General features: G+C 61.9%; 61 protein-coding genes, 1 tRNA gene and 2 pseudogenes (1 of these 64 cut by a window edge). 5 read left to right on the top strand and 59 right to left on the bottom strand.

The genetic code is table 11. The features are described 5' to 3' along the window. Window positions 1-1225, bottom strand: partial view of an NAD(P)H-hydrate dehydratase gene (locus NKI41_RS09675; RefSeq protein ID WP_352682685.1) — the 5' portion only. Its footprint begins 305 nt before the window's first position; the window shows 1225 of its 1530 coding nt (coding positions 1-1225); the start codon lies at window positions 1223-1225; the stop codon falls past the left edge of the window. Between the two features lie 357 nt (window positions 1226-1582). On the opposite strand from NKI41_RS09675, the gene NKI41_RS09670 reads away from it, so the two are divergent. Both NKI41_RS09670 and glnA read left to right on the top strand, forming a co-directional pair. Further along, on the top strand, window positions 1583-1921 hold the full coding sequence (locus tag NKI41_RS09670; protein ID WP_019857988.1) for a P-II family nitrogen regulator: 339 nt from the start codon (window positions 1583-1585) through the stop codon (window positions 1919-1921). 54 nt (window positions 1922-1975) lie between these two features. After that, window positions 1976-3385 (top strand): type I glutamate--ammonia ligase, encoded by a 1410-nt coding sequence (gene glnA / locus NKI41_RS09665; protein ID WP_023675115.1) that lies wholly within the window; start codon window positions 1976-1978, stop codon window positions 3383-3385. 116 nt (window positions 3386-3501) lie between these two features. On the opposite strand, the gene NKI41_RS09660 is transcribed toward glnA, so the two are convergent. Further along, window positions 3502-4542: a glutamine synthetase beta-grasp domain-containing protein gene (locus NKI41_RS09660; RefSeq protein ID WP_023717535.1), complete on the bottom strand. Its 1041-nt coding sequence runs from the start codon at window positions 4540-4542 to the stop codon at window positions 3502-3504. 319 nt (window positions 4543-4861) lie between these two features. Here NKI41_RS09660 and NKI41_RS09655 point away from each other — a divergent pair, with 319 nt between their 5' ends. Continuing rightward, window positions 4862-5056 carry a DUF2735 domain-containing protein gene (locus NKI41_RS09655; RefSeq protein WP_352682683.1) on the top strand — a complete coding sequence of 65 codons (195 nt, stop codon included), beginning with the start codon at window positions 4862-4864 and terminating at the stop codon, window positions 5054-5056. Between the two features lie 75 nt (window positions 5057-5131). On the opposite strand, the gene NKI41_RS09650 is transcribed toward NKI41_RS09655, so the two are convergent. The 41 genes from NKI41_RS09650 to rpsL all read right to left on the bottom strand — a co-directional run bounded on the left by NKI41_RS09650 (window position 5132) and on the right by rpsL (window position 34149). Then, the gene (locus NKI41_RS09650) at window positions 5132-7021 is read right to left on the bottom strand and encodes an MFS transporter (protein WP_352682681.1); all 1890 of its coding nucleotides are present in this window, start codon (window positions 7019-7021) and stop codon (window positions 5132-5134) included. 187 nt (window positions 7022-7208) lie between these two features. Then, entirely contained in the window at window positions 7209-8000 is a 792-nt protein-coding gene (locus NKI41_RS09645; protein WP_352451034.1) for an ATP12 family chaperone protein, read from the bottom strand. Between the two features lie 2 nt (window positions 8001-8002). Continuing rightward, entirely contained in the window at window positions 8003-8860 is an 858-nt protein-coding gene (locus NKI41_RS09640) for a DMT family transporter (RefSeq protein WP_502901203.1), read from the bottom strand. A 68-nt stretch (window positions 8861-8928) separates the two neighbouring features. Then, a complete protein-coding gene (locus NKI41_RS09635; protein ID WP_352451037.1) occupies window positions 8929-9909 on the bottom strand; it encodes an RluA family pseudouridine synthase in 981 nt (326 codons plus the stop codon). A 62-nt stretch (window positions 9910-9971) separates the two neighbouring features. Continuing rightward, window positions 9972-10310, bottom strand: coding sequence for a DUF190 domain-containing protein (locus NKI41_RS09630; RefSeq protein ID WP_352451038.1), 339 nt, complete (start codon window positions 10308-10310; stop codon window positions 9972-9974). After that, entirely contained in the window at window positions 10307-10678 is a 372-nt protein-coding gene (locus tag NKI41_RS09625; RefSeq protein ID WP_352451039.1) for a CrcB family protein, read from the bottom strand. Before NKI41_RS09625 ends, NKI41_RS09630 begins: the two co-directional genes overlap by 4 nt. A gap of 125 nt (window positions 10679-10803) precedes the next feature. Continuing rightward, complete coding sequence (gene crcB, locus NKI41_RS09620; RefSeq protein ID WP_352682677.1) at window positions 10804-11190, bottom strand: fluoride efflux transporter CrcB; 387 nt, start codon at window positions 11188-11190, stop codon at window positions 10804-10806. A 31-nt stretch (window positions 11191-11221) separates the two neighbouring features. After that, window positions 11222-12052 carry an aspartyl/asparaginyl beta-hydroxylase domain-containing protein gene (locus NKI41_RS09615; protein WP_352682675.1) on the bottom strand — a complete coding sequence of 277 codons (831 nt, stop codon included), beginning with the start codon at window positions 12050-12052 and terminating at the stop codon, window positions 11222-11224. A 136-nt stretch (window positions 12053-12188) separates the two neighbouring features. Next, entirely contained in the window at window positions 12189-13499 is a 1311-nt protein-coding gene (locus NKI41_RS09610; RefSeq protein ID WP_352682673.1) for a replication-associated recombination protein A, read from the bottom strand. A 43-nt stretch (window positions 13500-13542) separates the two neighbouring features. After that, entirely contained in the window at window positions 13543-15030 is a 1488-nt protein-coding gene (locus NKI41_RS09605) for a DegQ family serine endoprotease (RefSeq protein WP_352502954.1), read from the bottom strand. Between the two features lie 193 nt (window positions 15031-15223). After that, window positions 15224-15655 (bottom strand): 50S ribosomal protein L17, encoded by a 432-nt coding sequence (gene rplQ / locus NKI41_RS09600; protein ID WP_023675127.1) that lies wholly within the window; start codon window positions 15653-15655, stop codon window positions 15224-15226. Window positions 15656-15698: 43 nt separating this feature from the next. Then, complete coding sequence (locus NKI41_RS09595) at window positions 15699-16709, bottom strand: DNA-directed RNA polymerase subunit alpha (RefSeq protein WP_023675128.1); 1011 nt, start codon at window positions 16707-16709, stop codon at window positions 15699-15701. A 104-nt stretch (window positions 16710-16813) separates the two neighbouring features. Then, window positions 16814-17203 carry a 30S ribosomal protein S11 gene (gene rpsK, locus NKI41_RS09590; RefSeq protein ID WP_006205444.1) on the bottom strand — a complete coding sequence of 130 codons (390 nt, stop codon included), beginning with the start codon at window positions 17201-17203 and terminating at the stop codon, window positions 16814-16816. Between the two features lie 139 nt (window positions 17204-17342). After that, window positions 17343-17711, bottom strand: a complete 369-nt coding sequence (gene rpsM / locus NKI41_RS09585) for a 30S ribosomal protein S13 (RefSeq protein WP_006205445.1) — start codon at window positions 17709-17711, stop codon at window positions 17343-17345. A 198-nt stretch (window positions 17712-17909) separates the two neighbouring features. Beyond that, a complete protein-coding gene (locus NKI41_RS09580) occupies window positions 17910-18521 on the bottom strand; it encodes an adenylate kinase (RefSeq protein WP_352471809.1) in 612 nt (203 codons plus the stop codon). Continuing rightward, complete coding sequence (gene secY, locus NKI41_RS09575; protein ID WP_352471807.1) at window positions 18518-19858, bottom strand: preprotein translocase subunit SecY; 1341 nt, start codon at window positions 19856-19858, stop codon at window positions 18518-18520. Before secY ends, NKI41_RS09580 begins: the two co-directional genes overlap by 4 nt. Window positions 19859-20049: 191 nt before the next feature. Then, window positions 20050-20523 carry a 50S ribosomal protein L15 gene (gene rplO, locus NKI41_RS09570; RefSeq protein ID WP_292660428.1) on the bottom strand — a complete coding sequence of 158 codons (474 nt, stop codon included), beginning with the start codon at window positions 20521-20523 and terminating at the stop codon, window positions 20050-20052. A gap of 22 nt (window positions 20524-20545) precedes the next feature. Further along, window positions 20546-20743: a 50S ribosomal protein L30 gene (rpmD, locus tag NKI41_RS09565; RefSeq protein ID WP_006205449.1), complete on the bottom strand. Its 198-nt coding sequence runs from the start codon at window positions 20741-20743 to the stop codon at window positions 20546-20548. A 24-nt stretch (window positions 20744-20767) separates the two neighbouring features. Then, window positions 20768-21331, bottom strand: a complete 564-nt coding sequence (rpsE, locus tag NKI41_RS09560) for a 30S ribosomal protein S5 (RefSeq protein WP_006333394.1) — start codon at window positions 21329-21331, stop codon at window positions 20768-20770. 83 nt (window positions 21332-21414) lie between these two features. Beyond that, on the bottom strand, window positions 21415-21774 hold the full coding sequence (rplR, locus tag NKI41_RS09555; protein WP_352682670.1) for a 50S ribosomal protein L18: 360 nt from the start codon (window positions 21772-21774) through the stop codon (window positions 21415-21417). Window positions 21775-21860: 86 nt separating this feature from the next. Next, complete coding sequence (gene rplF / locus NKI41_RS09550) at window positions 21861-22394, bottom strand: 50S ribosomal protein L6 (RefSeq protein ID WP_023675133.1); 534 nt, start codon at window positions 22392-22394, stop codon at window positions 21861-21863. 89 nt (window positions 22395-22483) lie between these two features. Next, on the bottom strand, window positions 22484-22882 hold the full coding sequence (gene rpsH / locus NKI41_RS09545; protein ID WP_006205453.1) for a 30S ribosomal protein S8: 399 nt from the start codon (window positions 22880-22882) through the stop codon (window positions 22484-22486). 12 nt (window positions 22883-22894) lie between these two features. After that, window positions 22895-23200 carry a 30S ribosomal protein S14 gene (rpsN, locus tag NKI41_RS09540; protein WP_352451046.1) on the bottom strand — a complete coding sequence of 102 codons (306 nt, stop codon included), beginning with the start codon at window positions 23198-23200 and terminating at the stop codon, window positions 22895-22897. Window positions 23201-23227: 27 nt separating this feature from the next. Then, the gene (gene rplE / locus NKI41_RS09535) at window positions 23228-23806 is read right to left on the bottom strand and encodes a 50S ribosomal protein L5 (RefSeq protein ID WP_008875670.1); all 579 of its coding nucleotides are present in this window, start codon (window positions 23804-23806) and stop codon (window positions 23228-23230) included. Next, window positions 23799-24113, bottom strand: coding sequence for a 50S ribosomal protein L24 (gene rplX, locus NKI41_RS09530; RefSeq protein ID WP_254817150.1), 315 nt, complete (start codon window positions 24111-24113; stop codon window positions 23799-23801). Before rplX ends, rplE begins: the two co-directional genes overlap by 8 nt. A gap of 12 nt (window positions 24114-24125) precedes the next feature. After that, entirely contained in the window at window positions 24126-24494 is a 369-nt protein-coding gene (rplN, locus tag NKI41_RS09525) for a 50S ribosomal protein L14 (RefSeq protein ID WP_006205457.1), read from the bottom strand. An 82-nt stretch (window positions 24495-24576) separates the two neighbouring features. Then, window positions 24577-24816, bottom strand: coding sequence for a 30S ribosomal protein S17 (gene rpsQ / locus NKI41_RS09520; RefSeq protein WP_023675136.1), 240 nt, complete (start codon window positions 24814-24816; stop codon window positions 24577-24579). 11 nt (window positions 24817-24827) lie between these two features. Further along, window positions 24828-25028 carry a 50S ribosomal protein L29 gene (rpmC, locus tag NKI41_RS09515; protein WP_006205459.1) on the bottom strand — a complete coding sequence of 67 codons (201 nt, stop codon included), beginning with the start codon at window positions 25026-25028 and terminating at the stop codon, window positions 24828-24830. Between the two features lie 13 nt (window positions 25029-25041). Continuing rightward, window positions 25042-25455: a 50S ribosomal protein L16 gene (gene rplP, locus NKI41_RS09510; protein WP_006205460.1), complete on the bottom strand. Its 414-nt coding sequence runs from the start codon at window positions 25453-25455 to the stop codon at window positions 25042-25044. Between the two features lie 27 nt (window positions 25456-25482). Further along, on the bottom strand, window positions 25483-26208 hold the full coding sequence (gene rpsC, locus NKI41_RS09505) for a 30S ribosomal protein S3 (protein ID WP_023675137.1): 726 nt from the start codon (window positions 26206-26208) through the stop codon (window positions 25483-25485). After that, window positions 26208-26597 (bottom strand): 50S ribosomal protein L22, encoded by a 390-nt coding sequence (gene rplV / locus NKI41_RS09500; protein WP_006205462.1) that lies wholly within the window; start codon window positions 26595-26597, stop codon window positions 26208-26210. Before rplV ends, rpsC begins: the two co-directional genes overlap by 1 nt. Before the next feature lie 2 nt (window positions 26598-26599). Next, window positions 26600-26878, bottom strand: a complete 279-nt coding sequence (gene rpsS, locus NKI41_RS09495) for a 30S ribosomal protein S19 (RefSeq protein WP_006205463.1) — start codon at window positions 26876-26878, stop codon at window positions 26600-26602. A gap of 16 nt (window positions 26879-26894) precedes the next feature. Further along, entirely contained in the window at window positions 26895-27728 is an 834-nt protein-coding gene (gene rplB, locus NKI41_RS09490; RefSeq protein WP_023675138.1) for a 50S ribosomal protein L2, read from the bottom strand. 22 nt (window positions 27729-27750) lie between these two features. After that, window positions 27751-28044, bottom strand: coding sequence for a 50S ribosomal protein L23 (locus tag NKI41_RS09485; protein ID WP_023675139.1), 294 nt, complete (start codon window positions 28042-28044; stop codon window positions 27751-27753). After that, window positions 28041-28661 (bottom strand): 50S ribosomal protein L4, encoded by a 621-nt coding sequence (gene rplD / locus NKI41_RS09480; protein WP_023675140.1) that lies wholly within the window; start codon window positions 28659-28661, stop codon window positions 28041-28043. The genes NKI41_RS09485 and rplD overlap by 4 nt, the downstream gene beginning before the upstream one ends. After that, window positions 28661-29389: a 50S ribosomal protein L3 gene (rplC, locus tag NKI41_RS09475; RefSeq protein WP_352451050.1), complete on the bottom strand. Its 729-nt coding sequence runs from the start codon at window positions 29387-29389 to the stop codon at window positions 28661-28663. Before rplC ends, rplD begins: the two co-directional genes overlap by 1 nt. A gap of 96 nt (window positions 29390-29485) precedes the next feature. Further along, complete coding sequence (gene rpsJ, locus NKI41_RS09470; protein ID WP_006205468.1) at window positions 29486-29794, bottom strand: 30S ribosomal protein S10; 309 nt, start codon at window positions 29792-29794, stop codon at window positions 29486-29488. Window positions 29795-29857: 63 nt separating this feature from the next. Next, window positions 29858-31033, bottom strand: coding sequence for an elongation factor Tu (gene tuf / locus NKI41_RS09465; protein ID WP_352614181.1), 1176 nt, complete (start codon window positions 31031-31033; stop codon window positions 29858-29860). Between the two features lie 67 nt (window positions 31034-31100). Beyond that, entirely contained in the window at window positions 31101-33191 is a 2091-nt protein-coding gene (fusA, locus tag NKI41_RS09460; protein WP_023680448.1) for an elongation factor G, read from the bottom strand. 30 nt (window positions 33192-33221) lie between these two features. After that, complete coding sequence (gene rpsG, locus NKI41_RS09455; RefSeq protein WP_008875664.1) at window positions 33222-33692, bottom strand: 30S ribosomal protein S7; 471 nt, start codon at window positions 33690-33692, stop codon at window positions 33222-33224. 85 nt (window positions 33693-33777) lie between these two features. Continuing rightward, window positions 33778-34149 carry a 30S ribosomal protein S12 gene (rpsL, locus tag NKI41_RS09450; protein ID WP_006333356.1) on the bottom strand — a complete coding sequence of 124 codons (372 nt, stop codon included), beginning with the start codon at window positions 34147-34149 and terminating at the stop codon, window positions 33778-33780. A 462-nt stretch (window positions 34150-34611) separates the two neighbouring features. Between rpsL and NKI41_RS09445 the strand changes: the two genes are divergently transcribed. After that, window positions 34612-34893, top strand: coding sequence for a transcriptional regulator (locus tag NKI41_RS09445; RefSeq protein ID WP_023680447.1), 282 nt, complete (start codon window positions 34612-34614; stop codon window positions 34891-34893). Window positions 34894-35016: 123 nt separating this feature from the next. Continuing rightward, window positions 35017-35946, top strand: coding sequence for a Gfo/Idh/MocA family protein (locus NKI41_RS09440; protein ID WP_352682668.1), 930 nt, complete (start codon window positions 35017-35019; stop codon window positions 35944-35946). A 48-nt stretch (window positions 35947-35994) separates the two neighbouring features. Here NKI41_RS09440 and NKI41_RS09435 read toward each other — a convergent pair whose 3' ends face one another. From NKI41_RS09435 to NKI41_RS09360, 16 genes and pseudogenes are all read right to left on the bottom strand, one after another. Beyond that, on the bottom strand, window positions 35995-36660 hold the full coding sequence (locus tag NKI41_RS09435; RefSeq protein ID WP_352474774.1) for an O-methyltransferase: 666 nt from the start codon (window positions 36658-36660) through the stop codon (window positions 35995-35997). A gap of 84 nt (window positions 36661-36744) precedes the next feature. Further along, window positions 36745-40941, bottom strand: coding sequence for a DNA-directed RNA polymerase subunit beta' (gene rpoC, locus NKI41_RS09430; RefSeq protein ID WP_352643136.1), 4197 nt, complete (start codon window positions 40939-40941; stop codon window positions 36745-36747). A 131-nt stretch (window positions 40942-41072) separates the two neighbouring features. After that, window positions 41073-45209 (bottom strand): DNA-directed RNA polymerase subunit beta, encoded by a 4137-nt coding sequence (rpoB, locus tag NKI41_RS09425; protein WP_352682666.1) that lies wholly within the window; start codon window positions 45207-45209, stop codon window positions 41073-41075. 289 nt (window positions 45210-45498) lie between these two features. Next, window positions 45499-45870 (bottom strand): annotated as a pseudogene (rplL, locus tag NKI41_RS09420) (50S ribosomal protein L7/L12); the annotation flags it as partial. A 54-nt stretch (window positions 45871-45924) separates the two neighbouring features. Then, window positions 45925-46443 carry a 50S ribosomal protein L10 gene (rplJ, locus tag NKI41_RS09415; protein WP_008875657.1) on the bottom strand — a complete coding sequence of 173 codons (519 nt, stop codon included), beginning with the start codon at window positions 46441-46443 and terminating at the stop codon, window positions 45925-45927. A gap of 392 nt (window positions 46444-46835) precedes the next feature. Then, on the bottom strand, window positions 46836-47534 hold the full coding sequence (rplA, locus tag NKI41_RS09410) for a 50S ribosomal protein L1 (RefSeq protein WP_023680441.1): 699 nt from the start codon (window positions 47532-47534) through the stop codon (window positions 46836-46838). Window positions 47535-47538: 4 nt separating this feature from the next. Continuing rightward, window positions 47539-47967: a 50S ribosomal protein L11 gene (rplK, locus tag NKI41_RS09405; RefSeq protein WP_023680440.1), complete on the bottom strand. Its 429-nt coding sequence runs from the start codon at window positions 47965-47967 to the stop codon at window positions 47539-47541. Window positions 47968-48127: 160 nt separating this feature from the next. Then, entirely contained in the window at window positions 48128-48655 is a 528-nt protein-coding gene (nusG, locus tag NKI41_RS09400) for a transcription termination/antitermination protein NusG (protein WP_006333333.1), read from the bottom strand. 27 nt (window positions 48656-48682) lie between these two features. Then, on the bottom strand, window positions 48683-48886 hold the full coding sequence (gene secE, locus NKI41_RS09395; RefSeq protein WP_023680439.1) for a preprotein translocase subunit SecE: 204 nt from the start codon (window positions 48884-48886) through the stop codon (window positions 48683-48685). A 362-nt stretch (window positions 48887-49248) separates the two neighbouring features. Next, window positions 49249-49324: transfer RNA gene (locus NKI41_RS09390), tRNA-Trp, on the bottom strand. Between the two features lie 77 nt (window positions 49325-49401). After that, entirely contained in the window at window positions 49402-49905 is a 504-nt protein-coding gene (locus NKI41_RS09385) for a hypothetical protein (RefSeq protein WP_352682664.1), read from the bottom strand. 145 nt (window positions 49906-50050) lie between these two features. Beyond that, window positions 50051-50533, bottom strand: a complete 483-nt coding sequence (locus tag NKI41_RS09380; RefSeq protein WP_352682662.1) for a group II truncated hemoglobin — start codon at window positions 50531-50533, stop codon at window positions 50051-50053. Between the two features lie 103 nt (window positions 50534-50636). Beyond that, window positions 50637-52313 carry a COG3904 family protein gene (locus NKI41_RS09375; RefSeq protein ID WP_502901200.1) on the bottom strand — a complete coding sequence of 559 codons (1677 nt, stop codon included), beginning with the start codon at window positions 52311-52313 and terminating at the stop codon, window positions 50637-50639. Window positions 52314-52548: 235 nt separating this feature from the next. Continuing rightward, window positions 52549-52647 (bottom strand): annotated as a pseudogene (locus tag NKI41_RS09370) (EF-Tu C-terminal domain-related protein); the annotation flags it as partial. Window positions 52648-52668: 21 nt separating this feature from the next. Continuing rightward, entirely contained in the window at window positions 52669-54354 is a 1686-nt protein-coding gene (locus tag NKI41_RS09365) for a COG3904 family protein (protein WP_352682660.1), read from the bottom strand. A 158-nt stretch (window positions 54355-54512) separates the two neighbouring features. Beyond that, window positions 54513-54865, bottom strand: a 353-nt coding sequence (locus NKI41_RS09360; RefSeq protein WP_502901199.1) for an EF-Tu C-terminal domain-related protein, incomplete at its 5' end; no start/stop codon positions are given.

The following is a 54865-nucleotide window of genomic DNA, read 5'->3' as shown; positions in this document are numbered from 1 at the left end:
CCCGTTCGGCTGCGGCGCGTGCCTTGGCCAGTTTGGACAGGTCCTTGTCCTCGGCGATATCTGAAAAAAGCCTGACGAATTCGCCGTCATGCGGCGTCATCACCAGAGCCGGCGCGCTCGGCCGGCTGGCGGCTTCGAACAGGGCATCCGTCGCGTCGCGAAACGAGGTGACGCCGTCGGCGTCGAGCACCAGTCCGTCGATCCCACCGTCTTGCCCACGAGCGCCATTCAGCACGGCCAGGGCGAATTCGCGCGTCTTCTCACCAATGCCAAATCCTGGGCCGAGCACGAAGGCCGATGGCCGGCGGCTGCCGACGAATTCGTCCACATCCGCGACAGTGTCTAGCTTGCGCAGCATGATCGAGGTCAGATGCGCCGCGTTCACATGGATGGCGTTCGCCGGCGACAGCAAGGTGACGGCCCCTGCCCCGCTCCTGGCCGCGGCAAGCGCCGACAGCCGCGCAGCACCCGTCGCCGACGGCCCGCCGGAAAAGACGCCGACATGGCCGCGTTTATACTTATGGGCGTCGACGGCCGGAACCGGAAAGCGGCCAAGCCAGAGCGCCGGAATGTTCTCGAATGTTCGTGGTTCAAGCTGCGCAACAACACTGTCGCTTATGCCGATATCAGCGAGCACGATTTCGCCGCACAGCTCGCGCCCCGGTAACAAAAGATGGCCTGGCTTTTTTCGCGCAAAGGTCACGGTGATTCGGGCGTGGAAAGCCTGACCGAGGACATTGCCGCTCTCACCGGAGACGCCCGACGGCAGGTCGACCGCGACGACCGGCGAATTCAACTCCGCCACATTATCGATCGCCTTGGCGGGGTCGCCGGATAGCGGCTTGGACAGCCCCGCCCCGTAAAGCGCATCGACCACGATCGAGCCCGTCTCGGCAACGAAATCCGACAGCGGCCGAGCTTCAACCGGGCACTCCGAGGCAGCGACTGCCGCATCGCTGCCGCCTTTAGGCGATCCGGACGCCCATACCGAGACGTCGACGGCGCTCTCCCGAAGGATGCGCGCCACGACATAGCCGTCGCCGCCATTGTTGCCGGGGCCGCAAAGCACATGGACGCGCGTTGCGTTCGGGTAGCGCTTGAGTACTACGGCAGCAACCGCAGCACCGGCATTGCGCATCAGGCCGATGCCGTCGAATGGACCAGCGGCAATCGCCAGCCGGTCGGCCTCAGCCATTTCGGACGGAGACAGAAGTTCATTGCTCATGCGGGCGACATGCACATCATTTCCCCAAGCATTGTCCAGTTTTTGATCCGACGCAAACCACGAAGGTCCCCAAGCAATTTGGCGGCGTACATCGTTCGGGACGACGGCGCGCAGCTGCCCATGAAATACCCGATCTGCCCAATTTTTGTGCGGACGGCAGGACCGGCGGCGTGTAGGCTCGCGGCATTCATGGCGCATCCAACGCTGCGAATGACGCGAATGTACATTCCCGCGTGGCATGGTATCCAAATCATGTGAGGCCGTTCGGCGCCCCATCAATTGGCACAGTTCGTGCTTGATTGAGGCGCAAGCGGGGCTCACAACCCGTCTTTTTTGGCAGTGGAGGCCACTTTTTACATGAAAAAGATCGAAGCGATCATCAAGCCGTTCAAGCTAGACGAAGTGAAGGAAGCGCTTCAGGAGGCCGGCCTGCAAGGTATCACCGTTACCGAGGCCAAAGGGTTTGGCCGCCAGAAGGGCCATACCGAGCTTTATCGCGGCGCCGAATATGTCGTCGACTTCCTGCCGAAGGTGAAAATCGAAGTCGTGCTCGGCGACGATGCGGTCGAAGCAGCGATCGAAGCCATCCGCAAGGCGGCCCAGACTGGCCGTATCGGCGACGGCAAGATCTTCGTCTCCAACATCGAGGAAGTGGTGCGCATCCGCACCGGCGAAACCGGCATGGACGCCGTCTGAATTTTCCCGTTAAAAGGCCGTGTTCAAAACGTCATCACATAGGGAAGCAGGGACATGACGACAGCCAAAGACATCATGAAGCAGATCAAGGACAACGACGTGAAGTTCGTTGATCTGCGCTTCACCGATCCGAAGGGCAAACTGCAGCACGTTACGATGGATGTCGTCGAGGTCGAGGAAGACATGTTTGCCGATGGCGTCATGTTCGACGGTTCCTCGATCGCCGGCTGGAAGGCGATCAACGAGTCCGACATGGTGCTGATGCCGGATTCCGATACGGTGCATATGGACCCGTTCTTCGCGCAGTCGACCATGGTCATCCTGTGCGACATCCTCGATCCGATCTCGGGCGAATCCTACAACCGCGACCCGCGCGGCACCGCTAAAAAAGCCGAGGCCTACATGAAGGCCGAAGGCATCGGCGACCAGATCTTCGTCGGTCCTGAAGCCGAGTTCTTCGTGTTCGACGACGTCAAGTACAAGGCCGATCCCTACAACACCGGCTTCAGGCTGGATTCGACCGAACTGCCGTCCAATGACGACACCGACTACGAGACCGGCAACCTCGGTCATCGGCCGCGCATCAAGGGCGGCTATTTCCCGGTGCCGCCGGTCGATTCAGCGCAGGACATGCGCTCGGAAATGCTCACCGTGCTCGCCGAGATGGGCGTGCGCGTCGAAAAGCACCACCACGAAGTGGCCGCCGCACAGCACGAGCTCGGCATCAAGTTCGACACGCTGGTCCGCAACGCCGACAAGATGCTGATCTACAAATATGTCGTGCACCAGGTTGCCAACGCCTATGGCAAGACGGCCACCTTCATGCCGAAGCCGGTGTTCGGCGACAATGGCTCGGGCATGCATGTCCACCAGTCGATCTGGAAGGAAGGCAAGCCGACCTTCGCCGGCAACGAATATGCCGGCCTGTCCGAGAGCTGCCTGTTCTACATCGGTGGTATCATCAAGCATGCCAAGGCGATCAACGCCTTTACCAACCCGCTGACCAACTCCTACAAGCGCCTGGTGCCGGGTTATGAAGCGCCGGTGCTGCTCGCCTATTCGGCACGCAACCGCTCGGCCTCGTGCCGCATTCCGTTCGGCTCGTCGCCGAAGGCCAAGCGCGTCGAGGTCCGCTTCCCCGATCCGGGCGCGAACCCCTATCTTGCCTTCGCCGCCATGCTGATGGCCGGCCTTGACGGCATCAAGAACAAGATCCACCCGGGACAGCCGATGGACAAGGATCTCTACGACCTGCCGCCGAAGGAATTGAAGAAAATCCCGACCGTCTGCGGCTCGCTGCGCGAGGCTTTGCAGAGCCTCGACAAGGACCGCGGCTTCCTGAAGGCCGGCGGCGTATTCGATGACGACCAGATCGACAGCTATATCGAGCTCAAGATGGCCGAGGTAATGCGCTTCGAAATGACCCCGCATCCGGTCGAATACGATATGTATTATTCGGTGTGATCCGGATCGTTGCAGCCAATAGAAAAAACCCCGGCAGAGACGCCGGGGTTTTTTATTGTGATGCGATTGGAGAGAAAGTCACAGCGCAGACCTGAGGTCCACGCCATGACGAATGCTCAAGCCGCTGCCGAAACCTCGGCGCTGGTCGGGACGGAGGCGATCGTCTTCAATATCTGCGAGGCGATCTGGTAGGGGTCGCCCTGCGAGTTCGGCCGGCGATCTTCGAGATAGCCCTTGTAGCCGTTGTTGATGAAGGAGTGCGGCACGCGGATCGAGGCGCCGCGGTCGGCGATGCCGTAGCTGAACCTGTTCCACGGCGCGGTCTCGTGCTTGCCGGTCAAACGCTTGTCGTTGTCCGGCCCGTAGACGGCGATGTGATCCATCAGGTTCTTGTCGAAAGCCGCCATCAGCGCTTCGAAATACGCCTTGCCGCCGACTTCGCGCATATAGGCTGTCGAGAAGTTGGCATGCATGCCCGAGCCGTTCCAGTCGGTGTCGCCGAGGGGCTTGCAGTGATATTCGATGTCGATGCCGTATTTCTCGGTCAGGCGCTGCATCAAATAGCGTGCCATCCACATCTGGTCGGCGGCCTTCTTGGAGCCCTTGCCGAAGATCTGGAATTCCCACTGGCCTTTGGCCACTTCGGCGTTGATGCCTTCATGGTTGATGCCGGCGGCAAGGCAAAGGTCGAGATGCTCCTCGACGATCTGCCTGGCGACGGAGCCGACATTGCTGTAGCCGACGCCGGTGTAGTACGGGCCTTGCGGCGCCGGATAGCCACTCTCGGGGAAGCCGAGCGGACGGCCGTCCTTGTAGAAGAAATATTCCTGCTCGAAGCCGAACCAGGCGCCCTCGTCGTCGAGAATGGTGGCGCGCTTGTTGGACGCATGCGGCGTCACGCCGTCCGGCATCATGACCTCGCACATGACGAGAGCACCATTGGTGCGGGCGGGATCGGGATACACGGCGACCGGCTTCAAAACGCAGTCGGAGCTGTGGCCCTCGGCCTGCATGGTCGAAGAACCGTCGAAGCCCCACAGCGGAAGCTGGTCGAGCGTCGGAAACTCGGCATAGTCCTTGACCTGCGTCTTTCCGCGAAGATTGGGAACCGGGGTGTATCCATCGAGCCAAATGTACTCGAGCTTGTATTTCGTCATTCTAGCCTCTCGTTGCTTGATCACCGAACCCTGGATGGCGCCGGGGCGAGCCGGCCTATCCAGCAGCCGACCTGCCGGATTACTAAAATGCAATTCGTGTGCCATTCTCGCCGGCGATGGATGCGGCAAAAGTGAGGTTGTATCCGCCCAAAAACGCTGGTCCGCGGTCATGCTGCGTTCGGATCATCCACAAGCACATTTTGCACAAATAATATGCAAGTACTGATCTTTTCGTAATCATATTGCCTATTTCGATTGCTGAACCTATGTTGGGGAAAGGTTGAATCGGCAAGGTTCTGTCGAAGAAAGGAAACCGACAATGGAAATCACTTCCACTCGTCAGTCGGCCAAAATCCTGATGTTCCCGGTGGCAGCGCGCGCTTCTGCCTCAAATTTAAGCGGAAAGGCTAAGTTCGCGGCAGAACTTGCTTCGTTGCGCAACCGCACGGATTTCGGAAGTGCCTGGTATCATGAGGCAGCGATCGAGGAAGCGTACCAGGATCGGAAGAGCTAAGCCCTGCGCTCGATAAATTGAAAAAGCCCGGCGCGATCGCTCGCGCCGGGCTTTGCTTTGAACCGGACAGGCCGGCTACTGTTTGGTGTGCAGGTCCGTTCCGAGCGTATCCCTGACAAAGATCATGCCGATGATCAGCGACATCGCCGCGATCACCACCGGGTACCAGAGTCCGTAGTAGATATCGCCCTTGTAGGCGCTGAGCGCGAACACCGTCGCCGGCAGCAGCCCGCCGAACCAGCCATTGCCGATATGGTAGGGCAGCGACATGCCGGTGTAGCGGATGCGGGTCGGGAACATCTCGACCAGGATCGCGGCGATCGGCCCGTAGACCATCGTGACGAAGATCACGAGGATGAGCAGGATACCGATCGTCATCGGCCAGTTGACCGCCGCCGGGTCGGCGAACATGGCGAAGGGACCGCCGCCCGGTACGGTGTAGACGGTGACCTCGGGAGCTCCCGCAGCCTCATCGGCAGTCAGCAGCTTGTCCTTGACCGCCTGGTCGGTCGGAACCATCGCCTTCTCGCCGGCGCGGATCGCGGCCGCATCGAGCTTCAGTTCGGGATTGGCCGCGATGAAGGCTTCGAGCTTCTGATCCGGCACCTTCGCCGCTGCCCGTTTCAGCGGATAGCCGCCGTCCTGAAGCGCCGTGTTTACCGCCTTGGCGAAAACAGCGTCCTTGGCCTTGGCTTGATCGCCGGCTGCGGTGGCGTCATACGACTCAACCGTCTCGTTGCCGATTTTGACCGACGCAGCAGTGCCGGGCGCTGCCGTGGCCACTACGTCATAAGGCACCGAGTTCTTGGTCAGAAACGAGGTGGCGATATCGCAGGACGTGGTGAACTTCGCCGTGCCCACCGGGTTGAACTGGAACTTGCAGTCTCCCGGTGCCGCGGTCACCGTCGCACGGGTGTTCTGCTGCGCTGTGGCGAGCGCCGGGTTGGCTGCCCAGGTCAGCGCCTTGAACAACGGGAAGGTGCAGACGATCGCCAGTGCAAGGCCGGCCATGATAATCGGCTTGCGGCCGATCTTGTCGGAGAGCCAGCCGAACACGACGAAGAAGATCGAGCCAACAGCCAGAGCAATCGCGATCATGATGTTGACCGATTGCGGATCGACCTTGAGCACGTTCTGCAAGAAGAACAGCGCGTAGAACTGGCCATTGTACCAAACTACGGCCTGACCGGCCGTGAGGCCGAGCAGCGCCAGCAGCGCGATCTTGGCGTTCTTCCACTGACCGAAGGCTTCTGACAGCGGCGCCTTGGAGCCTTTGCCTTCGTCCTTCATGCGCTGGAAGGTCGGCGATTCAGAAAGCGACAGCCGGATCCAGATCGAAATGCCGAGGAGGAGGAAGGAAACGATGAACGGAATGCGCCAGCCCCAGGCGGCGTAGGTTTCCTTGGTCATCGACCCCTGGACGATCAGGATGACGATCAGCGACAGGAACAGGCCGAGCGTTGCCGTCGTCTGTATCCACGACGTGTAGTAGCCGCGGCGATCGTCGGGTGCATGCTCGGCAACATAGGTGGCGGCACCGCCATACTCGCCACCGAGCGCCAGGCCTTGCAACATGCGCAAGATGATCAGGATCCCGGGAGCGGCGATGCCCAAAGTCGCATAGCCAGGCAGCAAGCCGACCAGGAAGGTCGACAGGCCCATGATCGTCATGGTGACAAGGAAAGTGTATTTACGGCCGACAAGGTCGCCGATGCGGCCGAACAGCAGTGCGCCGAACGGGCGCACGAGGAAGCCAGCGGCAAACGCCAGCAGCGCGAAAATATTGCGCGTCGCTTCCGGAATGGTTGGACTGAAAAAAGTCGAACCAATGAACACTGCCAGCGAGCCGTAGAGATAAAAATCGTACCATTCGAAAACGGTGCCGAGCGAGGAAGCGAAGATGACCTTCTTCTCCTCGCGCGTCATGCCGCGGCTTGTTTTGCCGGCGGTCGATGCCATTGCCATGAGCGTATCCTCCCGTGTGATTCCGTCAGTCCTCGATGCTGCGCGTCATCGTCCGCGTTTCCTCGGAACGCAGACTCAGTGCAGCCACCAGTACAAAAAATGACAGAAAGCGCCGTCCAGAGGCAGACCGTCTTTGGGATTATGACTTTGGTCTAATGTGCAGTGCGAAATAGAAACGACGGTGCGGTCAGCCTTTGAGAGCTTCGAGCAGCGTGACTGCCGCCATCATGTCGCGCTTGCGGGCCGCGCGGTGCGCGACGGCCTCGGCATCATGGCCCCATTGCTCGGCCTGCCAGTCCTCGTCGACATGACCGGCAGCCCAGGCCGCCTCGCCGTCGAGCTCGCCGAAGTCGACGGCCAGCGCCAGCAGCGCCGATCCGGTCAGCGACGTCATGACGTGGATGGCGGCAAGGCGCAGCGGATCGGCACGTTGGGCAAGATGCTGGCCAAGCAGCGCGATACTCTCGCGCGGCTGTTCGACATGGATCACGCCTTCGGCAAGATGGAACCGGGCGCCGAGCGCGCTGCGCACCCAGTCGATGACCGGATCCCAATGCTCGTTCTGCCGGTCGACGAGTCCTTTGGGCGCATCGGCGCGGTAGCAGAGCAGATCGGACGAGGCAAAGCGCAGGATGTCCTCCAGCACGGCCTGGGGATCACTGGCGACGCCATCGATTGCCGTATTGACCAGACGCATCACCGGCATCGTCACCGGGTTGATGGTCTCCTCCTGTGCGGCGAATTCCTCGGCGACGAGAGCAGCCGCCTTTTCGGTCGGCAGCTCCAGCAGCGCCTTGGCCGGCGTGCGGACGGGCTTGCCATCGAGATGGACGGCAAAACCGTCTTCGACCGGTGCTACCGCGACGGTCTTGTAGAAGCGCTTCGGCAGCGGCGTCTTCATCTGGATCTGGGCGCGACGCACCGGGTCCGGATCAGAGAGCAGCTTTCCAGCTTCGAGATCGTTCAATATATCGCGCATGCTCATCCGGGACTTTGTTTTCGGGCCGGCCGGTTGACGATGATGAGTCCGGCGGCGATCAGGGCGAGTGCCAGGAAGATACGAACGGTCAGCGGCTCGTTCAAGAACACGGCGCCGCACAGCACACCAAATACCGGCGACAGGAAAGTGAAGCTCGACAGTCCAGATGCAGGGTAGCGCCGCAGCAGCCAGAACCACAGCACATAGGTGAAGGCGACGACATAGACGGCCTGGAACAGCAGAGCCAAGGTCGGCAGAAGAGTAAAGTTGCGGACGGGCGGCCCGGCAAAGGGCATCACCAAAATGCCGACGACAGCGGCTCCGGCCAGCTGATAGAGCAGCAGCTTTTCGGCGCTGGCCGTCACCAGCTTCGACCGCTTGATGACGATATTGGTCACGGCCCACAGAATGCCGGCACCGAGACTGAGCAAATCGCCACCCAATGTTGCGCCGCCATTGGCGCTCAGTTTATCCGAAAACACCGCGATCAATCCAGCGAAAGCGAGCAGAAGACCAACGAGCTTGCGTGCCGTGATGCTTTCGCCCAGCAGGAAATGACCGCCGACCAACATCCAGAACGGCATGGTGTTGACCAGCAAAGTGTTGCGCACGACAGTGGTATGCTCGAGCCCGACATAGAGAAACAGGAACTCGAGACCGAAAAGCGCGCCTGCCAGAATGCCGGCGACGAGGGTCTTGTCGGGCGTGAACAGCGCAATGCCGCGCCAGCGGCACCAGCCGAAAACACACAAGCCGCCGATCACCGAGCGGGCGATCGACAGGAAAACGGGATCGTAGCCGGCATAGGAGATCTTGGCGGCGACGTAGTTCAGCCCCCAGGAAAAAGTCAGCCCAAGCATGATGGCGGCTGCCGCCAGATCGACCGCGTCACGGCGGTCGAGGGTTTCTGTGGCGACGCCCACCAGCGCTAGTCCTCGGCACTCTGCTCGTCGAAACCGAGCAGGTTCCAGCTCTGGCGCATATGCGGCGGCATCGGTGCGGTGACGTCGACAAAGCCCTTGTCGGGATGCGGGATAACGATGCGGCGCGCGTGCAGATGCAGCCGGTTCTGCATGCCGCCTGGAAAATCCCAATTGGTGTCGGCCTCGAAATATTTGGGGTCGCCGATGATCGGGCAACCGATATGGGCGGCATGGACGCGAAGCTGGTGGGTGCGCCCGGTATAGGGTTCCATTTCCAGCCAGGACAGCGTCTGCGCCGCCTGCTCGACTATGCGGTAATAGGAGACGGCGTGATCGGCGCCCTTTTCGCCATGCTTGGCGATACGCACACGATCGCCGTCGGGCGTCGGTTCTTTGATCAGCCAGGTCGAGATCTTGTCCTCGCGCTTCGGCGGCACGCCCTTGACCAGTGCCCAGTAGGTTTTCTTCGTCTCACGCGCCCGGAACGCTTCGGCGAGCTTCATGGCGGCGAGCCTTGTACGGGCGACAACCAGCACACCCGACGTATCGCGGTCGAGCCGGTGCACCAGGCGCGGCTTCTCGCCCTTCTGGTTGCGCCAGGCTTCCAGCATGTCGTCGACATTGCGGGTGACGCCCGAGCCGCCCTGCACTGCCAGGCCGGCCGGCTTGTTGAAGACGAAGACCTTCGGGTCCTCATGGATCAGCATCTTTGCCAAAACGTCGGCGTCGCCCTGGTTGCGGATCGAATGACCGGTGAGCGGGCTTTCACCTTTCTTGTCGACTTCGAGCGGCGGCACACGCACCGTCTGGCCGGCTTCGACGCGGGTATCGGCCTTCACCCTGCCGCCGTCGACGCGGATCTGGCCGGAACGCAGCAGCTTCTGCAGATGACCGAAACCGAGACCGGGGAAATGGCTCTTGAACCAGCGGTCGAGCCGCATGCCCGCCTCGCCGGCGTCCACTGTGATCTGTTCAACGCCTGCCATGATTCCAATCGCCGTTTTGCAGGCATGCAACGGCATTCGCCGGTACCCGCAATCTCACTCGCTTATTCGTTGTCGGTTCCATATTGCAGAACCTGAACTTTCTCCAGCGTAATCAAACCACTTGTCATGATTGTTTCAAGCACGGGCAGGAAAGCGGCCAATTTTTCCTCGTCATCGACGATCTCGATGACGAGTGGCAGATCCTCCGATAGGCGGAGGATCTTCGTGGTGTGAAGCCGGCTGGAATGGCCGAACCCCATCGCGCCGCGCAGGACGGTCGCGCCGGCTATCTGCATTTCGCGGGCCCTCAGCACAATAACCTCATACAGCGGACGGCCATCTGCCCTGTCGTTTTCGCCGATAAAGATGCGCAGCAATTGTGCCTGTGTTGGTATCTTCATTGCCTGGACCCTCTCAGCCGGTTGAGCCGAACTGCAAAGATGTGGCCAAGCCAGACGGCGGCAAGCCAGGCCACCACGGAGATCGCGATATTGAGTCCCGCGGCCACAAACCTCCCGCCTTGCGCGAGGATGAGTGTTTCAAGGCTGAAAGCGGAGAAGGTCGTCAGGCCGCCGCAGAAGCCGGCCATGAAGAATTGACGTTGCAGCGGACCGGCGAAGACGCGACCATCCGGTCCCGTCAATGTCGCGTAGAAGCCGATGAGGAACGAGCCAACAATATTGACGAGGAGCGTGCCGAAGGGAAATCCAGCGCCCCACAGGGCAGTGCTCGTCGATGAGGCAAGCGCCCGCAACACACCGCCGATCATGCTGCCTGCGGCCACGGTCGCATAGAGCCGAACCGTTTCGTTGGTTCTGCGACGGCCAATGAGGCGCGCCGCATGCCCTGCCGCGGCAGTGTCCGTCCCGTCGTGGCGGAGCTTCCGCGGGCCGCTCACCGCGCCCCGCCGCCAATCAGAAGACTTCCGGCGGCAAAGCCCAGCGTCACGCCGCCGAGGCTCAGAAAAACCGAAAGCAGCACATTTCCGCCGGCGCGCCGCCATTCGCCCTCGCGCGCCAGCGCCAGCGTCTGCACGCTGAAGGAAGAAACCGTGGTATAGCAGCCGAGGCCGCCGGTAACGGTAAAGGCCCAGATGGCGGGCATGCCGTCGCGCGCCACCGCATGCGCAACGACGCCGATTGCAAACGCTCCCGAGACATTGACGGCCATAGTGCCCCAGGGAAAGGTCTCGCCGACCCGGCGGGCGACGAAGCCGGACAGGAAGAAGCGGCCCATTGCACCGATCGCGCCACCAAGGCAGACAAGCAACAGATGATACATCGTGCTCCCTCGCGCCGGTCACACCATGGTGTCAGGCGGCTCCGGCCTTCTTCGGCTTGCTGGAACCGATCATCTTCCAGTTCTTGTAGAACATGGCATTGATGCGCTCGACGTTGACCGAAACGATGGCGAGAAGAGCGGCAATCAGGCCGGGAAATGGCGATGGCCGGATGATGTCCATGAACACGCAGTAGCGGCGCCCATCATATTCGTTGACCGATCGGTGCAGCAGCGTGTCGTCGAAAATATAGAGCGGATTGTCGTGCCAGTAGTTCCTGGCGTTGTTGCACTCGACGAAAACCTCGGCCTTCACCGGGAGAAGATTGTAGAGAATGCGCAGGCTGAGCCGCAGCGGTCCGAAATGCCAGGAGGTCGATTCCCTGCCCCTGAACACCGACACGGCGATGGTCTTGATGTATTTGAAATCCTTGTTGAATTCGGCAACGTTGTCGATTTTGTGCTTGCCATACCACTGGTAGACATACATGCCGCGCCGGCCGCTGCCGAAATTGGCGTCGATATCGGCGATGATCTCGTCCTTGCGCGCTTTGAAGACGTCCAGAACCTCGTTGACCTCACGCTGATAGTCCGGAGGAAACTGGTCCAGTTTCCAGACACCGCGGTTTCTGTAGCACAGCAGATCGACCAGCAGATTGAAGGGCGAAAGCAGCCAGGTGAAGATGCCGTTGCCGAGGAAATAACCACTGAACAGGGCCCAGCTCTTGTTGTCGTTGCGCAACACGTCGATCAGGCCGAGGACAATGAAAATTGTCGTCAGGATGGGAATGAAATAGAAGCCGAGCGCCAGCAGCGGGATCGCTATGGCGAATTTCCGGAGGGTCTTACGAGTTCTTTTTGTCATTTTTCCACGCGCCAGGCGCGATTCCGTTCTGAATATCGTTGGTACGTTTCTGGCCTGTCCGCCGGCCGAAGGCGCACCTTGATAGGGTTTTTTATCCCGCCAGACAACGGCGATCACACCAGTGTGCGACTGGCAGCTACTTTTCCCGCTCGCTGCGCAGCTTCGCCCAATAATCCAGCCGCTTCCTGATATCGCGCTCGAAGCCGCGCTCGGGCGGGTCGTAGAATGTCTGCCTTCCCATCTTCTCCGGAAAATAGTCCTGGCCGGAAAAAGCGTCCGGCTCGTCGTGGTCGTAGCGATAGCCGGCGCCGTAATCTTCCTGTTTCATCAGCTTGGTCGGAGCATTGAGAATGTGCTTGGGCGGCAGCAGCGAACCGAATTCCTTCGCCGCCTGTGTGGCGGCCTTGAACGCGGTATAAACTGCATTGGATTTCGGCGCGGTGGCGAGATAGACGGTCGCCTCAGCGAAGGCCAGTTCGCCCTCGGGCGAGCCCAGATAGTCATAGGCGTCCTTGGCGGCGTTAGCGACGACGAGCGCCTGCGGGTCGGCCAGCCCGATATCCTCCATCGCCATGCGCACCAACCGGCGCCCGAGATAAAGCGGATCTTCGCCGGCGTCGAACATGCGGGCGAGATAGTAGAGTGCCGCGTCGGGGTCGGAGCCGCGCACCGATTTGTGCAAGGCGGAGATCAAATTGTAGTGGCCGTCCTGTCCCTTGTCGTAGATCGGCGCGCGGCGCTGGACGATGCGCTGCAGAGCTTCGGCGCCGAACACCTCCTTTGATTTCGCTGCGCGCCAGACCTCTTCGGCGAGCGTCAATGCCGCGCGGCCGTCGCCGTCGCTCATGCGAATGAGCATCGCCCGCGCGTCTTCATCGAGCGGCAGCGCCCTGCCCTCTGCCTCCTCGGCCCGCGCCAGCAGCTTGGCGATACTGTCCTCGCCGAGTGAGTGAAAGACCAGCACACGCGCGCGCGACAAAAGCGCGGCGTTTAGCTCGAAGGATGGATTCTCCGTGGTGGCGCCGACCAGCACGACGGTGCCGTCTTCCATCACGGGCAGAAAACTGTCCTGCTGGGCGCGGTTGAAGCGATGGATCTCGTCGACGAACAGCAGTGTCTGGCGGCCGTTCGAGCGGCGCAGCTTCGCTGCCTCGAACACTTTCTTCAGGTCGGCAACGCCGGAAAACACCGCCGAGATCTGTTCGAAGGCGAGGCTTGTCTCGCCGGCAAGCAGCCGTGCGACCGTGGTCTTGCCAGTGCCGGGCGGGCCCCAGAAGATCATCGAGCCCAGCGAGCCGGAACCGATCAGCCGCGTCAGCGCGCCGTCGGGTCCGGTCAGATGCTCCTGGCCGACGACCTCGCCGAGGTTCTTCGGGCGCAGACGATCCGCCAGCGGCCTGCCGGGCGGCGTCTTTTCCGGGTCATCGACACTGAACAGATCGGCCATGCAACTTCTTCTGCCTGGAGCCCGATCATGCTGACGGTCGGGCTCAGTAACGCAACACCTGGCGCAGTATCTGCCCGCCCCGCTCGACGGTAAAGCGCCACCAGCGCGTATCCTGCTGGGCTACCTGCTCCAAGGTCGCCGCCTTGTCGATCGTCAGGCCATTGACCTCACGCACGATGTCCCCTGGCTGGAAGCCAAAATCGGCAGCGGGCGAATCGCGGTTGATGTCGACCACGGTGACGCCTTTGACATCGGTGCGCAGACCGAGCCGTTGGGCAAGCCGTGGCGACAGTTCAGCGACTTTGGCACCCGAAAACGGGCTACGCCCGCGCAATGTGAGCTCCGCAGCCTTGGCGCCTTCGGGCGGTCGTTCCAGGGCGATGTCCATCGTCGCCTGCTGACCCTTGCTCAGGACGCCGAAGCTGGCATTCGTACCAATCGACAGCGTCGCCATGCGGTAGTCCAGCGCCCCGACGCTCTCGACCGGCTTGCCGTTGAGCGACAGCACCACGTCGCCAGGCTTGAGCCCTGCCTTGGCGGCGGGTCCCGCCTCTTCGACCGAAGAAACCAGCGCACCGGTCGGTTTGTCAATGCCGAGCGATTCGGCAATCTGCGGCGTCACCGCCTCGAACTCGGCACCGGCATACGGCCGCTCGAAGAAGTCGAGCCCGGCCTTGGCCGCGTCGGCGAAGGCGCGAACCATGTTCGAAGGGATGGCAAAGCCGATGCCGATCGAGCCGCCGCTACGGCTATAGATCGCCGTGTTGATGCCGATCAGCTGCCCTCCCATGTTGACCAGCGCGCCACCGGAATTGCCGGGGTTGATGGCGGCGTCGGTCTGGATGAAGAAGCTGGAATCGGAGACGCCGATATGGCTGCGCGCCACCGCCGAAATGATGCCGCTGGTGGTGGTCTGGCCGACACCGAACGGATTGCCGATCGCCAGCACCAGATCGCCGACCTCGAGCGCGTCGGAATCGCCGATAGCGATCACCGGGAACGGCTTGTCAGAAGAAATCTTGAGCACGGCGAGGTCGAGCGTCTCATCCTTGAGCAGCACCTTGCTGTCGAATTCGCGCCCGTCGGCGGTCGCTACCTTGACCTGGTCAGCGTTCTTGACGACGTGGAAATTGGTGACCACGACGCCGGTGGGATCGACCAGCACCCCCGAACCGAGCGAAGACTGCGCGCGCGGCTGCGAGCGGCCGAAGAACTCCTCGAAGAACGGATCGCCGTCGAAGGGCGACGTCACCTTGGCGGTTTGCGAGGCGTAGACATTGACCACGGCCGGCGCTGTCTGCTTGACCAGCGGCGCGAAGGACAGTTGCACCTCCTCGCGGCCGAACGGCACGCGCTTGTCGGGGCCGGAAGTGGCGTTTTCGCCTTCGACGCCATGCAATAGATCCGTCAGCACGTCGGACAAACCGGGGTCTGGCTTGTTCTCCTCCGCCAGCGCGTGCCTGGCCGCCGGCACGATGGCCAGCGCCATCAAGGCGCAGATCAGAACAAGGGACAGCCGTTTAACGCGCATTCCGAATCCTCCAAGTCGGGCGCCATTGTCCTGACGATTGTGCAAAATGAAAGGCTAAGCCGCTGAAATCCGATTATTTTGGGTAGTCGTCGCAAAAACCGGTGACAAAACCCCTACCAGCCCTGCCCGGTACCTTCGGAAACAGAAAAAGGGGCCCGGAGGCCCCTTTTGAACTTCTCAGAAAAACCGAGCCTTATGCGGCTGCGGCTTCCTCTTCGGTGCCTTCGGCCTCGATGCGGGCACGGTCGCCGGCGCCCTTGGCCGAGGTGTCGCGGTCGACGAATTCGATGACGGCCATTGCGGCATTGTCACCGTGGCGGAAGCCCGCCTTCATGATGCGCAGATAGCCGCCATTGCGGGTGGCGTAGCGCGGCGCGATGGTATCGAACAGGCGCTTGACGACGCCTTCATTGCCGATCTGGGCAATCACCTGGCGGCGAGCGTGCAGGTCGCCGCGCTTGCCGAGCGTCACCAGCTTCTCGACGATCGGACGCAAATCCTTCGCCTTCGGCAGCGTGGTGAGAATCTGCTCGTGCTCGATAAGCGACACGGCAAGGTTGGCAAACATCGACTTGCGATGGCTTATGCTGCGGGCGAACCGGCGGCCTTTAAATCCGTGGCGCATGGCTCTTCTCCTTCATTGCGGGTTCAAGAGGCTCTCTCAAGCCTCAATATTGATCTTCGTAACGCTTGGCGAGGTCTTCGATGTTTTCCGGCGGCCAGTCCGGCACTTCCATGCCGAGATGAAGGCCCATCGCCGCCAGGACTTCCTTGATCTCGTTCAGCGATTTGCGGCCGAAGTTCGGGGTGCGCAGCATCTCGGCTTCGGTCTTCTGGATCAGATCGCCGATATAGACGATGTTATCGTTCTTCAGGCAGTTGGCCGAACGCACCGAAAGCTCGAGTTCGTCGACCTTCTTGAGCAGCGCCGGGTTGAAGGCAAGCTCGGTAACCTGTTCGGCAGCGACTTCCTTCTGCGGCTCGTCGAAATTGACGAACAGGCCGAGCTGGTCCTGCAGGATGCGAGCGGCGAAGGCCACCGCGTCCTCGCCCGAAATCGAACCGTCGGTCTCGATGGTCATGGTCAGCTTGTCATAGTCGAGAACCTGGCCCTCGCGGGTGTTCTCGACCTTGTACGAGACCTTCTTGACCGGCGAATACAGGCTGTCGACGGGGATCAGCCCGATCGGCGCGTCCTCGGCGCGGTTACGGTCGGCCGGCACATAGCCCTTGCCGGTATCGACGGTGAATTCCATGCGGATTTCAGCGCCTTCGTCCAACGTGCAGATGACGTGGTCGGGATTGAGGATCTCGACGTCGCCGACCGTCTGGATGTCGCCGGCGAGAACCGCGCCCGGTCCCTGCTTGCGGACGACCATGCGCTTGGGGCCGTCGCCTTCCATGCGGATGGCGATTTCCTTGATGTTCAAAACGATGTCGGTCACGTCCTCGCGGACGCCGGCGATGGACGAGAATTCATGCAGAACGCCGTCGATCTGCACGGCGGTTACAGCCGCGCCACGCAGCGAAGACAGAAGCACGCGGCGCAGCGCGTTGCCTAGGGTGAGGCCGAAGCCGCGCTCGAGCGGCTCGGCGACCAGCGTGGTCAGCGTCTTCTTCTTCGACGAGAACTCGATCTTGTTCGGCTTGATCAGTTCTTGCCAATTTTTCTGGATCATAGTGCTTTCCTTCCGTTGTCCCGCCACCATCCAATCGTGGCGGGCGACCTGGAATGCCGTGGAGGAGCGCCCTTGAGGCGCTCGCGCGGCGTTCGGTAAATTCTTTAGACGCGGCGCTTCTTGCGCGGGCGGCAGCCATTGTGCGGGATCGGCGTCACATCACGAATCGAGGTGATGGTGAAGCCGGCAGCCTGCAGCGCGCGCAGCGCCGATTCACGACCGGAGCCGGGTCCACAGACCTCGACCTCGAGCATGCGCATGCCGTGTTCCTGGGCCTTCTTGGCAACATCTTCTGCGGCCATCTGGGCAGCGAACGGGGTCGACTTGCGCGATCCCTTGAAGCCCTGGGCTCCGGCCGACGACCAGGCAATCGAGTTACCCTGCGCGTCGGTGATGGTGATCATCGTGTTGTTGAAGGTCGAATTGACGTGGGCAACGCCCGACGAGATGTTCTTGCGTTCGCGACGGCGAACACGAGCGGCTTCCTTGGCCATGATGGTCCTTTCAGTTGATCTCTACACCGCCGTAATGCCAGCGGCTCCACCAGGGAGAAGGCAGTAGGGGAATATGGCAGTAGGGCAGTATGTCTGCCGTCCCTATTGCCTTACTGCCCTACTCCCTTACTGCCCTAAATTACTTCTTCTTTCCGGCAATCGACTTGGCCGGGCCCTTGCGGGTGCGCGCATTGGTATGCGTGCGCTGACCACGAACCGGCAGCGAGCGGCGGTGACGCAGGCCGCGGTAGCAGCCGAGGTCCATGAGCCGCTTGATGTTCATCGACACTTCGCGGCGCAGGTCGCCCTCGACCTGGTAGTCGCGGTCGATGGTCTCGCGGATCTGCAGCACTTCCGCGTCGGTCAGTTGGTTGACGCGGCGCTCGGCCGGGATGCCGACCTTGTCGACGATCTCCTGGGCGAACTTCTTGCCAATGCCGTGAATGTATTGAAGCGCAATGACAACGCGCTTGTTGGTCGGAATGTTGACGCCGGCTATACGAGCCATGTTCTTCTCTTCTCCATATAGGCCGGGCGAGCCGGCGCTTCAAGTTGCCCCGCGTCCGGTGGAGGCCGGCCCTTGCGGGAGTTTCCAGTTCAAAGCGGCCTGCCTTGCCCTTGCGGACAAGCAAGCCTCATGCCTGATAGGAAGACGGGCCGCCATACCCCAGCGGACCGCTCCAGTCAAGCGCAATCGTTCGATTCTCTAGCCGGCCGCCTGGCCAACCCGCCGGGTCGTCGCCCTGAGCACCGCCTCGATCTGCTGCGTCACCGCATCGATGTCGGCCATGCCATCGACGCCCCTGAGTTTACCCTTGGCGTAGTAGTAGCCGATCAGCGGCGAGGTTTTCTTGTAATATTCCCTCAAGCGTTCTTCGAACACCGCTGGACTGTCGTCTTTGCGCACCGGCAGGCCTGCGGCCTTGGCTTCTTCGGCTCGCTTGACGATTCGGCCAACCAGCGCCTTGTCGTCGACGACAAATTCGATGACCGCGTCTAGCTCCAGTCCGCGATCCGACAGCATTTCCTCAACGGCGTCCGCTTGCACCAGAGTTCGGGGATACCCGTCAAGGATGAAGCCGTTTGCGCAATCAGCTTGATCGATGCGCTCTGCTACGATGGCGTTGACGATAGCGTCTGACACCAGTTCGCCAGCGTCCATCACCGCTTTGGCGCGCTTGCCGACTTCGGTGCCGGCCTGGACAGCAGCACGCAGCATGTCCCCCGTGGAAAGCTGTGGGATGCCGTGTCGTTCTACCAGTCTCAGTGCTTGTGTCCCCTTGCCCGCCCCCGGCGGTCCAAGCAATATCAACCTCATCTGGCCTTTTTCCCCCCGCGCAGCTTCGACTTCTTGATCAGGCCCTCATACTGGTGCGCGATCAGGTGACCCTGAATCTGCGCCACCGTATCGAGCGTTACACTGACCACGATCAGGAGCGAAGTGCCACCAAGGTAGAACGGTACGCCAGTCGCTGAAATCAGGAACTCGGGCAGCAGACACACCAGCACCAGATAGATGGCGCCGACGACGGTGATGCGGGTGAGCACATAGTCAATATAGTCCGCGGTGCGCTCGCCCGGGCGATAGCCCGGGATGAAGCCCGAATGCTTCTTCAATTGGTCGGCGGTGTCCTTCGGGTTGAAGACGATCGCCGTGTAGAAGAAGGCGAAGAACACGATCATCGCCGCGTAGAAGGCCATGTAGAGCGGCTGGCCATGACCGAGCGACGCCAGGATGGTGCTGGCCCAAGCGGGCATGTTCGTCGTCTGCGAGAAACCGGCGACGGTCGCCGGCAGCAGCAATAGCGACGAAGCGAAGATCGGCGGAATGACGCCGGATGTGTTGAGCTTCAGCGGCAGATGCGAGGTATCGCCCTGGAACATGCGATTGCCGACCTGGCGCTTGGGGTACTGAATCAGCAAGCGGCGCTGGGCGCGCTCGAAAAAGACGATCAGGCCGATAACGATAATGGCGAGCACGATGATCGCCAGGATCAGGCCGGTCGACAGCGCTCCGGTGCGGCCTAGCTCCAAGGTACCGGAGATGGCGCGCGGCAGGCCGGCGACAATGCCGGAGAAGATGATCAGCGAAATGCCGTTGCCGATGCCGCGGGCGGTGATCTGCTCGCCGAGCCACATCAGGAACATGGTGCCGCCGACCAGCGTGACGACGGTCGAGATGCGGAAAAAGATGCCGGGATCGTTGACGATGCCGTTTCCGCCCTCGAGCCCGACCGAAATGCCGTAGGCCTGGACCAGCGCCAGAAGCACGGTCCCGTAGCGCGTATACTGGTTGATAATCTTGCGGCCCTGCTCGCCTTCCTTCTTCAGCGCTTCCAGCGACGGAATGACCGAGGTCATCAGCTGCATGATGATGGAGGCGGAGATATAGGGCATGATGCCGAGGGCAAAGATCGCCATGCGCTGCACGGCACCGCCTGCAAACATATTGAACATGCCAAGCACGCCCTTGCTCTGCGACGAGAAGGCGTGGGCAAAGGCGTCCGGATTGATGCCGGGCAGCGGGATATAGGTGCCAAGACGGTAGACGAGCAGCGCGCCGATGGTGAACCAGATGCGCTTCTTCAGATCCTCGGCCTTGGCGAAGGCCGAGAAATTCAGATTCGAGGCTAGTTGTTCAGCAGCCGAAGCCATGCCTGATTCTCCGCTTGGTCACGCTCGATGCCCGCAGCTCAGGCGGCGCGTGTCACCGAAACTCACGAGATAAGCTCCGGACTGCAAACATGCAAGCGGCCGCGTTGATGCGGCCGTCACATCTGTCGGATCAAAGCACAACCGCAGGCAAAACCGAATTCCACCTTTGCCGGCCGTGCTTCAAATTGCCGTTACTCGGCGGCTGCCTTCTCAGGCAGCTTCACCGAGCCGCCGGCCTTTTCGATCTTCTCGATCGCGGCCTTGGAGGCTCCGGCCACGTCGAAGGCAAGCTTGGCCTTGATGTCGCCGTCTGAAAGGATGCGCACGCCGTCCTTGACGCGACGGATGACGCCAGCCGCAACCAGCGCCTCGGCCGTTACAACTGTCTTGGCGTCGAGCTTCTTGGCATCGAGCGCCGCCTGGATGCGGGCCAGCGACACGACGGTGAAGCTCTTGGCGAAGATATTGTTGAAGCCGCGCTTCGGCAGGCGGCGGTAGAGCGGCATCTGGCCACCCTCGAAGCCGTTGACGGCGACGCCGGAGCGCGCCTTCTGGCCCTTGACGCCGCGACCGGCGGTCTTGCCCGAACCGGAGCCGATGCCACGGCCGAGACGCTTCTTGGAGTGCGTCGCGCCGTCCTTGTCACGCAGATCATTGAGTTTCATCTGGGTTCTCCTGCGCTCTGGTTCAGCCCTCGTCCACGACGCGGACGAGATGCTGGACGGCAGCGATCATGCCGCGCACCGAGGGCGTATCCTCCAGCGTGCGCTGCTTGTGCATCTTGTTGAGGCCGAGGCCGACCAGCGTTGCGCGCTGCTCCTTCGGCCGGCGGATCGGCGAACCGATCTGCTCGACGGTGATGGTCTTGGTTGCTTTCTTGGCCATGGTCAAATCCCTGGTCAGCGTCGACTATTCTTCAGCCGCAACGGCGGTGCCGCGGCGGGCCTGAAGGGTCGAATACTTGATGCCGCGCGCGGCAGCCACATCCTTCGGATGCATCTGGCTCTTCAGCGCGTCGAACGTGGCACGAACCATGTTGTAGGGGTTCGAAGAACCCATCGACTTGGCGACCACGTCATGCATGCCGAGCGTTTCGAAAACGGCGCGCATCGGGCCGCCGGCGATGATGCCGGTACCTTGCTTGGCGGCGCGCAGCAGAACGCGTCCCGCACCCCAGCGTCCCTCGACGTCGTGGTGCAGCGTGCGGCCTGAGCGCAGCGGCACGAAGATCATGTCGCGCTTGGCCGATTCGGTCGCCTTGCGGATCGCCTCCGGCACTTCGCGCGCCTTGCCGTGGCCGAAGCCGACGCGGCCCTTCTGGTCGCCGACGACAACAAGTGCCGCAAAGCCGAAGCGCCGGCCGCCCTTGACGACTTTGGCGACACGGTTGATGTGGACGAGCTTGTCGACCATGCCGTCGTCGCGCTCTTCGCGATCACGGCCGCGGCCGCCATCCCTACGTTCCTGTGCCATATCCTGTTCCTTGTTTTTTTCCGGAAGCACGGTTGATGATGATATCCGGCGCCTCTGTGGGTCGCCGGGGGCGAATTTCGTTTTTAGAAGCTCAGACCACCTTCACGGGCAGCCTCGGCAAGCGCCTTGACACGGCCGTGGTAGATGTAGGCGCCGCGGTCGAAGACGACTTCCTTGACGCCGGCCTTCGAGGCACGCTCGGCGATCAGCTTGCCGATGGCAGCGGCGGCCGCCGTGTCGGCGCCGGTCTTGAGCGAGCCCTTGAGCTCCTTCTCGAGCGTCGAAGCAGCCGCGATGGTGTGGCCCTTGGCGTCGTCGATCACCTGGACATAGATGTTCTTCGACGTGCGATGGACCGACAAGCGCGGACGTTCGCCGGCAACCTTCTTGATCTGGCGGCGGACGCGCTGGGCGCGGCGTTGGGTGGATTCTTTCGAGCCCATGATATCAGTTCCTTGCCTTCAAAAAAACGGGGGCAACCATATGCGGTAGGACGAGCCTCCCGCGACCGCTCCCCGCGGCGTTAAAATTACTTCTTCTTGCCTTCCTTGCGGACGATCTTCTCGCCGGCATAGCGGACACCCTTGCCCTTGTAGGGCTCGGGGCTGCGATACTCGCGGATCTCGGCGGCAACCTGGCCGACCTGCTGCTTATCGATGCCGGTCACCGTGATTTCCGTCGGCTTCGGCACCGAAATCGTCACGCCCTGCGGCGTCTCGTAGACGACGTCATGGCTGAAGCCGAGCGCCAGCTGCAGGTTCTTGCCCTGCATGGCGGCACGATAGCCGACGCCGGTGATCTCGAGCTTCTTTTCGAAGCCGTCCTTGACGCCCTGCAGGATGTTGACGATCTGCGTGCGTGACATGCCCCACTTGGAACGGGCAGTCTTGGTCTGGTCGCGCGGCTGGACAGCGATCTCGCTGCCTTCCATCTTGACCAGCACTTCGTCGTTCACCACGAACTTCAGCTCGCCCTTCGGACCCTTCGCCGTCACGGTCTGGCCGTTGACGGTCGCGGTCACGCCCTGCGGCAGCGAAACGGGTTTCTTTCCAATACGAGACATTTTGTTGTCCTCGTCACTTCTCTTGTTTCAGGTCTCGGCTTTCGGGACTAGATCCCGAAAACCTGTTTCCAACCGGGTCACATACCAGATCAGAAGATCTGGCAGAGGATTTCCCCGCCGACATTCTGTTCACGCGCTTCGTGGTCGGCCATCACGCCCTTCGGCGTCGAAAGGATGGCGATGCCGAGGCCGTTGGCGACGTGCGGTATCGACTTGGCCGAAACGTAGACGCGGCGGCCGGGCTTCGAGACCCGAGCGATTTCGCGCACCACCGGCGCACCATCGAAATACTTCAGCTCGATCTCGATTTCGGACTTGCCGTTGTCGAAGTCGGTCTGGCTGTAGTCGCGGATATAGCCTTCCGCCTTCAGCACGTCGAGGACGCGGGTACGCAGGCGCGAGGCCGGCGTCGAAACGCTCGACTTCTTGCGGCCATATGCGTTGCGGATGCGGGTCAGCATATCGCCGAGAGGATCGCTCAATGACATGTTATGTCCTCCTTACCAGCTCGACTTGACCAGGCCCGGGATCTGGCCGTTATTGCCGAGATCACGAAGCGCGATACGCGATACTTTGAGCTTGCGATAATAGGCACGCGGACGTCCGGTGACTTCGCAGCGGTTGCGGATGCGGGTCTTGGCCGAGTTGCGCGGCAGCGCCGAAAGCTTCAGCTGGGCGCGGAAGCGCTCTTCCATCGGCTTGGACTGATCCATGATGATCGCCTTGAGCACCTCGCGCTTGGCAGCGAACTGGTCCGCAAGCTTGCGGCGCCTGTTGTTCTTCTCGACTGAGCTGGTCTTTGCCATTTCAGATTTTTCCTTTTCTCGCTGCCGTTACTGGCGGAAGGGGAAGTTGAAGGCCTTGAGCAATGCCCTGGCTTCGTCGTCCGTCTTCGCAGTCGTACAAACGATGACGTCCATGCCCCAGATCTGATCAACCTTGTCGTAGTTGATCTCCGGAAACACGATGTGTTCCTTGATGCCCATGGCATAGTTGCCACGGCCATCGAAGCTCTTCGGATTAAGTCCGCGGAAGTCGCGGACGCGCGGCAGTGCGATGTTCACGAGGCGGTCGAGGAACTCGTACATGCGTTCCTTGCGCAGCGTGACCTTGGCGCCGATCGGCATCTTCTCGCGGACCTTGAAGCCGGCGATCGAGTTGCGGGCGCGGGTGACGACGGCCTTCTGGCCGGCGATCATCGCAAGGTCTTCCGCCGCGATCGAAGGCTTCTTCGAATCGCCGGTCGCCTCGCCGACGCCCATGTTCAGCACGATCTTGTCGATGCGCGGAACCTGCATCTCGTTCTCGTAGCCGAACTGCTCCTGCAGCGCCTTGCGGATAGTCTCGTTGTAGACCTGCTTGAGGCGCGGCGTGTTCTGGGCAGTTGCCTGCTTGGTTTGAGCCTTAGCCATTGATGACTTCTCCCGAGCGCTTGGCGACGCGCACCTTCTTGCCGTCCTTCTGGAAGATGAAGCCGACGCGGGTCGGCTTGCCATCCTTGGGGTCGGCCAGCGCGATGTTCGACAGCTGGATCGGCGCTTCCTTGGTGATGATCCCGCCCTCTTGGGACTGGGACTGCTTCTGGTGACGACGGATCAGGTTGACGCCGCGCACCAGCGCGGTGTCGTCCTTCGGCTGTACCGAGAGGACTTCGCCCGAACGGCCCTTGTCCTTGCCGGCCAGCACGACGACCTTGTCGCCTTTTCTAATCTTCTGCATTGGTCCGGCTCCTTACAGCACTTCAGGCGCGAGCGAGATGATCTTCATGTGGTTCTTGGCGCGGAGTTCGCGCGGAACCGGTCCGAAGATACGCGTGCCGATCGGCTCTTTCTTGTTGTCGACGAGAACGGCTGCGTTCTTGTCGAAACGGATCACGCTGCCGTCCGGGCGGCGGATGTCCTTGGCCGTGCGAACCACGACCGCCTTCATCACATCGCCCTTCTTGACGCGGCCGCGCGGGATGGCTTCCTTGATCGACACCACGATGATGTCGCCCACGGAAGCGTATTTCCGCTTCGAGCCGCCCAGCACCTTGATGCACATGACACGACGGGCGCCGGAATTATCCGCGACGTCGAGGTTTGTTTGCATCTGAATCATGACTGGCCGCCTTCTTCTTTTCTAACGGGACGGGTTTCTCACCCCTCCCCGGTCTGTCCAAAATTCGTTTCGTTGGCCCTGATCAGGCCTGGTCCGAAGACACCACGACCCAGCGCTTGTCCTTGGAAATCGGCTTCGATTCCTGGATGAACACCTGATCGCCGACCTTGTGGGCGTTGTTCTCGTCGTGCGCCTTGTACTTCTTGGTCATGCGCACGGTCTTCTTCATCACGGGATGCGTGAAGCGCCGTTCGACCTTGACGACAACCGTCTTCTCGTTCTTGTCGCTGACGACGGTGCCCTGCAGAATGCGCTTTGGCATGGTTTTCGTCCTTAAGCCTTCTTGGCCGCGGACTTTTCCGCAGCGATGGTCTTGATACGCGCAATGTCCTTGCGGACCTGCCTCACGCGCGCGGTCTTCTCAAGCTGGCCGGTGGCCTTCTGGAAGCGCAGGTTGAACTGCTCCTTCTTCAGGCTGGCCAGGTCGTCGGTCAGCTGGTCCTGGGTCTTGGTCCGGATGTCTTCGGCTTTCATGATCAGCCCGTCCTTATTCTGCGATGCGCTGTACGAAGCGCGTCCTGACCGAGAGCTTGGCCGCGCCGAGACGCAGCGCCTCACGGGCGGTTTCCTCGTTGACGCCGTCGATCTCGAACATGATGCGGCCCGGCTTGACGCGTGCCGCCCAGTAGTCGACCGCGCCCTTGCCCTTACCCATACGGACTTCGGTCGGCTTCGACGTCACCGGCACGTCCGGGAAGATACGGATCCACACGCGGCCGGCACGCTTCATCTCGCGGGTGATCGCGCGGCGGGCCGCCTCGATCTCACGCGCGGTGACGCGGTTCGGCTCAAGCGCCTTCAGCCCGAAACCGCCGAAATCCAGGTTGGTGCCGCCCTTGGCGGTACCGTGGATGCGGCCCTTGAACTGCTTGCGGAACTTTGTGCGCTTTGGCTGCAGCATCGTTCTAACTCCAAATTCCTAAATGTCTTACGCGTTTTCGCGACGGCGACCGCGTTCGCGCTCACCACCACCGCCATGCGCATGATCGCCCTCGGTGGCGCGGCGCTCCGAAGCCATCGGGTCGTGCTCGAGGATTTCGCCCTTGAACACCCAGACCTTGACGCCGCAGATGCCGTAGGCCGTATTCGCCTCGGCCGTGCCGTAGTCGACGTCGGCACGCAGCGTATGCAGCGGCACGCGGCCTTCGCGATACCATTCCATGCGCGCGATCTCGGCGCCGCCGAGACGGCCGGCGCAGTTGATGCGGATGCCTTCGGCACCGAGGCGCATCGCCGACTGCACGGCACGCTTCATGGCGCGGCGGAACGCGATGCGGCGCTCGAGCTGCTGGGCGATCGACTGGGCGACCAAGGTCGCGTCGATCTCCGGCTTGCGCACTTCGACGATGTTCAGATGCGTCTCGGACTTGGTCATCTCCATGAGCTTCTTGCGAAGCTTCTCGATGTCGGCGCCCTTCTTGCCGATGATCAGGCCCGGACGCGCCGCATGGATGGTGACGCGGCACTTCTTGTGCGGACGCTCGATCACGACTTTCGAGATTGCAGCCTGCTTGAGTTCCTTCTCAAGATATTTGCGGATCTTGATGTCCTCGTGCAGCAGCTTGCCGTACTCGCCGGTGTTCGCGAACCAGCGCGAATCCCAGGTGCGGTTGATGCCGAGACGCAGACCGATCGGATTGACTTTCTGGCCCATTATGCGGCCTCCCCTTTTTCTTCGACTTCACGAACGACGATCGTGAGGTGCGAGAACGGCTTCTCGATACGGCTGGCGCGCCCACGGCCACGGGCATGGAACCGCTTCATGACGATCGACTTGCCGACATAGGCTTCCGCCACGATCAGCGCATCGACGTCGAGGTCGTGGTTGTTTTCCGCGTTGGCGATCGCCGATTCCAGCGTCTTCTTGACCGTGCCGGAAATCCGCTTGGCCGAGAATTCGAGGTCGGAAAGCGCTGTCGCGACCTTCTTGCCGCGGATCAGCGCGGCAACCAGGTTCAGCTTCTGCGGGCTGATACGGATCGTGCGCAACACGGCGCGCGCTTCGTTGTCAGCAAGCCTGCGCGGAGCTTTGGCCTTGCCCATGATTATTTCCTCTTCGCCTTCTTATCCGCGCCGTGACCGTAATAGGTCCGGGTCGGAGCGAATTCACCGAACTTGTGACCGACCATGTCCTCGTTCACCGAGACGGGAACGTGCTTCTGGCCGTTGTAGACACCGAAGGTGAAGCCGACGAACTGCGGCAGGATGGTGGAGCGGCGGCTCCACATCTTGATCACCTCATTGCGACCACCTTCACGAACCTTGTCCACCTTCTTCAGAAGGTAGCCGTCGATGAAGGGGCCTTTCCAAATCGAACGAGTCACTTGGCGTTACCTCTTCTTAGCTCTTGCGCTGATGGCGCGAGCGCAGGATGAACTTGTCGGTCGCCTTGTTGGACCGCGTCTTCTTGCCCTTGGTCGGCTTGCCCCAGGGCGAAACCGGATGGCGGCCACCCGAGGTGCGGCCTTCGCCGCCGCCATGTGGATGGTCGACCGGGTTCATGGTCACGCCGCGATTGTGCGGACGTTTGCCGCGCCACACGGTGCGGCCTGCCTTGCCGTCATTGATGTTGCCATGGTCCGGGTTAGACACGGCGCCGACAGTGGCCATGCAGGAGCCGTGGACGACACGCTGCTCGCCCGAATTGAGGCGCAGGATCGCCATGCCCTGGTCGCGGCCGACGAGCTGGCCATAACCGCCGGCCGAACGGGCGACCTGAGCGCCCTTGCCGGGCTTCAGCTCGATATTGTGGACGATCGTACCGACCGGCATCGAGGCCAGCGGCATCGCGTTGCCCGGCTTCACGTCGACCGATTCACCGGCCACGATCTTGTCGCCGGGAGCCAGACGCTGCGGGGCGATGATGTAGGACAGCTCGCCATCGTCATACTTGATCAGCGCGATGAAGGCGGTGCGGTTCGGATCGTACTCGATGCGCTCGACCGTGCCGACGACGTCGAACTTGCGGCGCTTGAAGTCGATGATGCGGTAGGTGCGCTTGTGACCGCCGCCGATGAAGCGGGCTGTGATGCGGCCGTAATTGTTGCGGCCGCCCGACTTGGTCAGGCCTTCGGTCAGGCCCTTGACGGGCTTGCCCTTGTAGAGGCCCGACCGATCGACGATGACCAGCTGACGGGTGCTCGGCGTTACCGGGTTGAATTTTTTCAGTGCCATTGTTCTGTCCTCGCGACCTTGCTCAGAGACCCGTCGCGACGTCGATCGACTGGCCTTCGGCCAGCGTCACAACCGCCTTCTTGACGTCGCTCTGGCGGCCGATCGTGCCGCGGAAGCGCTTGATCTTGCCCTTGCGGACAAGCGTGTTCACGGCCATCACCTTGACGCCGAACAGCGCTTCGACGGCGGCCTTGATTTCCGGCTTCGACGCCTTCTTGGCGACGTTGAAGACGACCTGGTTCTGCTCGGAAGCCATGGTCGACTTTTCGGTGATCGCCGGCGAGACGATCACGTCGTAATGACGAAGGTCGGTCATTTGAAGCGCTCCTCGAGAGCCTCGACGGCGGCCTTGGAAAGGACCAGCGTGCCGCGGCGCAGAATGTCGTAGACGTTGATGCCCTGGATGGGCAGCACGTCGATGTTCGGGATGTTGGTCGCTGCCAGCTTGAAGTTCTTGTCAAGCTCGGCGCCGCCAATCACCAGGGCGTTGCTCAGGCCCAGCGTCGCGAAATTCGCGATCAGCGCCTTGGTCTTGGCCTCGGTCAGCTTCAGCTCGTCGATGATGATGATCGACGCGCTCTTGGCCTTGGCCGAAAGCGCATGCTTCAGGCCGAGCGCACGCACCTTCTTAGGCAGATCGTGCTCGTGGCTGCGCACGACCGGGCCGTGGGCCTTGCCGCCGCCGCGGAACTGCGGAGCGCGAGCCGAATGGTGACGGGCGCGGCCCGTACCCTTCTGCTTGTACATCTTGGCGCCGGTGCGGGCGATTTCCGCGCGACCCTTGGCCTTGTGCGTGCCCTGCTGCTTCTTGGCAAGCTGCCAGCGCACGACGCGCTGCAGGATGTCCTCGCGCGGATCGAGGCCGAAAATCTCTTCGGAGAGCTTCAGCTTGCCGGCGTCCTTGCCGCCAAGCGTTGTAATCTTGAGGTCCATTATTCCGCTCCCTCTGTGGCCGGGGCCTCGTTCGTGGCGGCACCGTCAGTCGCAAGGGCGCGGATCGCGGCGGGCTTCGGCGCATTGGCCGGAAGCGCCACCTTGGCCGCGTCGCGGACCAGGATCCATGCACCCTTCGAACCCGGGACCGCACCGCGGATCAGGATCAGGCCGCGATCGGCGTCGGTCGAGACGACCTCGACATTCTGCGTGGTGACGCGGGTGTCGCCCATGTGGCCGGCCATATGCTTGCCCTTGAACACCTTGCCCGGATCCTGGCGCTGGCCGGTCGAGCCGTGTGTACGGTGCGACACCGAGTTGCCGTGCGTTGCGCGGCCGCCACCCATGTGGTGCCGCTTGATGACGCCCTGGAAACCCTTGCCGATCGTGGTGCCCGTCACATCGACCTTCTGGCCGACGACGAAGTGCTCGACGGTGATCTCGGCGCCAACATCGATCATGTTGTCGGCAGAGACGCGAAACTCGGCAACCTTGGCCTTGGGCTCGACGGAAGCGGTCGCGAAATGGCCGCGCATCGCCTTCGACGTGTTCTTCACCTTGGCAAGGCCAACGCCGAGCTGGACGGCGGTATAGCCGTTCTTCTCCTGCGTGCGCTGCGCCACGACCTGGCAGTTCTCCATCTGGAGAACAGTGACGGGAACATGTTCCCCGGCATCGTTGTAGATGCGGGTCATTCCCACCTTCTTTGCAATCACACCTGAACGCATCGGTTCAATTCCTTTAGAGTTCCCTGTCGGGGCTGTCGCCCCTCCACGCCTCTTGTTCCTTCAGAGTTCCGGGTCGCCCCGCTGACCTCTGGTTCCTTACAGCTTGATCTCGACGTCGACACCGGCGGCCAGGTCGAGCTTCATCAAAGCATCGACTGTCTGCGGGGTCGGGTCGACAATGTCGAGCAGACGCTTGTGCGTGCGCATCTCGAACTGCTCGCGGCTCTTCTTGTCGACGTGAGGCGACCGGTTGACCGTGAACTTTTCGATCCGCGTCGGCAGCGGAATGGGGCCGCGGACGTTGGCGCCGGTGCGCTTGGCGGTCGACACGATTTCCCGTGTCGAGGCGTCGAGCACCCGGTGATCAAACGCCTTCAGGCGGATGCGGATATTCTGTCCGTTCATGCGTCACTTCCTTGTTCTGGCGCGGCGCGGGCAGCGCCCGCGACAGATCGGTTTAAGTCCAAATTACTCTGTGATGGTGACGACGATGCCGGCACCGACGGTGCGGCCGCCTTCACGGATGGCGAAGCGCAGCTTCTCTTCCATGGCGATCGGCACGATCAGCTCGACGTCGACGGTGATGTTGTCGCCCGGCATCACCATCTCGGTGCCTTCCGGCAGCGACACGATGCCGGTCACGTCCGTCGTGCGGAAATAGAACTGCGGACGGTAGTTGGTGAAGAACGGCGTGTGGCGGCCGCCCTCGTCCTTGGTCAGGATGTAGGCTTCGGCGACGAACTTCTTGTGCGGCTTGACGGTGCCGGGCTTGGCCAGGACCTGGCCGCGCTCGACGCCTTCACGGTCGACACCGCGCAGCAGCGCGCCGATGTTGTCGCCGGCCTGGCCCTGGTCGAGCAGCTTGCGGAACATCTCGACGCCCGTGCAGGTCGTCTTGGTGGTCGGACGGATGCCGACGATCTCCAGCTCCTCGCCGACCTTGACGACGCCGCGCTCGACGCGGCCGGTCACCACCGTGCCACGGCCCGAGATCGAGAACACGTCCTCGATCGGCATCAGGAACGGCTTGTCGAGCGGACGAACCGGCGTCGGAATGTAGGCATCGACCGCAGCCATCAGTTCGCGGATGGCGTCCTCGCCGATCTTCTTGTCGCTGTCTTCAAGGGCGGCAAGCGCCGAACCCTTGACGATCGGAATGTCGTCGCCGGGGAACTCGTTCTTGGTCAAAAGCTCACGCACCTCGAGCTCGACCAGCTCGAGCAGCTCGGCGTCGTCGACCTGGTCGACCTTGTTCAAGAACACCACGATCGAGGGCACGCCGACCTGGCGGGCCAAAAGGATGTGCTCGCGGGTCTGCGGCATCGGGCCGTCGGCGGCCGACACCACCAGGATCGCGCCGTCCATCTGCGCGGCACCGGTGATCATGTTCTTCACATAGTCGGCGTGGCCGGGGCAGTCGACATGGGCATAGTGGCGGTTGGCGGTTTCGTATTCGACGTGGGCCGTCGAAATGGTGATGCCGCGCGCCTTCTCTTCGGGTGCCGCATCGATCTGGTCGTAGCGCTTGTATTCGCCAAAATACTTGGTGATCGCCGCCGTCAGCGACGTCTTGCCATGGTCGACGTGACCAATCGTGCCAATGTTCACATGAGGCTTAGTGCGCTCGAATTTACCTTTTGCCATGTGATCTCTCCATTCCTGCCAGCCCGTGCGGGCCTTGAATTAAGTTACTGATGCAACTCGTTTCGAGTTACGCGTATTTCTTCTGGACTTCCTGGGCGACCGCGGTCGGGACCGGCTCGTAGTGGTCGAACTGCATCGTGTAGGCCGCGCGGCCCTGGCTCATCGAGCGAAGGTTGTCCACGTATTTGAACATGTTGGCGAGCGGCACCATCGCGTTGATGACCACAGCCACGCCACGGGCTTCCTGGCCCTGGATCTGGCCGCGACGGCCGTTCAGGTCGCCGATAACGCTGCCGACGTAATCTTCCGGCGTCACCACTTCGACCTTCATGATTGGCTCGAGCAACTGCACGCCAAGCTTGGGGGCTGCTTCACGGAAGCAGGCGCGGCCGGCGATTTCGAAGGCCAGAACCGACGAGTCCACGTCGTGGTAGGCGCCATCGATCAGCGTCGCCTTGACGCCGATCATCGGGAAGCCGGCGAACGGGCCCGAGGTCATGACGCTGTTGATGCCCTTTTCGACACCGGGGATGTATTCCTTCGGCACAGCGCCGCCGACGATCTTGGTTTCGAACTCGAATTCGCTGCTTTCCGGATTCGGCTCGAACAGGATCTTGACGCGGGCGAACTGGCCGGTACCGCCGGTCTGCTTCTTGTGCGTGTAGTCCTGCTCGTGCTTGCGGGTGATCGTCTCGCGGTAGGCCACCTGCGGCGCGCCGACATTGGCCTCGACCTTGAACTCGCGGCGCATGCGGTCGACGATGATGTCGAGGTGAAGCTCGCCCATGCCGGAAATGATCGTCTGGCCCGATTCCTCGTCAGTCTTGACGCGGAAGGACGGATCCTCGGCGGCCAGGCGGTGAAGGGCGAGACCCATCTTTTCCTGGTCGTTCTTGGTCTTCGGCTCGATGGCGATCTGGATGACCGGATCGGGGAATTCCATGCGCTCGAGGATGACCGGATGCAGCGGATCACTGAGCGTGTCGCCGGTGGTGGTGTCCTTGAGGCCAGCGAGGGCGACGATGTCGCCGGCAAACGCCTCTTCGACGTCGGCGCGCGAATTCGCATGCATCTGCAGCATGCGGCCGATGCGCTCTTTCTTGCCCTTCACGGTGTTGTCGACCGAGATGCCCTTGGTGAGCTTGCCCGAATAGATGCGGGCAAAGGTGAGCGAACCGACGAACGGGTCGTTCATGATCTTGAAGGCAAGCATCGACAGCGGCTCGTTGTCGTCGGCATGACGCTCGATCTCGGCGTCGGTCTTGGCGTCGACGCCCTTGATGGCCGGGACATCGGCCGGCGACGGCAGATATTCGACGACGGCGTCGAGCAGCGGCTGCACGCCCTTGTTCTTGAAGGCCGAGCCGCAGAACATCGGATAGAACTTCACCGCGATCGTGCCCTTGCGGATGAGCGCACGGATCTCGTCGTTGCTCGGCATCTTGCCTTCGAGGTAATTCTCGAGCGCCGTCTCGTCCATTTCGACGGCGGCCTCGATCATCTTCTCGCGGTATTCTTCGGCACGAGCCTTGAGGTCGGCAGGGATCTCGACGATGTCCCAGGCAGCGCCCAGCGTCTCGTCGCGCCAGACCAGCGCGTTCATCTCGACGAGGTCGACGACACCCTTGAACTCGGTCTCGGCGCCGATCGGCAGCTGCATGACGACGGCATGCGCACCGAGGCGCGATCCGATCATCTCGACCGAGCGGTAGAAGTCGGCGCCGATCTTGTCCATCTTGTTGCAGAAGATCATGCGCGGCACGCGATACTTGTCGGCCTGGCGCCAGACGGTCTCCGTCTGCGGCTCGACACCGGCATTGGCATCGAGCAGCGCAATGGCGCCGTCGAGCACGCGCAGCGAACGCTCGACTTCAATGGTGAAGTCGACGTGGCCGGGGGTGTCGATGATGTTGAAGCGGTGCATCTTGCCGTCGCGACCCTTCCAGAAGGTCGTGGTCGCGGCCGACGTGATGGTGATGCCGCGCTCCTGCTCCTGCTCCATCCAATCCATGGTGGCAGCGCCGTCGTGGACTTCGCCGATCTTGTGCGACTTGCCCGTGTAATAGAGGACGCGCTCGGTGGTCGTCGTCTTGCCGGCGTCGATGTGCGCCATGATACCGAAATTGCGGTAGTCTTCGATTTTATATTCGCGGGCCATGGGAGGTGCCTCTTCAGTCTCGTTCGCGCTTTACCAGCGGTAGTGCGCGAAAGCGCGGTTGGCTTCTGCCATCTTGTGGGTGTCTTCACGCTTCTTGACGGCGGTGCCGCGGTTGTTGGCCGCGTCCATCAGCTCGCCGGAGAGGCGGTCGACCATAGTGGTCTCGTTGCGGTTGCGGGCGGCGGCGATCAACCAGCGGATGGCCAATGCCTGACGGCGCTCGGGGCGCACGTCGACTGGAACCTGGTAGGTGGCGCCGCCGACGCGGCGCGAACGCACTTCCACATGCGGCGCGACATTGTCGAGCGCCTGATGGAAGACGGTGACCGGCTCCTGCTTGGTCTTGGACTGAACCTGGTCGAGCGCGCCGTAGACGATGGTCTCGGCAACCGACTTCTTGCCGTCATACATGACGGCGTTCATGAACTTGGTGACGATCAGATCGCCGAACTTGGGGTCCGGATTGATCTCACGCTTTTCTGCACTGTGACGACGGGACATTTTTTCTCTGCCTCAATTCTACGCGGTGGCCTGGATCCCGGATCGTCGCTTGACGCCGCCCGGAACGACCTCGGCTACGCTTCGGTCACTTCGGACGCTTGGCGCCGTATTTCGAACGGCGCTGCTTGCGGTTCTTCACGCCTTGCGTGTCGAGCACGCCGCGGATGATGTGGTAACGGACGCCCGGAAGATCCTTGACGCGACCGCCGCGGATCATCACCACCGAGTGCTCCTGAAGGTTGTGGCCTTCGCCGGGGATGTAACCGATCACTTCAAAACCATTGGTCAGGCGGATCTTGGCCACCTTGCGCAGCGCCGAGTTCGGCTTCTTCGGCGTCGTGGTGTAGACGCGCGTGCAGACGCCCCGCTTCTGCGGGTTCTGCTGCATGGCCGGGACCTTGTTGCGCTTCACCGGCGCAATGCGCGGCTTGCGGATCAGCTGGTTGACGGTAGGCATTAAACCCTCTTGTCTCTCAATTCCGTATCTCGCCCGGTCAGGGCCGCTCAAAGCGTCACTTCCATACGCAAATTCGGGCCACAAACCGCGCCTCGCGGTCTTGCCCGAACAAATGGCAGAGGAAGCGGAAGCCGCTTCGTGCACGCCGGAAATGTCTTTTCGCTCGTAAAACGAACCCTGTTTGAGGCAAACTCCAAAGCGTGTCGCTTCGGAAGCAAGAGCCTCACATCGGTTCTGACTGGGCGGCTTCTACTCGTATGGCCACTGTCCGTCAACCCCGGGGCGGCAAATATTGCGCTGAACCCGAGGCTTGGCAGCCATGCGAAAAGCGCATGTAATTTTCTTGCGCCGTTTTTCAAGAGGAAGGCAGAAAGTGACCGGCTTGCCGCTGTTTCCAGGCCGTGCTTCGTGCGAAAAGGCGGCATGAACAGCCCAAAACCCCTCGCCCGGAGGTACGAACCCGTGAATGACAATGAGGAGCGCCCGGTCACCATTATTACCGGGCGGGTGTGGAAGCGCAAAGGCGGCAAGCCGGAAGGCGTGCATGTGATGTTGGTCGCGCCGGACGACGATTCGGCGGTGCGCCGCGCTCTCGAATCGCTTGCCGCCGAAGGTTATGCCGAGGCAGAGCTCGATCAGATCGGCGACATGGACGGCGTGCCGGACGAGGAGCCGCATCTGTCCGCCTATCAGGGCGCGCTCGAAGGCGAAGTGTCGATCGTGACGTTCGATGTGCCGATCTGAAGAGATCTGAATCGCGGTCGATCTCACGGGCCGGCGACAAAGCCCGGCGACTTGCCCGGCACAAGTTCTCTGCTAAGAAGCGACCTCTGGCAAAACCAAGCACACTCAACCTGCGGAGCTCCCATGTCCTCTAATCCCATCAAGCTCGGCATCGTCGGCGTGGGGAAGATCGTCCGTGACCAGCATCTGCCGGCGCTGGCGAAGGACCAAGATTATCGCCTGGTTGCTGCAGCCAGCCGCCATGGCAAAGTCGAGGACATCCCGAACTTCCCGACGATCGAGGCGATGCTCGACGCAACGCCGGAGCTCGAGGCGGTGTCGCTGTGCATGCCGCCGCAGTTTCGTTACGACGCCGCGCGCTTGGCGCTGGCGGCGAAAAAGCATGTTTTCCTGGAAAAGCCGCCCGGCGCCACGGTCAGCGAGGTCGAAGACCTGAAGGCGCTGGCGACAGCGAACGGCGTCTGCCTGTTCGCCAGCTGGCATTCACGCTATGCGCCGGCTGTCGAAGCTGCGCGCGCATTCCTTGGATCGACAACGATCAGGTCGGCCGCCATCAATTGGAAAGAAGACGTGCGCCGCTGGCATCCGAATCAGGAATGGATCTGGGCTCCCGGCGGCTTTGGCGTGTTCGATCCCGGCATCAACGCCCTGTCGATCGCTACCCACATCCTGCCGCCGATGTTCATCAGCTCGGCAGAACTCGATTTCCCCGAAAACCGCGCGGCCCCCATCGCCGCCCATATCGCCTTCCGCACGTCGAACGGTCTGCCGGTGACGATGGAACTCGATTGGCGTCAGACCGGCCCGCAAAGCTGGGACATCCTGGCCGATACCGAGGCAGGATCGATGGTGCTTTCTGGCGGCGGCTCAAAGCTTGCCATCGATGGCCGCGTCGTTCACGAGGAGCCGGAAGCCGAATATCCGATGCTCTACAAGCGCTTCGCCGAGATCGTGCGCGCCGGCACCTCCGACGTCGATCTCGCGCCCCTGCAGCACGTCGCCGACGCCTTCATGCTCGGCAAGCGCAATGTGGTGGAGGCGTTTTTCGATTGATCAGTGGGCGCCGCCGGATCGCAGGTCCGGCCGGCGCACCGCACAAATTCAATTAACGATCGCTATTGCAAAGCCGTCATAGCCCTTGGCGCCAACAGTCTGGATCGCGGTGCCTTCCAGACGTTTGTCGCTGCCGATGAACGAGAACGCCGCGCGTGCCCCTTCGACATTGGCATCGCGACCATCTTCATTCACCACCGCGCCGTCACGGATGACATTGTCGCAGACGATGACGGTCCCCGGCCTCGAAAGACGCATGGCCCAGGACAGATAGTGCGGGTTGTTCGGCTTGTCGGCGTCGATGAAGATGAAGTCGAACGGCCCGGCATTCTCGGCGCCTAAGGCCGCAAGCGATTGAAGCGCCGGTCCGACCCGCAGTTCCACACGGTCAGACACCCCTGCCCGTTCAAAGTTCGACCGCGCGACACTGGCGTGGTGCGGATCAAGCTCGAGCGTCACGACCTTGCCGTCCATCGGCAATGCTCGCGCCATCCAGATTGTCGAATAACCGCCCAATGTGCCGATTTCGAGTACCTTCCTCGCTCCCTGCATTCGCGCAAGAAGTGAGAGCAGCTTGCCTTGTGCCGGGGAAACGTCGATAGGCGGCAGGCCCTGATCATGGTTGGCCGCCAGAACGGCATCAAGAGCGGGATCCGCCTCGAAAAGAGCTTCGACAATGTAGTCGTCGACAGAAGCCCAAATCTTCCTGCTCATCGTTTCTTCTCCCATCCGAATGAGGAACCAAAATGCGAAAAGGGGCCACTTAGGCCCCTTTTCTATCTTCTCTTGCTTGCGCGCTTACTGCGCGGCGTTAACCATGTCGGTCAGCATCGGCTCGGCGACCTCGACGCCGGACGCCTTGCGGCGCTCGTCGATGATCAACTCGTCGCGCGAGGTGGCGATGCGCCGGATCTGGCTCATCGTACCGCCGGTACCGGCCGGGATCAGCCGGCCGACGATGACGTTTTCCTTCAGCCCCTGCAGCATGTCGGTCTTGCCGGCAACCGCAGCTTCGGTCAGCACCCTCGTCGTCTCCTGGAAGGAAGCGGCGGAGATGAAGGACGGCGTCTGCAGCGAGGCCTTGGTGATGCCGAGCAGCACCGGCTGACCTTCGGCCGGCTTCTTGCCTTCCTCGACCAGGCGCTCATTGACCTCTTCCAACTCGATCACGTCGACGTGGTCGCCCGGAATGTAGGTCGAATCGCCCTGCGTGGTGATCTCGACCTTCTGCAGCATCTGGCGAACGATCACCTCGATGTGCTTGTCGTTGATCGACACGCCCTGCAGTCGGTAGACCTCCTGGATTTCGTTGACGAGGTAGGAGGCAAGCGCCTCCACGCCCTTGATCGCCAGGATGTCGTGCGGCGCCGGATTGCCGTCGAGGATGTAGTCGCCCTTCTCGATGACGTCGCCGTCCTGGAGATGGAACGGCTTGCCCTTCGGGATCAGGTATTCGACCGGCTCAAGCGTCGAGTCATGCGGCTCGATGATGATACGGCGCTTATTCTTGTAGTCGCGGCCGAAGCGGATCGTGCCATCGATCTCGGCGATGATGGCGTGATCCTTCGGACGGCGTGCCTCGAACAGTTCGGCAACACGCGGCAGACCGCCGGTGATGTCCTTGGTCTTGGCGCTTTCCATCGGGATACGCGCCAGCACGTCGCCGGGGCGAACCTGTGCGCCCGGCTCGACCGAAAGAATGGCCTCGACCGAGAGCAGGAAGCGGGCGTCGCCGCCCTTCGACAGCTTGCCGACCTTGCCCTTGGCATCCTGGACGACGATCGCCGGCTTGAGGTCGTTGCCGCGTGGCGTCGAACGCCAGTCGATGACCTCGCGCTTGGTGATGCCGGTCGATTCGTCGGCGGTTTCCTGAACGGAAATGCCATCGACCAGATCCTCGAATGCCACCCTGCCCTCGATTTCGGTGAGGATCGGGCGGGTATAAGGATCCCACTCGGCGATACGCTGGCCGCGCTTCACCTTGTCGCCATCGTCGACGAAGATGCGCGAACCGTAGGTGACGCGGTGCGTGGCGCGTTCCTTGCCGGCTTCGTCGAGGATCAGCACCGCCATGTTGCGGCCCATGACCATCAGCTGGCCGTCGGAGTTGCGCACCACGTTGCGGTTGCGGATCTCGACCTTGCCCTCATAGGAGGCTTCAAGGAACGAGGAATCCACCACCTGCGCCGTGCCGCCCATGTGGAAGGTACGCATGGTGAGCTGGGTGCCCGGCTCGCCGATCGACTGCGCCGCGATGACGCCGACAGCCTCGCCCTGGTTGACGGGCGTGCCGCGGGCCAGATCGCGGCCGTAGCAGACCGCGCAGACGCCGACCCTGACCTCGCAGGTCAGCGCCGAACGGATGCGAACCGACTGCACGCCGGCCTTTTCGATCAGTTCCACGTCACGCTCGTCCATCAGCGTTCCGGCCTTGACCAGAACCTCGCCGGTGACCGGGTGGGTGATGTCGTCGAGCGAGGTGCGGCCGAGAACGCGCTGGCCAACCGAAGCGACGACCTGACCGGCATCGACGATCGGCTGCATGGTGAGGCCCTTGTCGGTGCCGCAGTCGAGCGAGTTGACGATGCAGTCCTGCGCCACGTCGACGAGACGACGCGTCAGGTAACCCGAGTTCGCCGTCTTCAAGGCAGTGTCGGCCAGCCCCTTGCGGGCGCCGTGGGTCGAGTTGAAGTACTCGAGCACGGTGAGGCCTTCCTTGAAGTTCGAGATGATCGGCGTCTCGATGATTTCACCGCTAGGCTTGGCCATCAGGCCGCGCATGCCGGCGAGCTGGCGCATCTGGGTGGGCGAGCCGCGCGCACCGGAGTGCGACATCATGTAGATCGAGTTCATCGGCTTCTGACGGCCGTTGTCCTCGAACTCGACCGCCTTGATGCGGGCCATCATTTCGTCGGCGACCTTTTCCGAGCACTTGGCCCAGGCGTCGACGACCTTGTTGTACTTCTCGCCCTGGGTGATCAGACCGTCATTGTACTGCTGCTCGTACTCCTTGGCCAAAGCCTCGGTGTCGGAGACCAGCTTGATCTTGGCGTCCGGGATCAGCATGTCGTCCTTGCCGAACGAAATGCCGGCGCGGCAGGCATGGCTAAAGCCGAGGGCCATGATGCGATCGCAGAAAATGACCGTCTCCTTCTGACCGCAATGGCGATAGACGGTGTCGATCATTTTGGAGATGTTCTTCTTGGTCATCTCCTGGTTGGCGGTCTCGTAGGGCACGTTGTGGTTCTTCGGCAGCAGCTCGCCGATGATCATGCGGCCAGGCGTGGTGTCGTAGATCTTCGACACGACCTTGCCGTCGGCGTCGACCGTGCGGAAGCGCCCCTTGATCTTGGCATGCAGCGTCACCGCCTTGGTCTCGAGCGCGTGCTGGAGTTCGCCCATGTCGGCAAACACCATGCCCTCGCCCGGCTCGTTCTGATTGACGATCGAGAGATAGTAGAGACCGAGAACCATGTCCTGCGACGGCACGATGATCGGCGCGCCGGAAGCCGGGTGCAGGATGTTGTTGGTCGACATCATCAGCACGCGGGCTTCGAGCTGCGCTTCCAGCGACAGCGGCACGTGGACCGCCATCTGGTCGCCGTCGAAATCGGCGTTGAAGGCCGTGCAGACCAGCGGGTGAAGCTGGATCGCCTTGCCTTCGATCAGGATCGGCTCGAACGCCTGGATACCGAGGCGGTGCAGCGTCGGTGCGCGGTTCAGCAGCACCGGATGCTCGCGGATGACCTCGTCGAGGATATCCCAGACCTCCGGACGCTCCTTCTCGACCAGCTTCTTCGCCTGCTTGACGGTCGAGGAGTAGCCCTTGGCGTCGAGACGGGCGTAGATGAAGGGCTTGAACAGTTCGAGCGCCATCTTCTTCGGCAGGCCGCACTGGTGGAGCTTGAGCTCCGGACCGGTGACGATGACCGAGCGGCCGGAATAGTCGACGCGCTTGCCGAGCAGGTTCTGGCGGAACCGGCCCTGCTTGCCCTTCAGCATGTCGGACAGCGACTTCAGCGGACGCTTGTTGGCGCCGGTGATGACGCGGCCGCGGCGGCCGTTGTCGAACAGCGCATCGACGGCTTCCTGCAGCATGCGCTTTTCATTGCGCACGATGATGCCGGGCGCGCGCAGCTCGATCAGCCGCTTCAAGCGGTTGTTGCGGTTGATGACGCGGCGATAGAGGTCGTTCAGATCCGACGTGGCGAAACGGCCGCCGTCCAGCGGGACAAGCGGGCGCAGATCCGGCGGGATCACCGGAACCACCTTCATGATCATCCATTCCGGACGGTTGCCGGATTCCATGAAGTTCTCGACGACCTTGAGCCGCTTCAGGTACTTCTTATGCTTGAGCTCGGAGGTGGTCGAAGCCAGCTCAGAACGCAGATCGCCGGCGATCTTCTCGAGGTCCATGCCGGCCAGAAGGTCGTGGATCGCCTCGGCGCCGATCATGGCGGTGAACGAATCCTCGCCATACTCGTCGACGGCCATCATGTACTCTTCCTCGCTGAGCAGCTGGTGCTCCTTCAGCGCGGTGAGGCCGGGTTCGGTAACGATGTAGTTCTCGAAGTAGAGGACCCGCTCGATGTCCTTCAGCGTCATGTCGAGCAGCGTGCCGATGCGCGACGGCAGCGACTTCAGGAACCAGATGTGGGCGACCGGTGCCGCCAGCTCGATATGGCCCATGCGCTCGCGGCGGACGCGCGACAGCGTGACTTCGACGCCGCACTTCTCGCAGATGACGCCCTTGTATTTCATGCGCTTGTACTTGCCGCACAGGCACTCATAGTCCTTGATCGGACCAAAAATGCGCGCGCAGAACAGGCCGTCACGCTCCGGCTTGAAGGTGCGGTAGTTGATGGTCTCCGGCTTCTTGATCTCGCCGAACGACCAGGACAGAATCTTCTCAGGGCTGGCAAGCGAGATCCGGATGGAATCGAACACCTGCGCAGGCGCCTGGGGGTTGAAGAGATTCATGACCTCTTGGTTCATGCCGTTCTCCTTTTCGGGGTCCTCGAAAACCCCTTGCATCTAGCGCGGGCCAAACGCCCGCCGACTTGATCGGCCATCGGCCGAGAATTTGGTGCGTCCGGTCGCGGGAAGACCGCGGCCGGACGTCTTGCTTACTCGGCCGCGTCGGGCAGCCGGATCGGGTTGTCGTCGAGCTTGGTGTTCTCCAGCTCGACATTGAGGCCGAGAGACCGCATTTCCTTGACGAGAACGTTGAAGCTCTCGGGGATGCCGGCCTCGAATGTGTCGTCGCCTCTGACGATCGCCTCGTAGACCTTGGTGCGGCCGGCGACGTCATCCGACTTCACCGTCAGCATCTCCTGCAGCGTGTAGGCGGCGCCGTACGCTTCGAGCGCCCAGACCTCCATCTCGCCGAAGCGCTGACCACCGAACTGCGCCTTGCCGCCCAGCGGCTGCTGGGTAACGAGCGAGTACGGACCGATCGAACGCGCGTGGATCTTGTCGTCCACAAGGTGGTGAAGCTTGAGCATATATATGTAGCCCATCGTCACTTTGCGATCGAACGGCTCGCCGGTGCGTCCGTCATAGAGCTGCGACTGACCGCTGGTGTGCAGGCCCGCCTGCTCCAGCATGATGTTGATGTCGGCCTCGTGCGCGCCGTCGAACACCGGTGTCGCGATGGAGACGCCGCGGCGCATCTGCTCGCTGAGGCGAACGATGCTCTCGTCGTCATATTCGCGGACCGGCTCGTTGCGGTCGTTGGCCGGCATGAAGCTCTCGAGCGTCTTGCGCAGCGGCTTGATGTCGCCCGCTGTCTTGTACGCATCGATCAGATCGCCGATCTTCCTGCCCATTCCGGCGCAGGCCCAGCCCAGGTGCGTTTCCAGAATCTGGCCGACATTCATGCGCGACGGCACACCCAGCGGGTTGAGCACGATGTCGGCATGCGTGCCGTCCTCGAGGAAAGGCATGTCCTCGACCGGAACGATCCGCGACACGACACCCTTGTTGCCGTGTCGGCCGGCCATCTTGTCGCCGGGCTGCATCTTGCGCTTCACGGCCACGAAGACCTTGACCATCTTCATGACGCCCGGAGGCATCTCGTCGCCGCGCTGCACCTTCTCGACCTTGTCCATGAAGCGCTGCTCGAGCGCCTTCTTGGAATCGTCGTACTGGCCACGCAGGGCTTCCAGTTCGCTCTGGAGCTTTTCGTTCTCCACGGCAAACTGCCACCACTGCGAACGCGGATACTCGTCGAGCGTGTCCTTCGACAGCTTCGAGCCCTTCTTGAAGCCCTTCGGCCCGGCAATCGCTTCCTTGCCGACGAGAACGTCGGAAAGACGCGAATAGACGTTGCGGTCGAGGATCGCCTGCTCGTCGTCGCGGTCCTTGGCGAGGCGTTCGATCTCCTCGCGCTCGATCGCCATGGCGCGTTCGTCCTTCTCGACGCCGTGGCGGTTGAAGACACGCACTTCGACGACGGTGCCGAAGGTTCCCGGAGGCATGCGCATCGAGGTGTCGCGCACGTCCGAGGCCTTTTCACCGAAGATGGCGCGCAGCAGCTTTTCTTCTGGCGTCATCGGGCTTTCGCCCTTCGGCGTGATCTTGCCGACCAGGATGTCGCCCGGCTGCACTTCCGCACCGATGTAGACGATGCCGGCCTCATCGAGGTTCTTCAGCGCTTCTTCCGAGACGTTGGGAATGTCGCGCGTGATCTCCTCCGGCCCCAGCTTGGTGTCGCGGGCCATGACTTCGAACTCCTCGATGTGGATCGAGGTGAAGACGTCGTCGGCGACGATGCGCTCGGACAGGAGGATGGAATCCTCGTAGTTGTAGCCGTTCCACGGCATGAACGCGACCAGCACGTTACGGCCGAGGGCCAGATCGCCGAGCTCGGTCGACGGGCCGTCGGCGATGATGTCGCCCTTGTTGACCCGGTCGCCCATGCGCACCAGCGGACGCTGGTTGATGCAGGTGTTCTGGTTCGAACGCTGGAACTTCATCAGCCGGTAGATATCGACGCCGGACTTGCCGGGATCGAGATCTTCCGTGGCGCGGATGACGATACGCGTCGCGTCCACCTGGTCGACGATGCCGCCGCGGCGGGCGCCGATGGCGGCGCCCGAGTCACGGGCGACGATCGGCTCCATGCCGGTGCCGACGAACGGCGCTTCGGCGCGCACCAGCGGCACGGCCTGACGCTGCATGTTCGAGCCCATCAGCGCACGGTTGGCGTCATCGTTCTCCAGGAACGGGATCAGGGCCGCGGCCACCGACACCATCTGCTTCGGCGACACGTCCATCAGATCGACGTTTTCGCGCGGCGCCATCATCACTTCGCCGGCGTTGCGGCAAATGACGAATTCGTCGACGAAATGACCATTCTTGTCGAGCTCGGCATTGGCCTGCGCGACGTGGTGCTTGGCCTCTTCCATAGCCGAGAGGTAAACGACCTCATTGGTCAGCTTGCCATTGACGATCTTGCGGTACGGGCTCTCGATGAAGCCGTATTTGTTGACGCGCGCGAAGGTCGCAAGCGAGTTGATCAGGCCGATGTTCGGGCCTTCCGGCGTCTCGATCGGGCAGATGCGGCCGTAATGCGTCGGGTGCACGTCGCGCACTTCGAAACCGGCACGCTCGCGGGTCAGACCGCCCGGTCCAAGCGCCGAAAGACGGCGCTTGTGGGTGATCTCCGAAAGCGGGTTGGTCTGATCCATGAACTGCGACAGCTGCGAGGAACCGAAGAACTCGCGCACGGCGGCAGCCGCCGGCTTGGCGTTGATCAGGTCCTGCGGCATCACCGTGTCGATCTCGATCGAGGACATGCGTTCCTTGATCGCGCGCTCCATGCGCAGCAGGCCGACGCGGTACTGGTTCTCCATCAGCTCGCCGACCGAACGCACGCGGCGGTTGCCGAGATTGTCGATGTCGTCAATCTCGCCCTTGCCGTCGCGCAGTTCGACGAGCGTCTTGACCACGGCCAGGATGTCGTCCTTGCGCAGCACGCGCACGGTATCCTCGGCCTTGAGCTCGAGGCGCATGTTCATCTTGACGCGGCCAACGGCCGACAGATCATAGCGCTCGCTGTCGAAGAACAGCGAGTTGAACATGGCCTCAGCGGTTTCCAGCGTCGGCGGCTCGCCGGGGCGCATGACGCGGTAGATGTCGAACAGCGCGTCCTGGCGGCTCTCGTTCTTGTCGACGTTGAGCGTGTTGCGGATGTAGGCGCCGACGTTGACGTGGTCGATGTCGAGGACCTTGATCTCATCGTCACCGGTGCCAAGCAGCACTTTCAGCGTCTTTTCGTCGATCTCGTCACCGGCTTCGAGGAAGATCTCGCCGGTCCCGTAGTTGACAATATCCTCGGCAAGGTAGTTGCCGAGCAGATCCTCGTCGGTCGCCTTGATCGCCTTGAGACCCTTTTCGCCAAGCGCCCTGGCCTGGCGGGCGGTGATCTTCTTGCCGGCCTCGACGACGACTTCGCCGGTGTCGGCGTCGACCAGGTCACCAACGGCCTTGAGGCCGCGGAAACGGTCGACGTTGAACGGGATGCGCCAATGGTCGCCGGCGCGCTTGTAGGTGATCTTGTTGTAGAAGGTCGACAGGATCTCTTCGCCGTCCATGCCGAGCGCCATCAGCAGCGACGTCACCGGGATCTTGCGGCGGCGATCGATGCGGGCATGCACGACGTCCTTGCTATCGAACTCGATGTCGAGCCACGAACCGCGATAGGGAATGACGCGCGCGGCAAACAGGAGCTTGCCGGACGAGTGCGACTTGCCCTTGTCATGGTCGAAGAAGACGCCTGGCGAACGGTGCATCTGCGAGACGATGACGCGCTCGGTGCCGTTGACGATGAAGGTGCCGTTCAAGGTCATGAGCGGCATGTCGCCCATGTAGACGTCCTGCTCCTTGATGTCCTTGATCGACTTGGCGCCGGTATCCTCGTCGATATCGAACACGATGAGGCGCAGCGTCACCTTGAGCGGCGCCGCATAGGTCAGGTCGCGCTGACGGCATTCGTCAACGTCGAATTTCGGTCCCTCGAACTCATACTTCACAAATTCCAGCATCGAGGAGCCGGAAAAATCGGAAATCGGGAAGACCGACTTGAAAACTGCCTGCAGTCCCTCGTCAGGACGCCCACCCTTGGGCTCCTCCACCATCAGGAACTGGTCATAGGATGCCTTCTGAACCTCGATCAGGTTCGGCATCTCCGCAACTTCCGGGATCTTTCCGAAAAACTTGCGTACGCGTCTGCGGCCATTGAAAGTCTGGGTCTGGGCCATCGTCGCTCCTTAGCTCAATTCTCGGGACGAGCCTCGCCGCGGCTCGCCTTGCATCTCGGGCCACCTTGGCGGCCCTGTCTTGTTGCCCACCGCCTGTCGGCGGCTTCTTGTCTTTTCACCCGGCGCCAATTGGCGGCGGGCCAGAAACGGGAGAAAACCCGTTTCCTGAAGGCCTGTTTGCGGCCCTCAGGAAAGAGGTTTTCGCACTCTTCGCGTTACGCAGCCTCCCTTCGACGCGAAAGGAGTGGCGGGCGGCGCGACCCCGTCCGCCCGGACTCAAAGCGTAAATAAGTTCGACCTTGGCGCCGGCTGCTTCCAGCTGGGCCTTGAACTTGTCCGCGTCGGCCTTGGAAACGGCTTCCTTGACCGGCTTCGGAGCCGCCTCGACCAGGTCCTTGGCTTCCTTGAGGCCAAGACCGGTGATGGCGCGAACTTCCTTGATGACGTTGATCTTCTGAGCGCCTGCCTCGGTGAGGACGACGTCGAATTCCGTCTTTTCCTCGACCGGAGCAGCAGCGGCCGCAGCACCGCCGGCAGCGGCAACCGCCACCGGAGCAGCGGCGGAAACGCCCCACTTTTCTTCAAGAAGCTTCGACAGCTCGGCCGCCTCGAGGACGGTCAGCTTCGAAAGGTCGTCTACGATCTTTGCCAGATCAGCCATTGCAATGTTCCTTCATAAGGTTCGAACGTGTGTTTGTGATAGCGAGGAACGGCCTCATGCCGCCTCGTCCTTCCGGGCGTAAGCGCCGATGACGCGCGCGACCGAAGCCGCAGGCGCATTGACGATCTGGGCGATCCGGGTTGCCGGCGTGGCGATCATGCCAACCAGCCTGGCGCGCAGCTCATCGAGCGACGGAAGTGTGGCGAGTGCCTTTACACCGTCGGCATTGAGCGAGGTGGTGCCCATTGCGCCGCCGAGAATGACGAGCTTGTCATTTCCCTTGGCGAAATCGGACGCGACCTTCGGCGCCGCAATCGGATCCTCCGAATAGGCGATCAGCGTCTGTCCCTTGAACAGTTCGATGATCGATGCGGAGTCCGTGCCCTGAAGAGCGATTTTGGCGAGACGGTTCTTCGCGACTTTGACGGTGCCACCGGCGGCGCGCATTTTCGACCGAAGGTCGTTCATTTGCGCGACGGTGATACCGGCGTAGTGGGCCACGACGACTGAACCAGCGCTTGAAAACGCATCATTCAGGCCCGTGACGAGTTCGCGTTTTTCCGCTCTGTCCACTGCCTATCTCCAGTTGACCCCTGCCCTCTACGAAGGACAGGCGTCGGGTTGCCTTTTGCCGGCCGGGCCATCCAGTAACGGATCTCCCGAACGACGCTCGAGGATCCTGCCCCCTTTCGCCACACCTGCCGGCAAGCCGGACGGTGCGCAGACAAAAGGCAAACACGGTTCGAACCTTTCATTGGAGCTTGTGGCTCCTTTGTCCGGTCTTCACCCGTCTCATGCAGGCCCGCATGAATTAAGGCCCACATCACCTAAGGCTTGGGGGCCGCCTACAATCTCGGACAGGATGTCCGGAAGCCTTTCGACTTCCGGTACCGGGCCGCCGACAGGTCGGAGGCCCGGAATTCTTTCACGGATCAGCGCTTTAGCGGCCGATCCAATTGTTCGTATCAGGACGCTGCGAGCGTCGAGACGTCGAGCTTGAGGCCCGGGCCCATCGTCGAGGTGACCGACACCTTCTTGACGTAGTTGCCCTTGGCACCAGCCGGCTTTGCCCTGGTCACCGCGTCAGCGAAGGCGCGGACGTTTTCTTCCAGCGCCTTGACGTCGAACGAGACCTTGCCGACGCCGGCGTGAACGATGCCGGCCTTCTCGACGCGGAACTCGACGGCGCCGCCCTTCGATGCCTTGACGGCGGCGGTAACGTCGGTGGTGACGGTGCCGACCTTCGGGTTCGGCATCATGCCGCGCGGACCGAGCACCTTGCCGAGACGGCCGACCAGCGGCATCATGTCCGGCGTGGCGATGCAGCGGTCGAAGTCGATCGTGCCCTTCTGGACGATGTCGACCAGATCCTCGGCTCCGACGATGTCGGCGCCAGCGGCCTTGGCCTCCTCGGCCTTGTCGCCACGCGCAAAGACGGCGACGCGAACGCTGCGGCCGGTGCCGTTCGGCAGATTGACCACGCCGCGGACCATCTGGTCGGCATGGCGCGGGTCGACGCCGAGGTTCATCGCGACTTCGATCGTCTCGTCGAACTTCACTGAGGAGCGATCCTTGAGCAGCTTCAGCGCCTCACCCAAAGCGTAAGCCTTGTTGGGATCGATGCCTTCGCGGGTCTTCGATACACGCTTTGCAATCTTTGCCATGATCTCAGCCCACCACTTCCAGACCCATCGAGCGGGCGGAGCCCTCGACCATGCGCATGGCCGCCTCGACGTCGTTTGCGTTCAGATCCTTCATCTTCTGCTCGGCGATGGCGCGCACCTTGTCGCGGCCGATCGTGCCGGCCTTGACCTTGCCCGGCTCCTTCGAGCCCGACTTCAGGTTCGCAGCCTTCTTCAGGAAGTAGCTCACCGGCGGCGTCTTCATGACGAAGGTGAACGACTTGTCCTGGTAGTAGGTGATGACGACCGGAACCGGCGAGCCCTTTTCCATTTCCTGGGTCTGCGCGTTGAACGCCTTGCAGAACTCCATGATGTTGATGCCACGCTGACCAAGCGCCGGGCCGATCGGGGGCGACGGCGTGGCCGATCCCGCGGAAACCTGGAGCTTGAGCTGGCCTGCAATTTTCTTAGCCATCTCTCTTCCTGCCTTTTCTCATGCCGGTCTTGCCGGCGGTTGCAGTCTGGTGGTGCGGTCCGCGCGGCCGGCTAAAGCCGCATTCGCCTCCCACCCGTTTTTGGCCGCGCGATCTCCGCGCCGCCTTCCCTGCCGCCGAAACCGGTGCAGGGATTTCGGATCAGCCCTTCTCGACCTGTCCGAATTCCAGATCGACCGGCACGGCGCGCCCGAAGATCGAAACTTCCACCTTGAGCCGCGCCCGCTCCTCGTCCACTTCCTGGACGAAACCGTTGAAGGACGCGAATGGTCCATCCGAAACGCGGATCGCTTCGCCGATCTCGAACGTCACCGACGGCTTCGGCCGCTCGACGCCCTCCTGAACCTGGTTCAGGATACGCTGGGCCTCGGCTTCGGTGATCGGCACCGGCTTGGAGTCGCCCAGGAAACCCGTGACCTTCGGCGTGTTCTTGACGAGCGAGAACACGGCGTCGGTCAGATTGGCTTTCAGCAGCACATAGCCCGGAAAGAACTTGCGCTCGGCATCGACCTTGCGGCCGCGGCGGATCTCGACGACCTTCTCGGTCGGCACCACGATCTGCTCGATGTCGGCGGACAGGCCCTTCTGCTTGGCCTTGTTCTCAATGTCCTCGGCGACCTTCTTTTCAAAGTTCGAGTAGGCGTGGACGATGTACCACCGCGCGGTCATTTCAAGACTTCTCCGTAATCGCCGGACTTACTGTCCGAGGCCGAGGATTTTTTCGACCGCAAAGCCCATGGCCACGTCTGCGGTAAAGAAAAAGATCATCGCGATGACCGCGAACACAAGGACCATCACCGTCGAGATCATCGTTTCGCGCCGCGACGGCCAAGTGACCTTGGCGGTCTCCGCGCGAACCTGCTGGAGAAAGGTGAAGGGATTTGTGGTTTTCGAAGCCATATGCCGCTCTGTCTGCAAGACCCGTTGGCCGGGCCTCCTGGATGATCCCGCTGGCCGGGACGTGCCGCTTGAGCGTGCGTTCGCGCCGAATCAGCGCAATCATTTCGCCCATGCAAATCAGACGCGTAAAGCCGGCTTCCCAGCTCCACGCGTCGCGTGTCTGTCTCGTCTACATAAAACCGATTCTTGATCCACGCAAGTGGCAAGTGTCCGCTTTATGGCCAAACGCCGCCTCGGAACCATCCAGTCGTCCCGTCCCGGCTATGCGGCCCTTATGCCGCAACTTATGCCATATGGCAAGTCACAAGCCGATTTTCAAAGCCGCACTGCAAAAGAATCGTTTTAGGTATCCATTCAAAGAATGGCACGGGCAGCAGGGCTCGAACCTACGACCTGCGGTTTTGGAGACCGCCGCTCTACCAACTGAGCTATGCCCGTATGCGCATGTCGGCGCAGCAGGCGCTTCCTAAAAGCTTCCGCGCGCTCTGTAAAGAGCGACGTGCGCTACCCGGCCTTCATCTTCGAAAGTCCAGGCGTCCTCCCGGCCATTTCCCGTCGATCCGTTGATTGCTGACGATCAAGCCGACCCAGGGACGCACGATTTTCGGGTCGGTCAGATTGATGTATTTTCCAACCAGCCCTTTCGCACCCTCGCGCCGCGCATCGATGAGCCCCTTGCGCACGCCATCATGCCAATCGAACAGCAGGTAAACCCTCTCTCCCGCCGTCTTCACCTCGCCCCGGCCGGACTTCCATTTATGCTTGCTATCGCCCGGGATCGTGGGATCGGCACCGCCGTTCCATCGGCTGGACCAGCTGCCTTCGATGGTGTCGTTGCGGTCGCGGTCGCGGTCGGTGCCCCATGCCTCGGCATTTTCATCGCTTGGAGTTCCCTCCAGTTTCAAGCCGGCGGCGAACGCCGACACCTCCTCGTCGTCGGGAGTGGGGACGTCCATGACGCCAAACGGATTTCGGATTCCGCGGTTGCGGTCAGAATTTGCTTTGCTGTCCGATCCCATCGCAGGCCTCCGGTTTTTCAGCGCGGCCCCCGCCAGCCACGGCGGCCTCAAACCGTTCCAGCCTGGCGGACCGAACCATTCACCGCCACTCATTTCCCGCAAATCGGGTCCTGGCGGCAGGGTTTTCGACCGATTTGCGCCCCGGTCAGTCTCCCGAAGGCGCCTTGTATGGGCCGCCCGGCACCCCCCAACCCCAGGCCGGCATTGGTTCCGCCTCGGGATCGCAGGTCGGGCCCTTGTTGGAGTTCATCCTGGCCAGCCGCGATCCCCATTCAAGATAGCCCATGAAGGCCGAGCGGAATTCGGGATCGTCAGGCAGCCCGACCTCGTCGGCGGCGTCCGCGAGAAGGTTGATCCAGCGCCGGCGCTGCTCCTCGGTCAGATGCTTGCCGAGATGGTGCATCACCATCTCGCGATGGCCGCCGTGCTTTTCGCTGTAGGTTTTCGGTCCACCAAAAACTTCGCCGATGAAAGCCGCGACGTGAGCGGGATGGTCCGGCGACATATGTTTGAACACCGGCCCGACGATGGGGTCCCGAGAGACGTTGTCGTAGAAGGTTTGGGTCAGGCGGTTCAACGCTTCGGTGCCGCCTGCCCATTCAAACAATGTCGGGACATCCTGGCTCATTTCGCGATCCCTCCGATGCTGGTCTTCAACCGCGCTGGACGATAGCGGAAACATCGAGCGCCGCTCAACCTGCCTCGATGGGCAGTCGGCCGCAATGCCCGCGTTACGATTTGACCGGCGTGCTGGCCTGAGCCTTGGCGCCCGAGGCTTCGCGGCAGTTTTCCGGCCGTGGCTCCGATCTGCAGATGCCAGGCCCGGTCAATTCGTCCGCGGATCCAGGCCCGGTCGTCAGCCCGACTTTCAGCATCATCTCTGGTTCAAGCTGCCGGTAGCGCGAGTATTGCGCCGATTGCATCGCCGAAAAGATGCCGGGTCCGACAGTCATGTCCTCGAGATAGGCCTTGACCCGCTGCTCGAAGCCCATCGAATGCACGCTCAACTGTGCACGTGGGCCGACCAGCCGTTTGATACCTCCGGCGAGCATGATCGGGCAGGCCGAGCCGCACTCGCCGCCGACATCGACCGTGAGCCCGCTATAGACGCCGTCTTCGGCGGCGCAGTCGGCCTGCCGCGGGTCGCAGCCGATGAAGTCCGTCCGCGCTACCGCTATGTCGAGTTTACGTTCGCGGATCAGCCTTCCGGCGGCGAGAGCGCCAAGCACGTCACCGCCCGGCGAACTGATGACGATGGGCAGGCGCCGGTTGCCGATGCCGTCAAGCAGCTGGCGCAGTTTTTCGGCCGTGTGAGCGGTAATCGTGCCTTCCGCCGAGATCCATTCCGGGCAATTGGGATTGCACAGCGGATTGCTGCCGCGGACCAGAACGAAGCGCATGTCAGCAAAGTTCTTCGCCGTCGGGCTTTCCGGCTCGACCGCTGCAGCCGGGGCGGCTTGGGCGCTCGCCACGACGTCGGCGGCTTCATCTGCCGGCGTCGGCACTTCCCTGCAACTCGCGGGAACAGGATCAGCGTTGCAGATGGTCGGCAGCGTCAGCAGATCGACCGAATCGAAGCTGGTGACCAGATTCATTTGCCGCATGTCGCCGAGGGCGATCTGCCGGATGTCACTGGCGGGCGTGGCCTTCATTCTGTCCAGCACGCCCCGCCCGACACCCATCTCCCTCAGATAGGCCGAGAGCCTCCTCTCAACCGCTTTGCTCATCTCATAAGTCTTATAGCTGCCGGCATCCGTGCGGCTGATAACCTTGGTGCCGATAACCTTCTTCCTGCCATGCACAATTCTGTAGGTGGTGCGGTAATATACCTGTTCGCGCCGGTATGTAGTGGTGATCTGGTGGACTCCTAGAAAGGCCCAACCGCCGACCACGCGCCGGACACCGCCGGCAAACATCAACGGACAGGCGGAATTGCAGATGGCGCCGCTGGCATAAGGATTGCCGAAATAGGCGGAGGCCTTGCCGTCATTGGCCCGGCAGTCCTTCATCCCTGGCCAACAACCGGAAAACCTGGTCGCTCCGACGGCGATATCGAGCTTGTTCTTGCGAATTATTCGGCCAAGCTGGATCGCCGCTTCGACATTACCGCCCGGGGAATTGACGATGATCGGCAGTTGGCGGCGGCCGAGCTTCTTCAATATACGCTTAAGCAGAGTCGGCGTGCCGGCTTCGATTGCGCCTTCGGCCGAGATCCATTCCGGACAGTTGGGTTCGCAGCCAGTCGCGCTGCTGCGCACGACGACGAATCGCATCGGTGAGAGATCATCGGAGAATATCTTCGGATCGGCCCAAGTCTGCGGATCGGACAATGTCTGCGGATGGGATAGTGTCTGCCATGTCTTCGGGAACACATCCTCGGCCTTGGCGGCGAACGCAGCCATCGCCATTGTGACCACCGGCGCCAGGCGAACCAGCCCGCGCCACCACTTTGCCCCACTGTCTGAACGTCGTCCCGGAACCACGTTTGCAAAGCCCCTCGATGCAACCTATACTAGTTATGGCAGAGGCGCTTGCAACAGGATTTGAAGCAATGCGGTTAATCCATTGCCAGAATATCAGAATCAAAAAGGGTGGCCCGAAGACCGCCCCTTTGCATCCGATCTCAACCGGCAGCGCCGGCGATTACTCTTTGATGGTGACGACGATGCTGGCACCGACGGTCCGGCCGCCTTCACGGATGGCGAAGCGCAGCTTCTCTTCCATGGCGATCGGCACGATCAGCTCGCGGCCATCATGTCCGCGTTACGATTTGACCGGCGTGCTGGCCTGAGCCTTGGCGCCCGAGGCTTCGCGGCAGTTTTCCGGCCGTGGCTCCGATCTGCAGATGCCGGGGCCTGTCAATTCGTCTGCCGATTGATGCCCGGTTGTCAGCCCGTATTTCAGCATCCTGTCGAGTTCGAGCTGCCGTTCGACTGAATACAGCTGAATTGCGGTAAACAGACCGGGGCCGATGGCCATGTCCTCGAGATAGGCCTTGACCTTTTGCTCCTGCCCTATCGAATGCACGCTCAACTGTGCACGCGGGCCGACCAGGCGTTTGACACCGCCGGCGAGCATGATCGGACAGGCCGAGCCGCAACCGCCGCCGGCATCGACCGTCAGCCCGTTGTAGACGCCGTCTTCGGCCGTGCAGTCGGCCTGCCGCGGCTCGCAGCCAATGAAATCCGTCCGCGCCACAGCGACGTCGAGCTTGCGTTCGCGGATCAGCCTTCCGGCCGCCAAAGCACCGAGCACATCACCACCCGGCGAGTTGATAACGATGGGCAGGCGCCGGTCGCCGACGCTGTCGAGCAGTTGGCGCAATTTTTCGGGCGTGTCAGCGGTAATTGCGCCTTCGGCCGAGATCCATTCCGGGCAGTTGGGATTGCAAAGCGGGTTGCTGCCGCGGACCAGGACGAAGCGCATGTCTGCGACCTCCTTCGGCCGCGGGGTTTCGAGCCCTGCGGGTGCAGGCTCGGCTTTCGCCACCACTTCGCCGGCCGGCTTCGTGATATTCGCCGGCGCCGGCACCTCCCTGCAACTCGCCGGCAACGGATCGGACGTGCATAGGATTGGCGCGGTCAGCAGGTCGACGGCATCCCGGCTGGTAACGAGATTCATTTGCAGCATGTCGTAGGGAGCCAATTGCTGGATACCGCTGGCCGGTGTGCTTTTCATGGTCTCGAGCACACCCAGGCCGACGCCCATCTCCTTCAGATAGGCCGCCAGCTTCCGCTCCAGCGGCTTGTTCATCTCATAGGTCTTGTAGCTGCCGGCGTTCTTTCGGCTGACGACCTTGGTGCTGAGAATCTTCTTCTTGCCCTTCACCGTGCGGTAGGTGGTGCGGTACAGCAATTTCGTCCGGATATAGGTCGTGGTGATCTGATGGACGCCGAGAAAGGCCCATTCGCCTACCACGCGCCGGATGCCGCCGGAAAACATCAACGGACAGGCGGAATTGCAGATGGCGCCATCGGCATAAGCATTGCCAAAATAACGGGCGCTCTTGCCGTCGTTTTCCTTGCAGTTCTTCACATCTGGCAGACAGCCGACGAAGCGGGTTTTGCCGACGGCGATATCGAGCTTGTTCTTGCGGATCAGGCGACCAAGTGTCAGCGCCGCTTCGACATTGCCGCCGGGGGAATCGACGACGATCGGCAGCTTTCGGCCGCCAAGCGCTTTCAGCGCGCGTTTGAACAGGGCCGGCGTGCCGGCTTCTATCGAGCCTTCCGCCGATATCCATTCCGGACAGGTCGGCTCGCAGCCCGGCGCGCTGCTGCGCACGACGACGAACCGCATCGTCGGGCCGAAATCCGGCGCGGATTTTTCCGGCGTGGATTTCTTTGCATCCGCTGCGAAGGCAGCGTGGCCCATGGCAAGCAACGACACCAGGCAGATCAGCCCTAGCGACCACCAGGCCTGACTATGCAAACGGCGCCATGGAACCATTCGGGCAGCCCCCTCGATGCAACCTATACTAGTTATGGCAGAGGCGCTTGCAACAGGATTTGAAGCAATGCGGTTAATCCATTGCCAGAATATCAGAATCAAAAGGGCGGCCCGAAGACCGCCCCTTTGCATCCGATCTCAACCGGCAGCGCCGGCGACTACTCTTTGATGGTGACGACGATGCCGGCACCGACGGTGCGGCCGCCTTCACGGATAGCGAAGCGCAGCTTCTCTTCCATGGCGATCGGCACGATCAGCTCGACATCGACGGTGATGTTGTCGCCCGGCATCACCATCTCGGTGCCTTCCGGCAGCGACACGATGCCGGTCACGTCCGTCGTGCGGAAATAGAACTGCGGACGGTAGTTGGTGAAGAACGGCGTGTGGCGGCCGCCCTCGTCCTTGGTCAGGATGTAGGCTTCGGCAACGAACTTCTTGTGCGGCTTGACGGTGCCGGGCTTGGCCAGGACCTGGCCGCGCTCGACGCCTTCACGGTCGACACCGCGCAGCA

It is taken from the genome of Mesorhizobium sp. M0601 (assembly GCF_040320845.1).
Classification (GTDB): domain Bacteria; phylum Pseudomonadota; class Alphaproteobacteria; order Rhizobiales; family Rhizobiaceae; genus Mesorhizobium.
Note: the sequence above shows the minus strand (reverse complement) of the source record. Positions and strands in the feature narration are given on the sequence as shown.

What these genes read in the sequence shown, in the direction of transcription:
- NKI41_RS09615 (WP_352682675.1), bottom strand. Translation starts at nt 12,052, where the DNA reads ATGACAAAAAGAACTCGTAAGACCCTCCGGAAATTCGCCATAGCGATC.
- rplX (WP_254817150.1), bottom strand. Translation starts at nt 24,113, where the DNA reads ATGCAGAAGATTAGAAAAGGCGACAAGGTCGTCGTGCTGGCCGGCAAG.
- secE (WP_023680439.1), bottom strand. Translation starts at nt 48,886, where the DNA reads ATGGCTTCGAAAACCACAAATCCCTTCACCTTTCTCCAGCAGGTTCGC.
- rpmD (WP_006205449.1), bottom strand. Translation starts at nt 20,743, where the DNA reads ATGGCCAAGAAAGCAACCAAGACCATCACCGTCGAGCAGATCGGTTCG.
- rpsJ (WP_006205468.1), bottom strand. Translation starts at nt 29,794, where the DNA reads ATGAACGGACAGAATATCCGCATCCGCCTGAAGGCGTTTGATCACCGG.
- NKI41_RS09635 (WP_352451037.1), bottom strand. Translation starts at nt 9,909, where the DNA reads ATGGCAGGCGTTGAACAGATCACAGTGGACGCCGGCGAGGCGGGCATG.
- rplA (WP_023680441.1), bottom strand. Translation starts at nt 47,534, where the DNA reads ATGGCAAAGATTGCAAAGCGTGTATCGAAGACCCGCGAAGGCATCGAT.
- crcB (WP_352682677.1), bottom strand. Translation starts at nt 11,190, where the DNA reads ATGTATCATCTGTTGCTTGTCTGCCTTGGTGGCGCGATCGGTGCAATG.
- glnA (WP_023675115.1), top strand. Translation starts at nt 1,976, where the DNA reads ATGACGACAGCCAAAGACATCATGAAGCAGATCAAGGACAACGACGTG.
- rpsH (WP_006205453.1), bottom strand. Translation starts at nt 22,882, where the DNA reads ATGTCATTGAGCGATCCTCTCGGCGATATGCTGACCCGCATCCGCAAC.
- rpsL (WP_006333356.1), bottom strand. Translation starts at nt 34,149, where the DNA reads ATGCCTACCGTCAACCAGCTGATCCGCAAGCCGCGCATTGCGCCGGTG.
- NKI41_RS09610 (WP_352682673.1), bottom strand. Translation starts at nt 13,499, where the DNA reads ATGGCCGATCTGTTCAGTGTCGATGACCCGGAAAAGACGCCGCCCGGC.
- rplB (WP_023675138.1), bottom strand. Translation starts at nt 27,728, where the DNA reads ATGGCACTGAAAAAATTCAACCCGGTAACGCCGAGCACCCGTCAGCTG.
- rpsM (WP_006205445.1), bottom strand. Translation starts at nt 17,711, where the DNA reads ATGGCTCGTATAGCCGGCGTCAACATTCCGACCAACAAGCGCGTTGTC.
- NKI41_RS09605 (WP_352502954.1), bottom strand. Translation starts at nt 15,030, where the DNA reads ATGCGCGTTAAACGGCTGTCCCTTGTTCTGATCTGCGCCTTGATGGCG.
- NKI41_RS09485 (WP_023675139.1), bottom strand. Translation starts at nt 28,044, where the DNA reads ATGACCGACCTTCGTCATTACGACGTGATCGTCTCGCCGGCGATCACC.
- rpsQ (WP_023675136.1), bottom strand. Translation starts at nt 24,816, where the DNA reads ATGCCAAAGCGCATTCTGCAGGGCACCGTCGTCAGCGACAAGAACGAG.
- tuf (WP_352614181.1), bottom strand. Translation starts at nt 31,033, where the DNA reads ATGGCAAAAGGTAAATTCGAGCGCACTAAGCCTCATGTGAACATTGGC.
- rplC (WP_352451050.1), bottom strand. Translation starts at nt 29,389, where the DNA reads ATGCGTTCAGGTGTGATTGCAAAGAAGGTGGGAATGACCCGCATCTAC.
- rplE (WP_008875670.1), bottom strand. Translation starts at nt 23,806, where the DNA reads ATGGCTAAGGCTCAAACCAAGCAGGCAACTGCCCAGAACACGCCGCGC.
- rplR (WP_352682670.1), bottom strand. Translation starts at nt 21,774, where the DNA reads ATGGGCTCGAAAGAATCCACCCAACGCCGCGCCCAGCGCGTCCGCCGC.
- rpoB (WP_352682666.1), bottom strand. Translation starts at nt 45,209, where the DNA reads ATGGCCCAGACCCAGACTTTCAATGGCCGCAGACGCGTACGCAAGTTT.
- NKI41_RS09580 (WP_352471809.1), bottom strand. Translation starts at nt 18,521, where the DNA reads ATGAGGTTGATATTGCTTGGACCGCCGGGGGCGGGCAAGGGGACACAA.
- rplF (WP_023675133.1), bottom strand. Translation starts at nt 22,394, where the DNA reads ATGTCTCGTATTGGAAAGAAACCCGTTTCGCTGCCGCAGGGCGTGACC.
- rpsC (WP_023675137.1), bottom strand. Translation starts at nt 26,208, where the DNA reads ATGGGCCAGAAAGTCAATCCGATCGGTCTGCGTCTCGGCATCAACCGC.
- rplQ (WP_023675127.1), bottom strand. Translation starts at nt 15,655, where the DNA reads ATGCGCCACGGATTTAAAGGCCGCCGGTTCGCCCGCAGCATAAGCCAT.
- NKI41_RS09645 (WP_352451034.1), bottom strand. Translation starts at nt 8,000, where the DNA reads ATGCGCGATATATTGAACGATCTCGAAGCTGGAAAGCTGCTCTCTGAT.
- NKI41_RS09655 (WP_352682683.1), top strand. Translation starts at nt 4,862, where the DNA reads ATGGAAATCACTTCCACTCGTCAGTCGGCCAAAATCCTGATGTTCCCG.
- NKI41_RS09670 (WP_019857988.1), top strand. Translation starts at nt 1,583, where the DNA reads ATGAAAAAGATCGAAGCGATCATCAAGCCGTTCAAGCTAGACGAAGTG.
- secY (WP_352471807.1), bottom strand. Translation starts at nt 19,858, where the DNA reads ATGGCTTCGGCTGCTGAACAACTAGCCTCGAATCTGAATTTCTCGGCC.
- rplP (WP_006205460.1), bottom strand. Translation starts at nt 25,455, where the DNA reads ATGCTGCAGCCAAAGCGCACAAAGTTCCGCAAGCAGTTCAAGGGCCGC.
- rpoC (WP_352643136.1), bottom strand. Translation starts at nt 40,941, where the DNA reads ATGAACCAAGAGGTCATGAATCTCTTCAACCCCCAGGCGCCTGCGCAG.
- rplN (WP_006205457.1), bottom strand. Translation starts at nt 24,494, where the DNA reads ATGATTCAGATGCAAACAAACCTCGACGTCGCGGATAATTCCGGCGCC.
- rpmC (WP_006205459.1), bottom strand. Translation starts at nt 25,028, where the DNA reads ATGAAAGCCGAAGACATCCGGACCAAGACCCAGGACCAGCTGACCGAC.
- rpsK (WP_006205444.1), bottom strand. Translation starts at nt 17,203, where the DNA reads ATGGCCAAGGAAGCCGCTCGTGTTCGCCGTCGCGAACGCAAGAACATC.
- rplO (WP_292660428.1), bottom strand. Translation starts at nt 20,523, where the DNA reads ATGAAACTCAATGATCTGCGTGACAAGGACGGCGCGACGCACTCCAAG.
- rplV (WP_006205462.1), bottom strand. Translation starts at nt 26,597, where the DNA reads ATGGGCAAGGCCAAAGCTCCGCGCAGGCTTGCTGACAACGAAGCGCGC.
- NKI41_RS09440 (WP_352682668.1), top strand. Translation starts at nt 35,017, where the DNA reads ATGTCCTCTAATCCCATCAAGCTCGGCATCGTCGGCGTGGGGAAGATC.
- rpsN (WP_352451046.1), bottom strand. Translation starts at nt 23,200, where the DNA reads ATGGCAAAGACCAGCTCAGTCGAGAAGAACAACAGGCGCCGCAAGCTT.
- NKI41_RS09660 (WP_023717535.1), bottom strand. Translation starts at nt 4,542, where the DNA reads ATGACGAAATACAAGCTCGAGTACATTTGGCTCGATGGATACACCCCG.
- rplD (WP_023675140.1), bottom strand. Translation starts at nt 28,661, where the DNA reads ATGGACCTCAAGATTACAACGCTTGGCGGCAAGGACGCCGGCAAGCTG.
- NKI41_RS09595 (WP_023675128.1), bottom strand. Translation starts at nt 16,709, where the DNA reads ATGATCCAGAAAAATTGGCAAGAACTGATCAAGCCGAACAAGATCGAG.
- NKI41_RS09385 (WP_352682664.1), bottom strand. Translation starts at nt 49,905, where the DNA reads ATGGGATCGGACAGCAAAGCAAATTCTGACCGCAACCGCGGAATCCGA.
- NKI41_RS09380 (WP_352682662.1), bottom strand. Translation starts at nt 50,533, where the DNA reads ATGAGCCAGGATGTCCCGACATTGTTTGAATGGGCAGGCGGCACCGAA.
- rpsE (WP_006333394.1), bottom strand. Translation starts at nt 21,331, where the DNA reads ATGGCACAGGAACGTAGGGATGGCGGCCGCGGCCGTGATCGCGAAGAG.
- NKI41_RS09365 (WP_352682660.1), bottom strand. Translation starts at nt 54,354, where the DNA reads ATGGTTCCATGGCGCCGTTTGCATAGTCAGGCCTGGTGGTCGCTAGGG.
- NKI41_RS09630 (WP_352451038.1), bottom strand. Translation starts at nt 10,310, where the DNA reads ATGAAGATACCAACACAGGCACAATTGCTGCGCATCTTTATCGGCGAA.
- NKI41_RS09625 (WP_352451039.1), bottom strand. Translation starts at nt 10,678, where the DNA reads ATGATCGGCGGTGTGTTGCGGGCGCTTGCCTCATCGACGAGCACTGCC.
- rpsG (WP_008875664.1), bottom strand. Translation starts at nt 33,692, where the DNA reads ATGTCCCGTCGTCACAGTGCAGAAAAGCGTGAGATCAATCCGGACCCC.
- NKI41_RS09375 (WP_502901200.1), bottom strand. Translation starts at nt 52,313, where the DNA reads ATGGCGATGGCTGCGTTCGCCGCCAAGGCCGAGGATGTGTTCCCGAAG.
- NKI41_RS09435 (WP_352474774.1), bottom strand. Translation starts at nt 36,660, where the DNA reads ATGAGCAGGAAGATTTGGGCTTCTGTCGACGACTACATTGTCGAAGCT.
- nusG (WP_006333333.1), bottom strand. Translation starts at nt 48,655, where the DNA reads ATGACCGCGCGGTGGTACATCGTCCACGCCTACTCGAACTTTGAAAAG.
- NKI41_RS09650 (WP_352682681.1), bottom strand. Translation starts at nt 7,021, where the DNA reads ATGGCAATGGCATCGACCGCCGGCAAAACAAGCCGCGGCATGACGCGC.
- rplK (WP_023680440.1), bottom strand. Translation starts at nt 47,967, where the DNA reads ATGGCTAAGAAAATTGCAGGCCAGCTCAAGCTCCAGGTTTCCGCGGGA.
- fusA (WP_023680448.1), bottom strand. Translation starts at nt 33,191, where the DNA reads ATGGCCCGCGAATATAAAATCGAAGACTACCGCAATTTCGGTATCATG.
- NKI41_RS09640 (WP_502901203.1), bottom strand. Translation starts at nt 8,860, where the DNA reads ATGCTTGGGCTGACTTTTTCCTGGGGGCTGAACTACGTCGCCGCCAAG.